41 protein-coding genes and 10 pseudogenes (1 of these 51 running past the window's edge) are annotated in these 43,263 nt (G+C 71.2%); 24 read left to right on the forward strand and 27 right to left on the reverse strand.

Annotated features, from left to right (window positions below; translation table 11 throughout):
• Positions 1-188 carry the 5' end (the start) of a hypothetical protein gene (locus tag ACFYT4_RS26860; protein WP_389274153.1) on the reverse strand. The gene continues 340 nt to the left of window position 1, outside the view, so the window shows 188 of its 528 coding nt (coding positions 1-188); the start codon lies at positions 186-188; the stop codon falls past the left edge of the window.
• Positions 189-312: 124 nt separating this feature from the next.
• Here ACFYT4_RS26860 and ACFYT4_RS26865 point away from each other — a divergent pair, with 124 nt between their 5' ends.
• From ACFYT4_RS26865 to ACFYT4_RS26880, 4 genes are all read left to right on the forward strand, one after another.
• Positions 313-993 (forward strand): response regulator transcription factor, encoded by a 681-nt coding sequence (locus tag ACFYT4_RS26865; RefSeq protein ID WP_389274155.1) that lies wholly within the window; start codon positions 313-315, stop codon positions 991-993.
• Positions 990-2,279, forward strand: coding sequence for a sensor histidine kinase (locus ACFYT4_RS26870; protein ID WP_389274157.1), 1,290 nt, complete (start codon positions 990-992; stop codon positions 2,277-2,279). Before ACFYT4_RS26865 ends, ACFYT4_RS26870 begins: the two co-directional genes overlap by 4 nt.
• Before the next feature lie 69 nt (positions 2,280-2,348).
• The gene (locus ACFYT4_RS26875) at positions 2,349-2,627 is read left to right on the forward strand and encodes a hypothetical protein (protein WP_389274159.1); all 279 of its coding nucleotides are present in this window, start codon (positions 2,349-2,351) and stop codon (positions 2,625-2,627) included.
• Positions 2,628-2,887: 260 nt separating this feature from the next.
• A complete protein-coding gene (locus ACFYT4_RS26880; RefSeq protein WP_389274161.1) occupies positions 2,888-3,232 on the forward strand; it encodes a helix-turn-helix domain-containing protein in 345 nt (114 codons plus the stop codon).
• 446 nt (positions 3,233-3,678) lie between these two features.
• Here ACFYT4_RS26880 and ACFYT4_RS26885 read toward each other — a convergent pair whose 3' ends face one another.
• A complete protein-coding gene (locus ACFYT4_RS26885) occupies positions 3,679-4,278 on the reverse strand; it encodes a short chain dehydrogenase (RefSeq protein ID WP_389274163.1) in 600 nt (199 codons plus the stop codon).
• A 120-nt stretch (positions 4,279-4,398) separates the two neighbouring features.
• Here ACFYT4_RS26885 and ACFYT4_RS26890 point away from each other — a divergent pair, with 120 nt between their 5' ends.
• The 4 genes from ACFYT4_RS26890 to ACFYT4_RS26905 all read left to right on the forward strand — a co-directional run bounded on the left by ACFYT4_RS26890 (position 4,399) and on the right by ACFYT4_RS26905 (position 6,855).
• Entirely contained in the window at positions 4,399-5,265 is an 867-nt protein-coding gene (locus ACFYT4_RS26890) for a LysR family transcriptional regulator (protein ID WP_389274166.1), read from the forward strand.
• Between the two features lie 428 nt (positions 5,266-5,693).
• On the forward strand, positions 5,694-6,074 hold the full coding sequence (locus tag ACFYT4_RS26895; protein ID WP_389274169.1) for a hypothetical protein: 381 nt from the start codon (positions 5,694-5,696) through the stop codon (positions 6,072-6,074).
• A gap of 140 nt (positions 6,075-6,214) precedes the next feature.
• Positions 6,215-6,481 (forward strand): hypothetical protein, encoded by a 267-nt coding sequence (locus ACFYT4_RS26900; RefSeq protein ID WP_389274172.1) that lies wholly within the window; start codon positions 6,215-6,217, stop codon positions 6,479-6,481.
• A 2-nt stretch (positions 6,482-6,483) separates the two neighbouring features.
• The gene (locus ACFYT4_RS26905; protein WP_389274271.1) at positions 6,484-6,855 is read left to right on the forward strand and encodes a fic family toxin-antitoxin system, toxin component; all 372 of its coding nucleotides are present in this window, start codon (positions 6,484-6,486) and stop codon (positions 6,853-6,855) included.
• Here the strand turns inward: ACFYT4_RS26905 and ACFYT4_RS26910 are convergent.
• Positions 6,772-7,473 (reverse strand): hypothetical protein, encoded by a 702-nt coding sequence (locus tag ACFYT4_RS26910; RefSeq protein WP_389274175.1) that lies wholly within the window; start codon positions 7,471-7,473, stop codon positions 6,772-6,774. The genes ACFYT4_RS26905 and ACFYT4_RS26910 overlap by 84 nt on opposite strands.
• A 217-nt stretch (positions 7,474-7,690) precedes the next feature.
• Between ACFYT4_RS26910 and ACFYT4_RS26915 the strand changes: the two genes are divergently transcribed.
• Positions 7,691-7,954: a hypothetical protein gene (locus ACFYT4_RS26915; RefSeq protein ID WP_389274178.1), complete on the forward strand. Its 264-nt coding sequence runs from the start codon at positions 7,691-7,693 to the stop codon at positions 7,952-7,954.
• The gene (locus tag ACFYT4_RS26920) at positions 7,951-8,337 is read left to right on the forward strand and encodes a hypothetical protein (RefSeq protein ID WP_389274181.1); all 387 of its coding nucleotides are present in this window, start codon (positions 7,951-7,953) and stop codon (positions 8,335-8,337) included. The genes ACFYT4_RS26915 and ACFYT4_RS26920 overlap by 4 nt, the downstream gene beginning before the upstream one ends.
• A 1,131-nt stretch (positions 8,338-9,468) precedes the next feature.
• Here the strand turns inward: ACFYT4_RS26920 and ACFYT4_RS26925 are convergent.
• On the reverse strand, positions 9,469-10,101 hold the full coding sequence (locus ACFYT4_RS26925) for a GPP34 family phosphoprotein (protein WP_389274184.1): 633 nt from the start codon (positions 10,099-10,101) through the stop codon (positions 9,469-9,471).
• A gap of 502 nt (positions 10,102-10,603) precedes the next feature.
• Here ACFYT4_RS26925 and ACFYT4_RS26930 point away from each other — a divergent pair.
• The 4 genes and pseudogenes from ACFYT4_RS26930 (at position 10,604) to ACFYT4_RS26945 (ending at position 15,993) form a co-directional block, all read left to right on the forward strand.
• On the forward strand, positions 10,604-10,822 hold the full coding sequence (locus ACFYT4_RS26930) for a helix-turn-helix domain-containing protein (RefSeq protein ID WP_389274187.1): 219 nt from the start codon (positions 10,604-10,606) through the stop codon (positions 10,820-10,822).
• 78 nt (positions 10,823-10,900) lie between these two features.
• Entirely contained in the window at positions 10,901-11,119 is a 219-nt protein-coding gene (locus ACFYT4_RS26935) for a winged helix-turn-helix domain-containing protein (protein ID WP_389274190.1), read from the forward strand.
• Positions 11,116-11,643: pseudogene (locus ACFYT4_RS26940) on the forward strand (transposase). The gene ACFYT4_RS26935 and the pseudogene ACFYT4_RS26940 overlap by 4 nt, the downstream one beginning before the upstream one ends.
• A gap of 717 nt (positions 11,644-12,360) precedes the next feature.
• Complete coding sequence (locus ACFYT4_RS26945; protein ID WP_389274193.1) at positions 12,361-15,993, forward strand: S8 family serine peptidase; 3,633 nt, start codon at positions 12,361-12,363, stop codon at positions 15,991-15,993.
• Positions 15,994-16,117: 124 nt separating this feature from the next.
• Here the strand turns inward: ACFYT4_RS26945 and ACFYT4_RS26950 are convergent.
• The 3 pseudogenes from ACFYT4_RS26950 to ACFYT4_RS26960 all read right to left on the reverse strand — a co-directional run.
• Positions 16,118-16,225, reverse strand: a pseudogene (locus ACFYT4_RS26950) (DUF2267 domain-containing protein); the annotation flags it as partial.
• 17 nt (positions 16,226-16,242) lie between these two features.
• Positions 16,243-16,428 (reverse strand): annotated as a pseudogene (locus ACFYT4_RS26955) (transposase); the annotation flags it as partial.
• 93 nt (positions 16,429-16,521) lie between these two features.
• Positions 16,522-16,860: pseudogene (locus tag ACFYT4_RS26960) on the reverse strand (IS5/IS1182 family transposase); the annotation flags it as partial.
• 224 nt (positions 16,861-17,084) lie between these two features.
• Between ACFYT4_RS26960 and ACFYT4_RS26965 the strand changes: the two are divergent.
• Positions 17,085-17,360, forward strand: a pseudogene (locus tag ACFYT4_RS26965) (SMI1/KNR4 family protein); the annotation flags it as partial.
• 822 nt (positions 17,361-18,182) lie between these two features.
• Positions 18,183-18,689, forward strand: coding sequence for a hypothetical protein (locus ACFYT4_RS26970; RefSeq protein ID WP_389274196.1), 507 nt, complete (start codon positions 18,183-18,185; stop codon positions 18,687-18,689).
• Between the two features lie 190 nt (positions 18,690-18,879).
• Here the strand turns inward: ACFYT4_RS26970 and ACFYT4_RS26975 are convergent.
• The 3 genes and pseudogenes from ACFYT4_RS26975 to ACFYT4_RS26985 all read right to left on the reverse strand — a co-directional run.
• Positions 18,880-18,954 (reverse strand): annotated as a pseudogene (locus tag ACFYT4_RS26975) (hypothetical protein); the annotation flags it as partial.
• 438 nt (positions 18,955-19,392) lie between these two features.
• On the reverse strand, positions 19,393-19,935 hold the full coding sequence (locus ACFYT4_RS26980) for a class I SAM-dependent DNA methyltransferase (RefSeq protein WP_389274199.1): 543 nt from the start codon (positions 19,933-19,935) through the stop codon (positions 19,393-19,395).
• Positions 19,936-20,477: 542 nt separating this feature from the next.
• Entirely contained in the window at positions 20,478-21,812 is a 1,335-nt protein-coding gene (locus tag ACFYT4_RS26985) for a phosphoribosyltransferase family protein (RefSeq protein WP_389274202.1), read from the reverse strand.
• A 561-nt stretch (positions 21,813-22,373) separates the two neighbouring features.
• Between ACFYT4_RS26985 and ACFYT4_RS26990 the strand changes: the two genes are divergently transcribed.
• Together ACFYT4_RS26990 and ACFYT4_RS26995 are read left to right on the forward strand one after the other, a co-directional pair.
• Positions 22,374-23,516, forward strand: coding sequence for a CapA family protein (locus ACFYT4_RS26990; protein ID WP_389274205.1), 1,143 nt, complete (start codon positions 22,374-22,376; stop codon positions 23,514-23,516).
• Between the two features lie 84 nt (positions 23,517-23,600).
• Positions 23,601-23,768, forward strand: coding sequence for a hypothetical protein (locus tag ACFYT4_RS26995; protein ID WP_389274208.1), 168 nt, complete (start codon positions 23,601-23,603; stop codon positions 23,766-23,768).
• Positions 23,769-24,098: 330 nt separating this feature from the next.
• Here the strand turns inward: ACFYT4_RS26995 and ACFYT4_RS27000 are convergent, their stop codons facing one another.
• Together ACFYT4_RS27000 and ACFYT4_RS27005 are read right to left on the reverse strand one after the other, a co-directional pair.
• Entirely contained in the window at positions 24,099-25,067 is a 969-nt protein-coding gene (locus tag ACFYT4_RS27000; protein ID WP_389274211.1) for a TIGR01777 family oxidoreductase, read from the reverse strand.
• A 119-nt stretch (positions 25,068-25,186) separates the two neighbouring features.
• Positions 25,187-25,669: a hypothetical protein gene (locus ACFYT4_RS27005; protein ID WP_389274214.1), complete on the reverse strand. Its 483-nt coding sequence runs from the start codon at positions 25,667-25,669 to the stop codon at positions 25,187-25,189.
• Here ACFYT4_RS27005 and ACFYT4_RS27010 point away from each other — a divergent pair.
• The gene (locus ACFYT4_RS27010) at positions 25,668-25,976 is read left to right on the forward strand and encodes a transposase (RefSeq protein WP_389274217.1); all 309 of its coding nucleotides are present in this window, start codon (positions 25,668-25,670) and stop codon (positions 25,974-25,976) included. The genes ACFYT4_RS27005 and ACFYT4_RS27010 overlap by 2 nt on opposite strands.
• Positions 25,973-26,677, forward strand: a complete 705-nt coding sequence (locus ACFYT4_RS27015; protein ID WP_389274220.1) for an IS3 family transposase — start codon at positions 25,973-25,975, stop codon at positions 26,675-26,677. The genes ACFYT4_RS27010 and ACFYT4_RS27015 overlap by 4 nt, the downstream gene beginning before the upstream one ends.
• Positions 26,678-27,313: 636 nt before the next feature.
• Here the strand turns inward: ACFYT4_RS27015 and ACFYT4_RS27020 are convergent.
• The 8 genes and pseudogenes from ACFYT4_RS27020 to ACFYT4_RS27055 all read right to left on the reverse strand — a co-directional run.
• Positions 27,314-27,484 (reverse strand): hypothetical protein, encoded by a 171-nt coding sequence (locus ACFYT4_RS27020; RefSeq protein ID WP_389274223.1) that lies wholly within the window; start codon positions 27,482-27,484, stop codon positions 27,314-27,316.
• An 18-nt stretch (positions 27,485-27,502) separates the two neighbouring features.
• Positions 27,503-27,913, reverse strand: a complete 411-nt coding sequence (locus ACFYT4_RS27025; protein WP_389274226.1) for a type II toxin-antitoxin system VapC family toxin — start codon at positions 27,911-27,913, stop codon at positions 27,503-27,505.
• Positions 27,910-28,191: a type II toxin-antitoxin system Phd/YefM family antitoxin gene (locus ACFYT4_RS27030; protein ID WP_389274229.1), complete on the reverse strand. Its 282-nt coding sequence runs from the start codon at positions 28,189-28,191 to the stop codon at positions 27,910-27,912. The genes ACFYT4_RS27025 and ACFYT4_RS27030 overlap by 4 nt, the downstream gene beginning before the upstream one ends.
• A gap of 147 nt (positions 28,192-28,338) precedes the next feature.
• Positions 28,339-29,357: pseudogene (locus ACFYT4_RS27035) on the reverse strand (IS630 family transposase).
• A 236-nt stretch (positions 29,358-29,593) separates the two neighbouring features.
• Positions 29,594-30,232 (reverse strand): bifunctional 4-hydroxy-2-oxoglutarate aldolase/2-dehydro-3-deoxy-phosphogluconate aldolase, encoded by a 639-nt coding sequence (locus ACFYT4_RS27040; RefSeq protein ID WP_389274232.1) that lies wholly within the window; start codon positions 30,230-30,232, stop codon positions 29,594-29,596.
• Positions 30,229-31,185, reverse strand: coding sequence for a sugar kinase (locus ACFYT4_RS27045; RefSeq protein ID WP_389274235.1), 957 nt, complete (start codon positions 31,183-31,185; stop codon positions 30,229-30,231). Before ACFYT4_RS27045 ends, ACFYT4_RS27040 begins: the two co-directional genes overlap by 4 nt.
• Positions 31,182-32,111, reverse strand: a complete 930-nt coding sequence (locus tag ACFYT4_RS27050) for a dihydrodipicolinate synthase family protein (protein ID WP_389274238.1) — start codon at positions 32,109-32,111, stop codon at positions 31,182-31,184. The genes ACFYT4_RS27045 and ACFYT4_RS27050 overlap by 4 nt, the downstream gene beginning before the upstream one ends.
• Before the next feature lie 73 nt (positions 32,112-32,184).
• A pseudogene (locus ACFYT4_RS27055) lies at positions 32,185-33,276 on the reverse strand (dihydroxy-acid dehydratase); the annotation flags it as partial.
• Between ACFYT4_RS27055 and ACFYT4_RS27060 the strand changes: the two are divergent.
• Both ACFYT4_RS27060 and ACFYT4_RS27065 read left to right on the forward strand, forming a co-directional pair.
• Positions 33,166-33,711, forward strand: a complete 546-nt coding sequence (locus tag ACFYT4_RS27060; RefSeq protein ID WP_389274274.1) for an SMP-30/gluconolactonase/LRE family protein — start codon at positions 33,166-33,168, stop codon at positions 33,709-33,711. The pseudogene ACFYT4_RS27055 and the gene ACFYT4_RS27060 overlap by 111 nt on opposite strands.
• 671 nt (positions 33,712-34,382) lie before the next feature.
• The gene (locus ACFYT4_RS27065; RefSeq protein ID WP_389274241.1) at positions 34,383-34,643 is read left to right on the forward strand and encodes a hypothetical protein; all 261 of its coding nucleotides are present in this window, start codon (positions 34,383-34,385) and stop codon (positions 34,641-34,643) included.
• 25 nt (positions 34,644-34,668) lie between these two features.
• Here ACFYT4_RS27065 and ACFYT4_RS27070 read toward each other — a convergent pair whose 3' ends face one another.
• The 6 genes from ACFYT4_RS27070 to ACFYT4_RS27095 all read right to left on the reverse strand — a co-directional run bounded on the left by ACFYT4_RS27070 (position 34,669) and on the right by ACFYT4_RS27095 (position 40,122).
• Complete coding sequence (locus ACFYT4_RS27070) at positions 34,669-35,079, reverse strand: VOC family protein (RefSeq protein ID WP_389274244.1); 411 nt, start codon at positions 35,077-35,079, stop codon at positions 34,669-34,671.
• A gap of 626 nt (positions 35,080-35,705) precedes the next feature.
• A complete protein-coding gene (locus tag ACFYT4_RS27075) occupies positions 35,706-36,059 on the reverse strand; it encodes a UBP-type zinc finger domain-containing protein (RefSeq protein WP_389274247.1) in 354 nt (117 codons plus the stop codon).
• On the reverse strand, positions 36,056-37,531 hold the full coding sequence (locus ACFYT4_RS27080; RefSeq protein WP_389274250.1) for an ATP-binding protein: 1,476 nt from the start codon (positions 37,529-37,531) through the stop codon (positions 36,056-36,058). Before ACFYT4_RS27080 ends, ACFYT4_RS27075 begins: the two co-directional genes overlap by 4 nt.
• Positions 37,528-39,204 (reverse strand): FAD-dependent oxidoreductase, encoded by a 1,677-nt coding sequence (locus ACFYT4_RS27085; RefSeq protein WP_389274253.1) that lies wholly within the window; start codon positions 39,202-39,204, stop codon positions 37,528-37,530. The genes ACFYT4_RS27080 and ACFYT4_RS27085 overlap by 4 nt, the downstream gene beginning before the upstream one ends.
• 289 nt (positions 39,205-39,493) lie before the next feature.
• Positions 39,494-39,811 (reverse strand): hypothetical protein, encoded by a 318-nt coding sequence (locus ACFYT4_RS27090; protein WP_389274256.1) that lies wholly within the window; start codon positions 39,809-39,811, stop codon positions 39,494-39,496.
• Positions 39,751-40,122: a hypothetical protein gene (locus ACFYT4_RS27095; RefSeq protein WP_389274259.1), complete on the reverse strand. Its 372-nt coding sequence runs from the start codon at positions 40,120-40,122 to the stop codon at positions 39,751-39,753. The genes ACFYT4_RS27090 and ACFYT4_RS27095 overlap by 61 nt, the downstream gene beginning before the upstream one ends.
• A gap of 292 nt (positions 40,123-40,414) precedes the next feature.
• On the opposite strand from ACFYT4_RS27095, the gene ACFYT4_RS27100 reads away from it, so the two are divergent.
• On the forward strand, positions 40,415-41,035 hold the full coding sequence (locus ACFYT4_RS27100) for a hypothetical protein (RefSeq protein ID WP_389274262.1): 621 nt from the start codon (positions 40,415-40,417) through the stop codon (positions 41,033-41,035).
• Positions 41,036-41,330: 295 nt separating this feature from the next.
• Positions 41,331-42,205 (forward strand): annotated as a pseudogene (locus tag ACFYT4_RS27105) (IS5 family transposase).
• 57 nt (positions 42,206-42,262) lie between these two features.
• On the opposite strand, the pseudogene ACFYT4_RS27110 reads toward ACFYT4_RS27105, so the two are convergent.
• Positions 42,263-42,541 (reverse strand): annotated as a pseudogene (locus ACFYT4_RS27110) (peptidase inhibitor family I36 protein); the annotation flags it as partial.
• Positions 42,542-43,263: the final 722 nt, after the last annotated feature.

The raw sequence follows: 43,263 nt of genomic DNA on the forward strand, positions 1-43,263 counted from the left end.
AGCTTCTGGTCCTTGTCGACGACGTCCGCCGCGCTGCTGTCCCCACCCGAGCCGCCGCCCGGGGCGACGGAGTCCCCGGAGGGCGACGAGTCCTCTCCTGCGTCGGAGGAGCCGGAGCACCCGGAGACGAACAGGGCCAGACCGGCGATGCCTGAGGCGACGGCCACGGTGAGCTTGCGATTCCTCATGGTTCCACTTTCCTTACGGACGCACTGTGTACGGACGGGAGGAACAGTGGCCGAAGAGGCCGTGTCGCTTCTCTTACCGACCATGTCACAGCGCCGAAATGTCACCATCGGGTAAACAGGGAACATGCGTGTACTACTGGTGGAAGACGAGGCGATCCTGGCCGAACTGATCGCCGAGGGGCTGCGCCGCGACGCGATCACGGTGGACATCGCCCACGACGGCGCCATCGGGCTGCGAAAACTCCAGACCAACGACTACGACGTGCTCGTACTCGACCGCGACCTGCCCGGCATGCACGGTGACGAGGTCTGCCGGCGCGTCGTGGCGCAGCGGCTCCTCACCCGCGTACTGATGCTCACGGCGTCCGGGACCGTGCGGGACCGCGTCGAGGGCCTCGGTCTGGGCGCCGACGACTACCTCACCAAGCCGTTCGCGTACGACGAGCTGCTCGCCCGGGTCCTGGCACTGGGCCGCCGGGCGCAGCCCGCGCTGCCGCCGGTGCTCGAACGGGGTGGCATAGTGCTGGACATCTCGCGGCGGCAGGCCAGCCGGAACGGGCATCACCTGAATCTGACCCGCAAGGAGTTCGCCGTACTCGAAACGCTCATGCGGGCCGACGGCTCCGTCGTCAGCAGCGAGGACCTCATCGAAAAGGTGTGGGACGAGCACGCGGGGTACGACACGAACCCGGTGCGGGTCGCGCTGAGCCGACTGCGGGGGAAGCTCGGGGAACCGCCGGTGGTGGAGACGGTGCCCGGGGCGGGGTACCGCATCGCGTACAGCGCGGCGTGGGGCGAGCGTTGACCGCGCGTCCCTTCGCACGCCGGGTTCCGCAGCGGATTCCGCGTGTCCGGCTCGCGAGTGAGCGAGCCCGTCTCACCACCCTCTACGGGGGCCTGCTGATGATGGCCGGATGCGTGCTGGTCACGGTCATCTACCTGCTCGTCCAGGACGGGCTCGACAACCGCATCAGCAGTGCGGTGGATCCGAAGCTGAAGGGTGACCGGACCGACCCGCAGACCGTCGGGCCCGGCGAACTGATCCCGTCGGCAGAGGCGGGCAGCCATGCGGTGACCCAGACCGTGCAACTGGTCACCGCCGCCACGCTCCACCGACTGCTCACCGTGTCCGCGATCGCCCTCGCCGTCTTCGCCGCTCTCTCGGTGTTCCTGGCCTGGTGGATGGCGGGCCGGGTGCTGCGACCTGTCGGCCTCATCACGACCACCGCACGCAAGCTCTCCGGGGAGAACCTCCACCAGCGGATCGACCTGAAGGCGCCGCCGGGCGAGCTCAAGCAACTCGCCGACACCTTCGATCAGATGCTGGGCCGGATCGAGCAACTGGTCACCGCCCAGCAACGGTTCGCCGCCAATGCGGCGCATGAGCTACGCACACCACTGGCGGTCCAGCGGGCGCTCGCCGAGATCGGTCTGGCCGATCCCGACCCCAAGCCGGAACGGATCAAGTGGATCCGGCGCCAGCTCATCGACGCGGCCGACAACAGCGAACAGCTCATCGAGTCGCTCCTGCTGCTGGCCGCCAGCCACGGAGGCGACCTGGAGACTTCCGAACCGGTGGCGCTCGGCGAAACCGTCGCGATCGTCGCAGCCGGTTTCAGCGACGAGGCACGAGGACGGGGCATCACCATCCGGACGTCGACGGAACCGATGACCGTCGAAGGCGACCCCGTACTGCTCACCCATCTGGTGAACAATCTGATGGGCAACGCGGTCCGCTACAACCACCGCGGCGGCACGATCGGCATCACGGCCACGGCCGAGGACCGCAGTCTTGAGGTCACCAACACGGGACCGGTCGTTCCGGACGAGGACGTGCCACTGCTCTTCGAGCCCTTCCGCCGCCTGAAGGAACGCAGACACGCGGCGGGCGAAGGCGTGGGCCTCGGCCTCTCGATCGTCACGTCCATCGCCCGTGCCCACGGCGCCGAGGCGACGGCGGAGGCGAACCCGGGCGGGGGCCTGACCGTCCGGGTGGTGTTCCCGGAGCATTCGAGCGGATCACCCAGGAGCTGTTCCGACGGCCGGGCGTCGCGCGTCGCGCGGGACGGCGCCGACCCCGCCGCGCCCTGACCGATCGAAGACTCCGACGGCGGCGACCTCACCGAGGCGACCGGCCGTGCCCGACGTCTGCGCGCCGAGGTGAAAGCCGCCGAGACGCTGCGCCGACAGCGCTTCGCCCCGGCCACCACGGCCGGACCGGCCCAACGGCTGGGAGCCCTCACCTCCGCTCAAGCCGGTCGTGAAGTGGCCGCCGTCGAGCACACCGACGCCTCGAAGTTGGTGCTGCCGGACCTCATCCCGCCCGCCGCGCCCCCGGCCGACTGGCGCACCCCTGCTTCCCTGGCCGCGCTCACCACACCAGGCCGGCCCATCCCGCTCCCGTCCGGCCATGATTCCGCTCCTGCCCCGGACGGGTGACCGCGAGGGCGGGGGCTACGTGGCGCTCAGACCCCGAGAGCCGGGGTAATACGTGACTGTCGACACCGTGCGGTCGCGGCCACCACCCGCACTCCCGCCGCGCCCGCGCCCGGGCCCGGTGCGGCCCCCCCGGCGTCCCGTCCCGACCCGCACGAGGGTCCCGGGCCCGGCCCCCGATCACGCTGACTGCCCCCGTCCGTATCTCCGTTCATGCTGAACCACCCACTCCCGACCACGTCACAAGGGAGCGCTGTTCCGCCTTGACATCCCCCGCGCCGCTCGGTGAGCCGTTCGCCGAAGCGTCCACCGAGGCAGCCCAGTCGGCGGCGATGGCAGTCCGCCTGATCCTCACCGTCACCGACGTGGTCCGCCGCGCCGCCCGGAGGCACCGTCTCGGCAAAGACACGGAGGACGGACCCGGCCTCGGCGAGGACGCGACGAAGCCGGCGCCGGGCTGGGCCGCCGCCACCCTGCACCGCCGTTTCAGGGCCGCCACCGGCATGAGCCCGCTCCGCTTCCAGGAGCACCTGCGGCTCCAGGAGGCCAGACGGCTGCTGACGGCGGGCGACACCACGGGGGCGCGGGTCGCGGAGGCGGTCGGGTAGGTGAGCGCGACCCGGTTCAGCCGGGAGTACCGAAGCGTCTATCGGCTGCCGCCGATGCGGGACGCGGCGCGGCTGCGGGGGCGGTTGGCGCGGGGGCTGGCCAGAGCCGGTCGTCGGAGGCGCGGCAGTGCGAACGACCCGGTCGGGATCACGATCCTCGTCAGCGTCCGGGGCGCGGTGCGTGGTCATGTCGGCCTCGAAGACATCGGCCCGCAGGGCTGCGCCGTGCGCAGTCGGCCCGGCGCTGCTCCGGCACCGGCGCCGACGTGTCGTACGCGTACCGTCAGCTCCGGTTCCAGCAGGGGATCGGGATCCGGCCGGTGCGCACGGCAGGCTTCAGGACCGGGCCGGACACCTCCGCAGCCGGTCCGCGTAGAACTCAACGTCCCCGAACGAGGTCCCCCCGGCTCCGCTGTTGGGTGCTGCCGCGCCAGAAGTGCTGGGGTTCACCAGACCCGGTAGACCTGGCCCGTCTGCGAGCCCTCGATCGAGCGGACGTACGACGTTGCCACGCGGGTCGCCGGGACGGCGTCCATCCCGGGGAAGAAAGGACCGTACGCGGGCAGGGACTCCTGGGCCACTGTGGGGCTCACCGCGTTGATCCGCTGGGGCGGGAGTTCGATCGCGGCGGCCCGCACGAAAGCCTCGACCGCGCCGTTCGCCGCCGAAACAGCCGCCCCGCCCACGATCGGCTCTTCGGTGATGATTCCACTGACCAGGGTGAACGAGCCGGTCGGAGCGACGTGCCGGGCACCCTGGCGAACCAGCTCCAGTTGGCTCAGAGCCTTGCCGCGGAAGGTCGCCACGACGTCGTCGGCGGTCAGATCGCGCAGCGGCCGGAATACGGCGTCGCCGGCCGCGACCGCCACCGCGTCCAGCGGCCCGGCCTCCGTGTAGAGCCGGGCGACTGCCGCCGGGTCGGTGACATCGGCGATCAGGTCGCCGCCCGAACGGCCCACGCCGATCACTTTGTGTCCGCGCGCCAGGAGTGCCCGGCCCACCGCGCTGCCGAGCGTGCCACCCGCGCCGACCAGAAGAATCCTCACAACCAACCATTCCTCACACACTGGAACGAAGCCCGGGGGATCACCCGGGCACCTTGGACGCTAAGGAGCGCGCCCCCGGCCGGGGAAATGCCGTTTGGTCAGGCGCTATGCTTCACAGGCATGGATGATGTGGAGTTGCGGCATCTCAGGGCCCTGGACGCGGTGGCCAAGGCGGGCACCGTCACCGCTGCGGCGGCCCGACTGCACATGACACAGCCGGCCCTCTCCCGCACGCTCGCTCAGCTGGAGGCACGTGTCGGCGTCCGGCTCGTCGACCGTTCCCCCCGGCACCTCGCCCTCACCCCGGCCGGGACGATCCTGCTCGGGCACGGACGGGCGATTCTCGCGCACCTGGACGCGGCGCTTGCCGACGTCCGGACGGTCTCCCGTCCTCTGCGGGTCGGCTACACCTGCGCGGTGCTGGGGCGGCAGACCGTCCCGCTGCTCCGCTCGTGGCGCCGCGCGCACCCCCGCATCCCGCTCGACGTGGTCCGGCAGGACAACGCCACCGCGGGCCTCGCCACCGGAGACACCGATGTGGCGGTGCTCCGGACCGCCCCCGCCGATCCGCGCATCCGTGCCGAGGCCCTCTACACGGAGGACCGGGTCGCCGCCCTGCCCGACGACCACCCTCTCGCGAACCGGGACGGGGTGCTGCTGGCCGAGCTCACCGCCCGCCCGGGCCTCCCGCTGGCTCTGTGGCCGGACACCGGCACCGCCTCGCCGGACCTGTGGCCTCCGGAGCGGCGTCCGGCTCGGACCATCGAAGTGGGAAACGTGGACGAGTGGCTGAACCTCATCGCCGCCGGCGGTGCGTTCGGCCTGGGCGCGGCGGGCACGGCGGAGAGCCACGGCCACCCGGGCGTCCGCTTCGTCCCGGTCTCCGACGCTCCCGTCACCACCGTCTACCTCGCCCACCCCGCCCACCCCACGCATCCGAGGACGGAGGACTTCCTCGCGCGGGTCCGGGAAGTGGTGAGCGGCTGAAGCCGGCCGACCGGCCCTGTCCGCCCCTGCCGCGGCGCCCTCGCCGAAGCCCTCCTCCGCGAAGCCGACGGACGCCTGTCCGCACCGCTCGTGGGAACGGCCCGCTGCGCGCGCCCGGCTCGTGCGGGCGCGGCATACGCGGCTGGACCGCCTCACAGAAGCCCTTCCCGTCGCCCCGTAGCCCGCGATGGCCAGCCGCGCCCTCCCTGCCGGGCGTCGGGCGAGTGGGAAGAGATGGAACGGGGAGTGACGCGGCCCCGGCTAGGACGTCGGCATTGTGCCGCGATACCGCGCGACCGGCCCGACTGCCGTACCGCCGCATGTGTGAAGGTTCTTCAGGAAGGCTGTGCGGTGGATTTCCGGCCACGGAGGTGCCGGTGACGTGCGTCCCGGGGATGAGTACGTGGCGAGGCCCCGGATGAGTAGTCGTGCTCATGTCGCCGCCCGGTCGCCGACGGCAGGCCGGATCCGTGAATGTGACCCGGAATGTCGTGCCCCGCGACCTGGCCGACGGGCCTGCGTGTCGTGTCCTCGCCCTGCTCTTCTGGAGCGGGACGGCGCTGATCACGTTCGGCCCCGTCCTTCTCACGACTGCTATCTCCATCGCCTGGATGCAACCGATCACGGTGCTGACCCCGCTGACAAAAGTGGCCGGGCTTCAAGTCGGCCTCATCGCAGCCGTCGTGACACCTCTCTATTTCGCACCCGGCATTTGTCGTCTCGCCCGCTCCGCCCGGTTCGCGCTGCTGGGCCCCGTGGCCGGTACCATTGCACTAGCCGTGCTGCTCTGTCTCAAACCTGAGCTGTGACCTTCGAAGTCCTGAGCGTGGCTTCCAGTAACCCGGTCTGGCACGACATGGCTGCTGAGGGCTGGCATGACATGTGACACCTCTCGCTGCGCTTCGGCCCGATCTGACCTGCCTGCTACCACCCTGCTACCTTTGCTGGTATGGGCAGCAGTGACAGGAAGCAGACCCAGCTCCGGCTGGCACCCGGCGTCCTTGCCGCCGGCAAGGACGCGGCCGCGGCCCGCGGGCTGGACTTCAACAAGTACGTCGAGCGCCTCATCGTCGAGGACACCACCGGCGCCCGCGCGGCAGGCATGACCGCCGCCCAGCGCCTCATCGACACCCACGGCGACTTCCTCGCCGGCCTGGAAGCCGACCTCGAATCCCAGCACGCCCCGGCCCCGAGGGACCGGGGCGCCGCTGCGTGAGCATGCCCCTGCACGTCGACCTGTCCTGGATCCTGGAAGTCGCCGAACGCGCCGGCCAGCGCGACCCCGCACCCGATGACCTCGGAGTGCCGCTCGCGGCCGACTCCCGCCACCGCGCCGAACTCCTCGAACAGCCCGTATACGGCGACCCTCATGCCCGCGCCGCCGCACTCGTGCACACCCTCGGGCGCTGCCGCTGGCTCGAGCGGTCCAACCTCACCGTCGCATGTGCCGTCGCCGTCATGTACCTCAACGCCAGCGGCATCCCCGCTGACCCCACCCGCGACCAACTAACGGCCCTGGCCCACGAGCTGCACGACCCGCGCTGCACCGCCGCCCGCATCGCCGAACAACTGCGCGACTGGAGGCCCTGAACTCACCGACCTGCATCCGGAAGTGCGCCTCACCAGCGTCCGATGTCCGGTGGGGGCCGTCGGTGTGGGTGATCTGCCACAGGCCGCGGATGAAATCGCGGCCTCGAATCGCTGGTCGACGAGGCTGTCCGCTGCTTGCCGACAGGCGTTCTTGGCAACGGGTGTCCCCAGCCGGTCGGAATCGGCCTCCAGTGCCGTGATCTCTGTACTGAGCGGAGCCGCGGGTTCGTCCAGCGGCAGCAGACGGACGCCGGTGAGATCACCGTCGCTTGGGTCGTGGTCGGCGTGCAGATCGAAGCCGTCGGCCCGGAGTGCTTCATACAGCTGCCAGAACGGCGTCCCCGGACGGATCTCACCGGGCTCTGCCGGTGCCACGCGGGCGGCGACCAGTCTGACGAACTCCTGCAACCCCTTTCGTTCGGCCGAGCCGGGGGAGGCAGCCTTCCGCTTGGCCTCGTACGCGGTGTCCGCCATCAAGTTCTGCCTGCTGTGAGGCGACTTGGGCGTGCACTCGTCGAGGCCGGACTTCATCACCGTGAGGCGCAGATCGGCCATGGCGAAGACGTGCTCGGCAATCCCGGCGGCACAGCCGATGACAGGAGACGAGGGCAGGTGCATGGCACCAGCCTGCCCGTCGGGACTGGCCGCTGTCCTGCTGTTTCCCCTACGGTCGTGCTTCCGCCCAGCAGCTCGGCATCTGCGAGAGCCGTGCCCCCCGCTCACGCCCGGCATGGGCATGACGCAGGGCCTTGGCCCGGTCGATGCCTCGGCCGGGTGGGCCCACCATCGCCCGTATCCCGCACCCGGGCGTATACGCGCATGTATACTGCGGGGTATGTCTGATGCCATGATCCGGGTTCCGTCGGAGGTGCGTGACCGTCTGGCGGTCATCGCGGAGTCGCGGGGGACGTCGATCCGTTCCCTGGTGCAGGAGTTCGCCGAGGCGACGCTCACCGAGGAGGAGCGCCGGGAGCGCGCGGAGGCCACGCGCGCCTATCTGGCCGAGCACTTCGGGGTCGACGTGACCGACGAGGAGAGCGCGGCGATGGGCCGCCGCCTCCGCGACGCCTTCGGCGACAGGCCGGGCGTAGGCGCGTGATCCAGCACCACCTCGTTCTGGACACCCCCTCCCTCCTGGCTCTGTCCGGAAACCGGCAGGTGTCCGCCCTGATCCACCGGGCCCACTTCGAGAGCGGCACCCGCCTGTGGGCACCGGTCCTCTCCATCCTGGAAGCCGACGCCGAGAACCCGGGAATCGCCGAACACATCGGACAGCTCGACGTCATCCACACCGCCGACCTCGACTACCCCGCCACACTCGCCGTCGCCCGCCTGCGCCGGGACGGCGTCCCCGCGGGAATCGCCGCGGCGGTCCACGCAGTGCGCCACCTGCCCGCATGGGACGCCGACGCCCTGATCGCCACCGTCACCCCGCAGGCCTACGACGGACACAACGTCCCCCTGCTTGACCTCAACCGCTGACAAGCTCCGGCTCTGTTCTCGAGTGCCGGACCTGGCTCAAGTCCTGTGAAGGAATGACCGCCGTGAATGCCGGTGGTGAGTGGGGACGGCGCACCGGTTCCCGTGGAGGCGGGTCAGCGTTCGAGAGGCGAGCCTCCGCGTACGCCCGCCGTGTCGGTGTCGGCGCGGTGCTGACCGTCAACGAGTACCTGACCGAACTCTCCGCGCGTATGTGCGCCGACCTGGGGGTGCCCGGCAGTGACCCGGCCCGCGCACGCGGCCCGGGACAGGGCCGCCATGGCCGATGCGTTCACGGCGGCCGGGATGCGCACCCCCGTACACGGTCCTCGTCCGGGACGACGCCGGGCTGAGGGCCGCGCTGGCGGACCCGCGGGTCGGCTTTCCGTGCGTCGTCAAACCTGTTGCCGGGGCGGGCTCCGCCGGCGTCACGGTGGTCACCGGCCCGGCCGAAGCCGCCGCGGCCACTGGCGCAGCCCGCGCGGAGAGCGATGGTCTCCGGCCTGATCACCGCCGAGGCACTCTTCCACGCCCTGCTGTCCGTGACCAGCCGCCGGGGCGGTTCCTACGTCCCCCTCGCGGACCTCCTGACCACGCTGGCCGCACCGGCCGCACCGGCCGCACCGGCCGCACCGGCCGCGCGGGGCCCGCTGCCCCGGCTGCGGCCGGCATCGCGGGGTGTGGAGCATTTCCCCGCTCTGCCTGAACCGGGTGTGACCGTCACCGGCGTTCTCACGGCCGACGGCCTCTGGACCGCGGGAGAAGTGGACGGCATGGCGGTCGCCGCCGACGGGGGCCTGCCCTCCGGCGGCCGCCGACGCGTGCCTGGCCTGCGTAGGAGTGAGGCCGCCGTCCCGGCTCATGTGAGTGTGGAGTGCTACGCCGGGCTGGTACGCGGCCGCCTTGTCGGCGGCTTCGCCCGACGAGCCGTACGGCCTGCTTTCCCCTCGGTGCGGCGACCGGAGAGTCCTGTCGTACGGCTGGATCGTCGGAGACCCGCGACCACCGCTCACACGCCCCACATCGTCCGGCCCTTCGCTCGGCTACCCGCTGGTATCGGTGGGCAGGAGTCGGGACCCAGGGGAAGGCGATCGACGCGGCCCGGACCTCCGGACGGGCGGGGCACGGGGACTGTCAGCCGGCTCGCCAGATGTTGTCGAAGGCCGCCTGTTCCACGTCCCGGCGCTGCCGTACGGCGGCCAGCTCCAATTCCGCGTCGCCGAGCGCGGCCAGCACCGCCTCCACGCCGTCCGGCAGGCCCACGGACTCGGCGGAACCGGCGGAGCCGTCGGAGCTGTCGGTGGTTTCGTCGTGGATTCGCACGGTCGCCGCGAGGGCGGTGAGTACGGACTCCTCCGCCGCCAGACGGTCGGCCGCGCGACGGCGCTCGGGCGAATCGACGGGCGTGGGCTCACCGCCCGCCCCGAACGGCAGCCTGAGGCTCCGCGGTCGGGTGAGCAGCCCCTCGGCCTCCAGAGCGGCCCGGTACACCGAGGAGAGGTCACGGCCGCGGCGCCACAGCCAGTCGTCCACCGACTCGTAGGGTTCCTCCCGTACGAGTGCCGACGCAGCGGCCCGCAACAGCGCGTCGTCGGGCGCGGGCCCGCCGGCCGGCACGATGCGGTCGCCGTCCAGCTCGACGGCCCCGGTGGCGATCAGGTCGATCAGCTCGGCTCCCGCGAGCGCGAGCGACAGTTCACCCCGGGCCGGTCGGCGACCGGATGCCGCGTCCAGGGCTACGAACATCAGGTCACGCGGTGTGGTCATGTTCAGCTCCTGCTGTCTGCGGGCGAGGGCCGGGACGGCCGACAGGGCCCATGGTGGTCGCGGGACGGTACGTCGCGGGTCGCCCCACAGCCACACCGTACGGCCCGGGGCTCCTGCTGTACTCCGTCCGCCGTGCCGACGGCGGGCCCGCCGGATCACGAAGGCGCCTCCCGGGCGGCGCGAGATCCTGGAGGGCCTGCCGGGGGATTCGCCCGCCGCGCCGTCCGTCCGGTGGTACCGCAGGGCATCGCCGGGGCATCGCCGGACGATCCGCTCGCTTTCGGCGGCGGTGGCCGCCGTCCCCGGGCCAAGGCCCGCGCCATCCGGCCCGGCCCGAGGGCGGCCCACAGAGCCTTTCCCTCGCCCCGGGCAGGGGCGAGGGAAGGGCCCGTGGCGGGTGTCCTGGAGGGTTACTGAGGTTGAACTCGTGGTGTCGTGGGGGGTGACTGCCGGCCGTCGGCTGCGCTATCACCGGAGGCATGCGGTATCCACAAGGGGGCGGGTGACCGCCGAACGTCAGCAGTTCCGCGAGGGGTTACGGCTCGAACCGGCGGAGCGGTTCGCCCAGGGGGACGCGAGCTCGGCGATCGCCGGGGATCTGCGGGGCAGTGTCCGATCGGTGCAGCGGTGGCGGCAGGCGTGGGAGGAGGGTCGCCCGCGTGCTCTGCGGTCGCAGGGGCCGGCGTCGCTGCCGAGGCTGAGCGAGGGGCAGTTCACGTAGCTGGAGGCGGAGCCGGCCAGGGGGCCGGCCGCGCACGGCTGGGAGGACCAGCGGTGGACACTCGCCCGGGTCAAGACGGTGATCGGCCGGCGCTTCCACCTGACCTATACGATCCAGGGCGTGCGGAAGCTGCTGGTACGCAACGGCTGGTCGTGCCAGGTCCCGGTCCGACGTGGAGTGGAGCGGGACGACGACGCGGTGGCGGCGTGGGCCCGGGAGGTGTGGCCCTGCGCGGAAGGCTCGCGGCGGCCCGTGGAACCTGTCTCGTCTTCGAGGACGAAGCCGGATTCTCCATGACGCCGCAGGCGAAGACCTGGTCCCAGCGGGGCCGGACCCCGGTGGTGCGGGTCCGCGGTCGTTCCCGCAGACGGGTGTCCATCGCCGCGCTGACCTGTTACAAACCCGCCGCCGGTCCCGGCTGATCTACCGGCCGCGCCGGGACGACGGCCGACGTGACGGGCGCGCAAGAGCTTCTCCTGGCGCGACTACCGGGACCTGCTGACCGCAGCCCACCAGCAGCTCGGCGGCCCGATCGTGCTCATCTGGGACAACCGCAACGTCCACAAAGCCACTGGGTTACGGGAGTTCGCCGAAGCCCGGGACTGGCTGACCATCTCCTACCTGCCGCCCGACACGCCCGACCTCAACCCCGTCGAAGGGATCTGGTCCCTCCTTGACGGGGTCGGCTCTCCAACGTCGCCTTCAGCACTCCCGAACACCTCGTCCAGCGCATCCGACGCGGCCTACGGCACATCCAGTACCGCAGCGACCTCATAGACGGCTGCCGCACCGAGACCGGCCTGACCATCAGGCCCACCTGAGTAACCAAGCGACCTCACGAATTCAACCTCAGTAGGTGTGGCTCGCACCATGGACGACCGCACCACGACGTCCGTTCAGTGGGTGAACCAGCTCAAGAACTCCAGTGGTAACTGGGTGAATCATAGGTCGGGGACCTGCTACAACATGCTCGGACCCCGCTCCTTGGCGACCTGTGGCAAGAACTTCTGGGAGACAGCAACCTCAACGAGCTCGGGGGCTACGGCAGCCGCCTGCACGACAAGGCGTGCTCATCCACTGCCTACAACGCCTACAGTGCGTGGGGCTACAACGACAGCTGACTTGCACCTTCCTCCTGCGCGGCGGGGCGTGGGGTAGTCGGCTTCTTCGTCCGTCGTTTCGCTGTGGGTGTATTCCGGGGCGTCGATCGCAGCGACGGGCAAGGCCGGCGGCTCCGCGCCCCAGCGGGCGCCGACGCGTTCCTCGGCCGGCTGCGCTACTCCCGCCGGTCGGCCAGCCTCGGCGGCGGGGAATCGCCGGCCGTGCACCCGGCGTCCAGGTGGCGCGGGATGCTCAGCGGTCGGACGGATAGGACCCGGAGTTCCGCCCGGTGCGGTCTGTGCGCGAGTCGGGCCTGGTGTGGCTGCTGCGCCGGAATCGGCCTGAACTGGCTCCTGCGGCGTACTTCACATGTACCGGTCAATTCCTTCACGATGCGTAGGTCAGTGCGAAACCACCCACCCGTAGAAGGATTGTCCGTGGCTAGACGCACACCGGGACGGCGGGGCACCCCCGCCGCACTCATCACCGCGGCCCTGACGTTCGTACTCGTCCTCGGCACGGCCCCCGCACAGGCATTACCAGCCTGGGCCCCGCCTGACGGCGCGTTACCGGCGACCACGCCGGTACGCGACGAGGCGTCCCCGTACCGTGCCAAGACGGAAAGCGCGGTCCGCGCACAGCTTGAAGCGAAGAACACCAAGAAGACCAAGAGCGACCGGACCGCGACGAGCAGGGCGACCTTCTGGGTCGCCCTGTCGCATGAGGCGGACAGCTCCGCCGCCCGCGAGAAGAGCGTCAAGACCGACCGCACGCGTACGCTCTACGAGTCGAAGACCGCGCATGCCGAGCGCACCCAGGCCCCGCTGAAGGCGCTGCTGGAGCGTGAGGGGGCGGCGTACGAGTCCTTCTGGATCGTCAACACGATCAAGGTCACCGCGGGCAAGGCCCTCGCCGAGAAGATCGCGGCCCGGCCCGAGGTCGCCGCCCTGGAGGCGGACGACCCGCTGCCCCTCCCCGAGCCGCTGCCGGGCCGGGCGGAGCCGGGCGTCAACGCCGTCGAGTGGAACGTGGACCGGATCAACGCGCCGAAGGTGTGGTCCGGACTCGGTGTACGGGGCGAGGGCATCGTTGTCGCCAACATCGACACCGGGGTCGACTTCACGCATCCCGCTCTCAAGACGCGCTACCGCGGGCTCAAGACGGACGGCACCCACGATCACGACTACCACTGGTTCGACCCGACCCGGATCTGTTCCGGCTCGGCGCCCTGCGACAACAACGGCCACGGCACCCACACCATGGGCACGATGGCCGGTGACGGCGGTGCAGGAAACCAGGTCGGGGCAGCCCCGGGCGCGAGGTGGATCGCCGCCAAGGGCTGCGAGGACGCCGGCTGCTCCCGTACCGCGCTGATGCGCTCGGGGCAGTGGATCGTCGCCCCCACCGACCGGGCCGGAGCCCATCCCCGCCCGGAGCTGGCTCCGGACGTGGTGAACAACTCCTGGGGCGCCCGTGACCCGGACCCCTGGTACGCGGGAGTGGTCCAGGCATGGCGGGACGCGGGGATCTTCCCGGCGTTCGCCAACGGCAACCACGGACCCCGCTGCGCGTCCAGCGGGGTGCCCGGCGCCTACGCCACCTCGTACTCCACCGGAGCGTTCGACAGCAACAACACCATCGCCCCGTTCTCCTCACGGGGCCCGGGGGACGGCCAGGGCGTCAAACCCGATATCGCCGCACCCGGAGTCAATGTCCGCTCCGCATGGACGGGCGGCGGCTACCACTCCATCTCCGGTACGTCGATGGCCTCCCCGCACACCGCCGCGGCGGTCGCGCTGATCTGGTCGGCCGCTCCCGCGCTGCGCGGCAAGGTCGCCGAGACGGAGAGGATCCTCGACGGCTCTGCCGTGGACACGGAGGACCTCAGCTGCGGCGGCACGGCCGCTGACAACAACGTCTGGGGCGAGGGACGCCTCGACGCGTACGCCGCCGTCCTGGCGGCCCCGCGTGGCCCGCTCGGCGCGGTGACCGGTACGGTCACCACGGCCGTCGGCCCGCTCGCCGATGCCGTCGTGCGCTTCGAGGGGCCGATGACGACCGCAGTCACCACGGCAGCCGACGGCGGCTACCGGGTGCCTCGGATGACGGCGGGCGACTACCGGATCACTGTCACCGGGTTCGGCTACCTCACCGAGACCGGAGCAGTGACCGTCGTCGAGAACGGCACCGCCGTCAAGGACTTCACGCTGACTGAGGCCCCTCACGCCCAGGTCACCGGGAAGGTCACCAGTCACGCGGGGGCCGAGGCAGGCGCGACGGTGAAAATCCAGGGCACCCCGGCGACCACCACCTCCGGCCCGGACGGTACCTATCGCCTGCGCCTTCCGCTCGGTGCCTGGGACCTCGTGGTGACCCCGGGCTACCGGTGCGCGGCGGCGGCCACCGTCCGGGTCGAGGTGAGCGCCGACGCGGTGAAGGACTTCGCCCTCGCCGACCGGACCGATGCCTTCGGCACGGCCTGCACGGTCAGCGCGGGCGTGCCCTTCCCCCGGGGGGAGACCCAGCTGCCGTACCCGCACGAGTTCACGTTCGACCTGCCTTTCCCGGTCCCGTTCTACGGGCGTACCTACCGGTCGGCGACCTACAGCGCCTCGGGAGTGCTCGCCTTTGGCGAGATGTCCCATGAATCCGACAACCAGCCGCTGCCGATGCCTCGCGCTCCCAACGCCGCGCTCTATCCCTTCTGGGACGACATCCGGATCGACGCCGAGGCGGGTGTGTACTGGTCCGTCACCGGCACCGCCCCGCACCGGAAGATCGTCGTCGAATGGCGCAACCTATTGATCCCTTCGTACGATCCCGGGCCGCGGGACCGGGTCTCGGTGGCGGCGGTGGTCGGCGAGGACGGCACCGCGTCCTTCCACTACAAGGACATCGGCACCGGACCCTCCGAGCGCGGCGAGCACGCGACGATCGGAGTCGAGAACGGTGACGGCACCGACGCGCTGATGTTCTCGTACAACGAGAAGACGGTCCGGGACGGGATGAGTATCCATTTCCGGACGACGAAGACGGCGGTGGTGTCGGGGACGGTCACCGACGCCAACGACGGGAAACCGGTGGCGGACGCGGCCGCCACCGCGGGCGGCGTCCGTGACACCACGGCTGCGGACGGGCAGTACGCGCTCCAGGTACCCGCGCCCGCCGACCACGACCTGGCGGTCACCGCGCCCGCCTACGTCCCCGGCGCGGCACGCGTCGCCCCCCGTCCGGGCGGGGTCACCGTCACCGACCTCACCCTGGACACCGGCCGGGTCACCCCCCACACCCCCTCACTGACCGTGGTCGTCCCCGCCGGGCAGCAGCGCACCCGCACCCTCACCCTCCACAACACCGGCTCACCCACCCCCTTCACCCTCGCCGAGAAGGACGGCAAGGGCTGGATCGTGCCCACACCCACCAGTGGCGACCTGGCCCGGGACGAACGCCGGACCATCACCCTGGCGATCGACACCACGGGCGCCTTGCCCGGCTCGGTCCTGCGCGGCACCCTGCGCCTGACCTCGCAGAGCGGCCGCACCCCCGTCCTCGACATCCCCGTCACGGTCGCGGTCCCCGCCTACCAGACCGCCCTCGACACCGGGGCCACCGCAGCCTCGGTGGACCCGCTGGGCGACACCTGGACCCCCGACACGCCGTATGCGGCCGGCGGTCACGGACACCTCGGGAAGACGAGCCGCCAGTCCACCAACCGCCCCATCGTCGGCGTCCCCCCGGCCAGTGACCCGAAGCTGTACCGCACCGCCCGCCAGGGCACGTACGAGTACCGCTTCGACGGCCTGTCCCCCGGCACCTACCGCGTCGAACTCGGCTTCGCCGAACTCGACAGCAAACGCCCCGCCCAACGCGTCTTCGACGTCATGGCCGAAGGCACCCAGTACGTCCCCAACCTCGACCTCGCCCTCGAAGCCGGTGTACGGACCGTCCACGACCGTGCCTTCACCGTCCAGGTCACCGACGGCCAGCTCAACCTCCGCTTCGTCGCCAACACCGGAAAAACCCTGGTCAACACCATCCGAGTCACCGAACGCCCCGACCTCACCGGCTGACACCCGGGGAAAACACTTGGCCAGGGCCTGCCCGGCACCTACCGGACAGGCCCTGCCCCCGGCACCATGCGCCCGGAGGCCTGGTTTCCTGGGTTCCGGCCGTGCACCGGCTCGTCCCGGGTTGCTGGCCGGCGGAGTCGGCGATGGTGGGCAGCACGGCGCTGACGTCCCAGGCCGGGGTCTGCTCGGTGGCGCCCCCGATCCAGGCGGCGGTCGCCCGGACGAACCGCTGCTGCCCCTGCTGGACGAGTGGGCCAGGGCCTGCCGGTTCCCGTCCTCCCCGAGCCGGGCCGCCATCGGCTCGACCGACTAGCGCTGCCCGTCGGTCAGCAGCCCACGCAGGTAGACCTGCCCCCACCGACGCTGATCGTTCCGCGCGAACGGCTCGAAGACATCCGCCGCGAAATCCTCCAGATCACACCGGACCGCGGCCAAGTCCTCAGGCTTCACACCCAGTCAACGACACAACCACACATCCGGACACGCCACCAACAACCAAACCTGACCAAGCCCTACTAACTGATCGTTTCAGAATGAGGTCCGGGGGCGGCGGAGGCATATGAGGCTGCAGGCCGGTTCGAGCAGGCCCTGATGGAGATCGGCGCGTTGTTCGTAGCGGATGCGGAGTCGTGTGAACTGGTGCAGCCGGGCGAAGGCGCGCTCGACCACCCGGCGCACCTTGCCCGGACCGGAGCCGTGGGCGACACCGCGTCGGGCGGTCATGGGCCTGATGCCGGGTTTCCACAGCAGGCGGCGGTACTTGTCGAAGTCGTAGCCCCGGTCGGCATACAGCCGCCGGGGTTTGCGTCGAGGGCGTCCCCGCTGGCCGTGGATCGGCGGGACCGCGTCCAGCAGGGGCAGGAGTTCCCCGGCCTCCACACCCTTGCCGCAGGCATCGAACGTGACCGCGACGCCGTCATCGCCGGCCTCACCCTGTCCTGGAACTCCGGCGTCGTCGAAGGACCCGTCAATCGGATCATGCTCAAGCGCCAGATTCGGCCGGGCCGGCTTCGCTCTCCTGCGGAAGGGGGTGCTTCTGGCCGGCTGACTGCAGCCACCCATAGGGTGACGGGGACGAGAGAAGATGCACCATGGATCCCCGCATACCCCGCCTGCGTCGCAAGCTCGCCGCGATCCCGTTCCAGCCACTGCGCAGCCACTCCTTCGGGGAAGAACAACACAAGTTCTTCCCCGGTCCGAAGCCGGCGGAAGCACGCGTTGCTGCCTTTGAGGCCGAGCACGACATCGTTCTTCCCGATGCCTATCGGCGGTTCCTCACGCACATCAGCGGCTCAGGCGCGGCACCGTTCTACGGCCTCATGCCGCTGGAGCGGTGTTCCCTGCTGGTCATGAAACCGCCCGAAGAACATGTGGCCGCCCGGCGGCGGTACCCGTCGACCGCTTGCCCCGCGCGTCGCCGCGCCCCGCGAGCCGGTCGACCCCGCCCGCATCGGCCGCCGCGTCGTACGGCGCCGGGCGAAGGGCATGGACGCCAGTGCCGTGCGGCGGCCCTCGAGGACGCCCGATTCGACGCGCGGCAGGCTTTCCAGCACGAGGACCTGGCCGACGATGTTCGCGGCCGCGCGGAGCTCGCAGAGTGGGAGCGCCTCGACCAGCTGCTCGCCGACGCAGGGCCCGGCGCGGTCTACGACCCGGACGCCGACGATGTCGTCCAGGCGGAGCGCGCCGCCGACGCCGCGGCCGCCGCCGCGCGGGAAGCCGAGCTACACGAAGCGGCCCGGATCGCCGCCAGCGCCGATGAGCTCCAGGCGCTGCGCGAGCTGGGCACGCTGGAACAGACCGAGCCCCGCGCAGGCGACGAAGCCGTCCGCGACGAACTCACCCGCCGCGCGGGCGGGTACGTCCAGAGCGATATCGACACCTGGCTCGCCCACGCTCTGGCCGCGCACCTCGGGCACTACGCGGATCCGGCTGCCCGCGAGGCCGCCGCCGGCCTTCTGCCGTCGCCGGTCCTCGCGCACGCCGCGCTGCTCGCCGAACTCGCCCGCCTGGTCCCCGGCGCCGACATCGACCAGCTGGCGTTCGCGGCCCGGCTCGCCACCACCGAGCCCGAAGCCGCCGGTGCTCTCGCCGTGTTCCTCGCCCGCGCCCGGTCGTAGGGCAGCATTCGCACGACCCGCCCCAACGCAGGCCGACCTCACCCTGGAGGCCCTGGGGGAGACCGGTCGGTGTCCTTTGACAGCGAACCCAGTGGCTGCGTCATCCAACCCAGTCGATGCCGCTGGCGTCGCCCCGACGTCGCCTACGCCGTGTACCGGTTCGCGCCGCTGCAGGGGCCGGACAACCCGGAGAGCTTCGGCACGCCGCAGGAGCAGGGGCGCCGGATCGCCGCCTTCTGCCGGGCGTACGGGCCGGGCGTGGGCGCCGAGGTCGTCGATGTCGTCCCCGACCGGCTGCAGGCCCTCATCGACTTCATGCGCGACCAGGCCGCGCGGGGCAACGAGGCGTTCCAGCAACACATCGCGGAAGGTCACATCGGCCTGTACGAGGCGGACATCCGCTATGTGCGCGCCCATCGCGACACCCTGCGCGCCGCCTTCGAGATGGGACACCCGTGCCGCACGCCCTGCTGCCGGCCCCGCGGTCCCGCCATCTCGCGGGGCGCGGAGAGATGGGCCCACTGCCCTGTTCACGCATGCGCCACAGAGCCGATGGAACGTCTTCGTGGCCACTGACGGTCACACCCGGTCGCTGCGCAAAGCCGTGCCGTGCCGAGCACGAGACGGGAGTGCTTCGCCCGACCCGCTACACCCAGCAGCTGGCGGGCGGCCGTGACCTCGCCCGGCGTTCCGTGCGGTTCGCGGTGCTCGACGAACTGCAGAAAGTGCCGGACGGGAAGGTCCACCTGCACGTCATCGAGACCGGCGGGGCGTACATGATGACCACCATCCCCGCCAGGCAGACCAGGGCGCCGATCACGTCGAAGCGGTCGGGGCTGTAGCGGTAGACCTTCGACCCGGGGCGGAGGCCAAGCCCGAGCCCGCACGCGTCCTCGGGGCAGGGGCGCCGGATCGCCGCCTTCCTCACGACGCCCCGGAATCCGCGAACCCGCGCGCTTCGCGGAGGGCCGCGCGAAGCGGCCGGTGCGGAGGCCGGGGATGAAGACCTGGGTCACGATCAGGCGGAATCGGCCGTGTTGTTCGGGTGTGAGGGGGCGAGGCCGGTGGTGAAGCGGGGCAGGGCTTTGCAGTGGGCACGGCGTTGCCCGCCGGGAAGCACGGAGCCCCCGGCGTTGCCGGGGGCGGTGGTCGTCTGTGGTGAAGGCGGCTGGTGACGGTGCGGTCGTTCGGGCGAGCCGGCCCGCACCGTGTCCGGCCACCGTTCAGCCGGAGGCAGGCGGCGTTGACCAGGGGCCGGCTGCTCCGGCCGAGGTGGCGGTCAGTGCCGGCAGTGCACCGAGACGGCGTACTCTCCACCGGTGTAGGGGGCGCGCGACCAGGTCGCGTACCTGGCCTCGAGGACGAGCCCGGCCGCACGGCAGTGGGCGTCGTAGTCGTCCAGGGTGTATCCGCGGTCGAGGGAGAACCCGGCGATGAGGTGGCCGTCCGGCCGGACGTGGCCCGCCACCCCGGCCACCAGGTCCGGTTCCGTCCCCGGCGGGGTGAACAGGGGGACGTTGCCTGCCATCACCACGACGTCGAACGACAGCCCCAGGTCGAGGTCGGCCAGGTCGTGCCGGCACCAGGGGATCTCCGGTGCCAGTCGCCGGGCGGTGGCGAGCATTGACTCGTCGATGTCCACGCCCGTCACGGCGACTCCGTGGCGAGCCAGCTCGATGGCTACCCGCCCCGTGCCGCAGCCCGCGTCGAGCACGGTCCTGGGCGCGAAGGAGCGTACCAGCGCGGCCTCGCCGTGGACGTCCCCTCCTTTGCAGGCTATGCGGTCGAACCGGGCCTGGTACTCGTCACCGTTCCACGTCATAGGGCCACCCTCGCACAGGCACCGTCCGCCCTTCGACGCCCGCGACCCCGAGGACATCCGCTCCGCCGCTGTCGGACAGCGCGCCACGGTCTACTGGATCAACCGCCGCGTTCGGCGCCTGCCGCGTTACGGGCCCGAATGCGGCTGCCGGGCTATCTGCCGGTGTGCCACCTTGCGCTGGACGCACGTGGACAGGCGGAGGAGTTCGGGGTGGCCCAGGTGGTGCGGCAGGCCGGCGAGAGCGCGTATCGCGGTACCCGTGAGCAGGGTTCTGCGGGGCGGCTGTTCGATCAGTGCGGCGAGAGTGCGGGCAGAGGCGGGAAACCCAACGTCCCGGAGCAGTCCTCGCCGGCCCGGCTGGTCCCAGGCCGGTCATGCTCTCTGCCTGATCGGCGACTCCAGCACCGACAGGTCCCACCTGCTGATCGGGAAGCCTGGACCCCGCCGTGGGGCGGCGGGGCCGGGCTTCGGAGGTGTGGTCCGGATACGTACGGCGGTGACGGGCCGGTCGAACCGCCAGCGACTCCGTGCCGAGGTGTGGTTCAGAATCGGGCCGCCGTGTGATCAGCCGGGGTCATGTGGTCGGTGAACCAGTCCCGGGCCAGATCGGTCACTTTCTCCAGGGCGCCGGGCTCCTCGAAGAGGTGGGTGGCTCCGGGGACGACCGCGAGGCGGTTCTCGCAGCGCAGCCGGGCCTGCGCCTCGCGATTGAGTTCCCGTACCAGTTCGTCGTGGCCCCCGGCGATCAGCAGCGCGGGTGCCGTCACCGCCGGCAGCCGTGGCATCGCGAGGTCGGGCCTGCCACCGCGGGAGACCAGCGCGGCGATCCGCGCGTTCGGCTCGGCGGCGGCCCAGAGCGCGGCGGCCGCGCCGGTGCTGGCGCCGAAGTACCCGACGGGCAGCCCCTCGCACCCGGGCTGTCCGCGCAGCCAGCCGGTGGCGTCCGTAAGACGCCGGGCCAGCAGGGCCGTGTCGAAGACGTTGGCCCGGTCGAGCTCCTCCTCCCCGGTGAGAAGGTCGAACAGCAGGGTGCCGAGACCGGCCCGGCTCAGCCCGGCCGCGACGAACCGGTTACGTGGGCTGTGCCGGCTGCTGCCACTGCCGTGTGCGAACACCACGACCCCGATCGCGCCCTTCGGCACCGTCAACCGCCCGGGCAGCACCACCGCACCGGCCCGCACGTCCGCCTCCCGGTCCGTGGGCACCGCGGGACGCGCCGGAGCGCGGCCGGCGCTCACGGCGCGCATCCCCGCCGCTTCCAGACAGGCGACGACCTCCTCGTCGTCGGTCTGGGAGAAGTCGGCGTAGAACTGGCCGACCGCGTGGAAATCCCGCGGAGTATGCGGGCATACCAGTTCATCGGCGTCCGAGCCCAGCCGTACGGCCCAGTCCCGCGGCGCCACGGGGACCGCCAGCACGATCCGTGCCGCCCCGCGGGCGCGGGCGATCCGGCAGGCCGCGCGCGCCGTCGACCCCGTGGCCACCCCGTCGTCGACGATCAGCACCGTGCGGTCCGCGAGCCCGGCCGGTGCCCGCCCGCCCCGGTACTGCCGGGCGCGGCTCTCCAGGATCTCCCGCTCACGAGCCTCGACCCCGGCCAGCTCCTCCTGGGTGACGCGAGCGGTGCGTACCATCTCGTCGTTGATCACACGGACGCCGCCCTCACCGATCGCGCCCATCCCCAGCTCCGGCTGGTACGGCACGCCCAGTTTCCGCACCAGGCAGACGTCCAGCGGGGCGCCCAGTGTCTCGGCTACCTCCGCCGCGACCGGCACGCCTCCACGCGGCAGCCCCAGGACGACGACCCCGGTGCCCTTGAGATGCTCGAGCCGGGCCGCCAGCTGCCAGCCCGCATCACGACGATCCTCGAAGAACACGATCCCGCCTCCTCGTCCGGGAACACAGCGAGTACTGCGCGCAACGGGACGCGCTCGTACCTCCATCCTCACCCCGGCGGGAAGAGAACGCGTACCGCTGCGGCGCGGGCTGCTCCGTGTCCGCGCGGGAGACGAGGAGCCCGGGACCTTGTAGTACGTCGCGTGCGACGGCACCGGCGGCCGCGCCGAGCCGGTCCGGCGACGGGCCGTACGCACGCCCACCACGGCGCGGGGCACGGCTCGGCGGGCGGCGGCCGGTGCGGACGTGCCGCGGCGGAGCTCCTCCACGCGTACGTCCAGTGCCGCCAGGGCGGCAGGGTTTCGGCCCGTGGCGGTCCGTAGCGGCGGCGCGGATGTGCACGGGCCGGACGCCGCCGGCCCGCACCGGGCGCGCGGCGACACCCCGGGCATCGCCGTTTCCCGGGGAGGCCGCCGGGCTGGAGGCGGTGACCGGCCCGGCCCGTGCCCGGCTCTCCCGCCGCACGGCTCCCGTACAGGACCGCCCGCCGACGACGCGGGCGGGCCCGCCCGCGTCGTCGGCGACGGCTCTAGCCTGGAAGCGTGCGCGAAGGCGTGGTCACCCTGTTCCTCGGCGGGGACGTGATGCTCGGCCGGGGCGTCGACCAGATCCTGCCGCATCCCGGTGCGCCGGCGCTGCGGGAGACGTACATCCGCGACGCCCGCGCCTATGTCGGCCTGGCCGAGGCGGCGAACGGACCGATTCCCCGGCCCGTCGGTTTCCGCTGGCCATGGGGCGAGGCGCTGCCGGTCCTGGACGCCGCCGCCCCCGATGCGCGGGTGGTCAATCTGGAGACCGCCGTCACCGCTGACGGGGACTTCGCGCCCGGCAAGGGCGTCCACTACCGGATGAGCCCGGCCAACCTGCCGTGCCTGGCCGCGGCCAGGCCGGACGTCTGCGCGCTGGCCAACAACCACGTGCTCGACTTCGGCCCGCGCGGCCTCCACGAGACGCTCGGAGCCCTGGCGCAGGCGGGGCTGCGGACGGCGGGGGCGGGCCCGGACGAGGCGCGGGCGAAGCAGCCGGCGATCGTGCCCCTGGGCGCCGGCGGACGGGTGCTGGTCTTCTCCTTCGGGATGCCGTCGAGTGGGATCCCGAAGGGCTGGGCGGCCACCGGGCAGTGGGCTGGGGTCGACGTCGTCGAGGAGCCTTCGGTGGCCGCCGCGTCCGCATTCGCCGACCGCCTGCGGCAGGTCAGGAGACCGGGGGACATCGCGGTCGCCTCGATCCACTGGGGCCCCAACTGGGGCTACGACGTCTCCCGCTCGGAGGTCCGCTTCGCCCACGCGCTCCTCGACGCGGGCGTTGACGTCGTCCACGGACACTCCTCGCACCACCCGCGCCCGCTGGAGGTGTACCGGGACAGGCTCGTCCTGTACGGCTGCGGCGACCTCGTCGACGACTACGAGGGCATCGGCGGCTACGAGAGATACCGGGACGACCTGCGGGTCCTGTACCTGGTGTCGGTGGAGGCGGACACCGGGCGGCTGGTCGCCGCGCGGATGCTGCCCCTGCGGGCGCGCAGGATGCGACTGGAGCACGTCCCACCCGAGGACGCCGAGTGGCTGCGCGCAGTCCTCGACAGGCACAGCCGGGAGTTCGGCACCCGCATCGACGGCGGGCCCGACGGCACACTCACGCTGCGCCCTCTGCGCCGGGCAGCGCGTCCGCGGTGTCCGACCTGAACAGCGGGAACCAGGCAAACCGCCGGGCGCGGAAAGCCGTCGGCCGGCATCCTCGTCGCCGACCCCGAACACGCGAGGCTCTGGGTGGTCGAGGCGAGGAACCCGCACCGGACCATCGGAGTCGACCACACTGCCCAGCACCTCAGCGACTTCACCGAGTACCGCAGGAAACTCCTGACCAAGACCGGCATCATCCGTGAACACGCCCCCGCCGCGGCACGAATCCGCGGAGCCGCGCCGGACCGTACGTGAACGGTGATCCCCCTGCTGGTCACCCCGGCCGCCTCATCACCGACCCCGGCGTCCCCTTCACCTCCGTCGACCGCCTTCCCGCCCTGCTGACCAGCACCACCGAACCCGCCCCCGGCTGGAACCAGCCACCCACCGGGCCCATAACCCGCGCCCAGCGTTCTCGTGGTTCTGTCCGGTTTGATCAGGTGATGCCGAGGGTGGCCGGGGGAGGGTGGCGTTGCGCGCGTGGTGGCTGGTGCATTCGGCCAGGCGGAGGGCTCCGGTGGCGGGGTTGCGCAGGCTGGCCAGGGTCCGACGGGGCGGCCGGTTCGGCCGGCGTCCCGGTTCCTTTCACCGGTGTGCCGGTGAACCGCTCCCGGCCCGTTTGCGGACCCGGCGCGCCAGCTCGTCGGCGGCCTGCGGCCACTTGGGGTACTGGAAGTCGAAGCCTGCCTGGGTCAGTCGGCCCGGGACGACGCGGCGGCTCTTCAACAGCAGTTCGGTGTCGGAACGCAGAGCGAACGCGCCGGCCTCGGCCATCCACTTGGTCGCGGGGAGACCCACCGGTACACCCCACGCGGAGCGCAGAGCGCGCATGAACGCGCGCTGCGGCAGGGGATGGGGAGCGGCCAGGTTCACGGGCCCCGCGATGTCCTCCCGGTCCGTCAGGAACTCCACCGCGCGCACGAAGTCGTGTTCGTGGATCCACGACACGTACTGCGCTCCGCCGGCGACCGGCCCGCCGAGACCCAGGCGGGCCAGTCCCAGCAGGACGGCGAAGACCCCGCCGGCGTCCGGGCTCATCACCATGGCCGAGCGCAGGGCGACCTTGCGCGTGGCCGGCGTTTCGGCCTGCTGCTGAGCCTGCTCCCAGGCCTTGGCGATCTCGACGCTGTACGCCCAGTAGTCCGGCACGCCCGGTTCGGTGCCGCCGATCACACCGGTGGCCTCGTCGTTGGGGGCGTCGAAGCGGTGCGCGTACACCGTGGCGGTGCTCATCTGCAGCCAGACCCTGGGCGGTCGGGTAGCGCCCGCGATCGCGGCGCCCACGACCAGGGTGGAGTCGACCCGGGAGTCCATCATCTCCTGCAGATTGGCCGCCGTGTACCGGCAGCTCACCGTGCGTCCGGCCAGATTGATCACGACATCGCTGCCGTCCACCGCCGCCGTCCACGGCCCCGGGGTCCTACCGTCCCAGTGGACCTCGCCCTCGCGCCTGGGACGTCTGGTGAGAATCACGACCTCGTGGCCGGCGGCGTCGAGTGCGCGCTTGAGGACCGCGCCGACCTGTCCGGTCCCACCGGGAATCACGATCTTCACCGGCTGCCCCTCCCTCGTCTCGGGGTGAGCCTAGACCAAAATGGTTGAACGCGTTCAAAATTTGGGGGTGCGATCCACGATCTGAGCCGGCCTCGCCGTGCGGCACACGCCGCTCGACGTCAGCTGAGCTGTCTGATCAGGGCGTTCGCCGTCCGCGAATCGGCGTGCAGGGCCTTTGGGCGGCGGCGTTCAGTCTGGCACTCAGGCAGTGGGTAGGTGGTCCGGGAAGGGGACGGCGTACTGCGGTTCGCGGTGATGTGGGCGTGGCGCAGGAGCTCCCTGGTGATGCCCGCGTTTCCCATGGCCCAGCTGGTGGCGGGGGCTAGGTCACTGGGTGTCTGGCGGTGTTCGGCATTGGACCAGCGGAGGCCGTTGGCGTCGGTCGTCGCGCGGGCCGCGAGGTCGGCGACGAGGATGTCGGCGAAGTCGCGGCCGTCGCCGCGTTCGACCTGGCGGTCGCAGGCGAGGGCGAGGGCGCCGGCGGTGCCACAGCAGCGGCCGTTGTTGTCCCGGAAACCGGGGCGGATCCGTCGTGGGCTTGCTTCGCTTCGACGGACATCGGAGATCAGGGGCTTCGGTCTCGGAAGGATGATGTCCATCATGGAGAGCATGGGGAAGAAGAAGCCTCGCCCTCGCCGCTCGTTCACTCCGGAGTTCAAGGCCGAGATAGTCGATCTGTGCCGGCGGGGCGACCGCTCGGTCGGTCAGGTCGCCAAGGACTTCGACCTGACCGAGACCGCGGTGAGGGACTGGGTCAGGCAGGCCGAGGTCGACGCTGGTGAACGGGACGGCCTGACCAGCGGCGAGCGCGAGGAACTGGCCGCGCTGCGGCGGGAGAACCGCAGGCTGCGGGAGGACGTGGAGATCCTCAGGCGTGCGACGGCTTTCTTCGCGAAGGAGACCCGGTGAGCGTGCACCCGTTCATCGAGGCGGAGAAAACCGCAGGTCACAGCGTCAAGCGTGTGTGTGAACTGCTCAAGGTCTCCCGAGCCGCCTTCTACGCCCGCCGCACCGGCATCCCTGGACCCCGCGCGGTGCGGGACGCCGAGCTGACGGAGCAGATCACCGCCGTGCACGAGCAGTCCCGCGGAACTTACGGGGCTCCGCGCGTTCACGCCGTGCTCAAGCGCGAGGGCGCCGGCTGCGGTCGCCGCAGGGTGGCCCGGCTTATGCGACTGGCCGGACTGGCGGGTCGGCACCGCAGACGCCGGCACCCCACCACGATCCCGGACCCGCACGCGGCCACCCGCCCCGACCTGGTGCTTCGCGACTTCCGCCCCGACCTGGCTGCGGTCGACACCCGCTGGTGCGGTGACATTACCCACGTCGCCACCGACGAGGGCTGGCTCTATCCGGCCACCGTCATCGACATCGCCTCCCGCCGTGTCGTCGGCTGGGCCACCGCCGACCACCTGCGAACCGAGCTGGTTGCCGATGCCCTGCGCTCCGCCTGCCGCACCCGGCGCCCGGCCGGTCCGGTGATCTTCCACTCCGATCGCGGCTGCCCAGTACAGACTACGAGGCCACCCTCGCAGCCTGACCACCACACCGATGGTGTCCGTCAAAGCGGAACAAGCTCAGCCATGAACTGGTTCACTTCCGCGTTCTGATTTGCCATCTTGTCCATCTCCGCTAGACCGGAACACACTGCCGACGCACGGCGACGCCCATGCGGACCAGTTTGCCCCAGCCACTTCGGGGTCTCCAGCGGCCGGACATGCGGGGCCGCTGCTGTCGTCCGGAGCGTCGTGGAGGGACCGCGGCTTCGGGGGTACGGTCCCCGAAGGGCTGGTGAGGAGATTGTCGAGCCACGGCCCGAGGGCGCACTGCCTGCCGCAGGACTCAAGGCCACCACGGTCCTGCCCCGGCACTCGGGCGCGGACTCCCCGAGCACACGCTTCGTCCGTAACCGGGTTGACCCGCCTGGTTCCTGGCGCGGCAGCCCGCATGACGTGCCGACCCCCGGATGGTGGGACCTGTGGCCCCACCACTTCTCCCGGCATCATCGGGAACGCTGCCCTCCCGACTGGTGCCCCTCGGGCGTCGACCGACACGGGGCCGGAGGCCGCAGCGCTGCTCGGCGAAGCCGAACACCGGGTCCTCCGGGCAGCGGAGCCGGAACGGGCCCGGGTGATGACCCCACCGTCGCCGGGCGCGCAGCACCCTAACGGGTACGGGGAGGGCGGTGCCGGCCCGGCGGTTCGGTCCCCCGCCCGCGCCCGGCCGGTGCCTGCGGGCCGGGGCGGTCAGCCCTTCGCGACCAGTGAGTCCTTCGCCCGCTCGAAGACCTCCCGTGCGGCCGGTGCGCTTCGGCTTCCGGCAGTGAGGACGAGCGCACCCTCGGGGAGGACCAGCGCGAGGCGGTACTCGCGCGTGATCTGCTCCGGCCAGGTGGGCGGGCTGTGCCGGTAGTCCATCTCCAGCTGTGTCAGGGGTCAGGCGGGTGCCAGATGCTGGAGGCCGACGGCTGTGGCAGCGCTGCTCAGTTCCTTGTCGTAGGTGACGAACCCGTCCAGTTCTCTGTGTAGGGGGGCGGCTGTCGCCAGGTGAATGGCGTCCAGGGTGCCCAGCTTCCGGATTTCGAAGCCGGCGGCGCGGGTGAGGACGTCGTCGTCGAGAATGATCTGGTCTATGCCGGTGAGCGCGTTGCCCACCAGGAACGGCACCCGCTGCCGGTCGACGCCTGCCCGTCGGAACGTACGTGCGATCTCGATCCCGGCCAGCCGGGACGTCACCAGACGCGAGTCGACACCCAGCCCGCTGCGCCAGCTGCGGAGCGCCGCCGTCTCCGGTTCCTGCTGCACCAGCTTGAGCAGAGCGCAGGCGTCCATGTAGTAGAGGCTCAACGCAGGCGCTCCTGGTCACGCTCGGCGATCAGCGCATCCGACAGAGAGGGCAGCTCGGCCAGATCGCCGAGCAGCTCGGGCATCGCGCCGGGATTCACCGCACGGCGTACCTGGCCGGACGCAGCCAGCTGGTCCAGGACCGATGCGGGTTCCTCGGCCGGTGACATGAGGATGACGGGCTTGCCGTGATCAGTGACGACGAGCGTCTCGCCTGCACGGACCCTGGCCGTCACTTTTGACGGGTGGTGGTTGAGCTCTCCAAGGGGAATGGTCTCCATACAGCAAAGGTACACAAAAAAAGTACACAATGTAGGTCTAGAGGTTCCGGAAGTGCTGGTCCCGCCCTGCGCTCGGGGCCAGCTGCCGCCGACCGGCGTTGCCCGCCGCAGGTCCGACGGGGTGGCCCGCTCTGTCCCAGTGCCGTATCAGGCGATGTTCGCCCTGTCGACCACGGCTCGTAGCCTTTGATCGTCGGCGTGACGGTTTCGCCACATGATGTAGCGGCGGATCATGCTGCCCTGCTCCTTGTGGCTGCCGTGGTCGGTGCCGTCGAGAGTGAAGTAGCGCAGGGCGGTGAACTGGGCCTCGATGCGGTTCAGCCACGAGCTGTTCGTCGGCGTGTAGGTGAACTCGATGTCGTTGGCCACGGCCCAGTCGCCGACCCGGCTGTCCTTCTTCGTGGTCAGGTGTGGGGAGAAGCTATCGAGCACGATCGCGATGCGGGTCTCCAGCGGGTAGAGGCTGCGCAGGTAGCGGCAGAACTCCAGGAACCTTGTCCGGTTCTTCTTCGGCTCGATGTGGCCGTAGAGCTTGTCCTTGCCGAGGTCGTAGGCAGCGAACAGGTGCCTGACCCCGTGCGGGCAGGTGTAGGTCGCCCGCCGTCGGGGCCGCGGCTCCCGGTCGGGATTCTTGTGCCGTCCTCCGCGCTCGGTCCACTGCCGTCCGGGTGGGGCCGGAGGTTGAGCGGGCCGAACTCGTCCAGGCAGAAGACCACCTTCGGCTCGCCGCCCTCGGGTAAGACTTCGCCGTCGGCGATCGCGTAGAGGTGCTCAACGCGGGCTTTCTTGGCGGCGTAGTCGGGATCGCGGGAGGTCTTCCAGGTCTTTATGCGTTGAAACGAGACGCCCTCCTCGCGGAGCAGGATTCGAAGGCCCTCGTGGCTGATGTCGTCGACCAACCCCGCGGCGACCAGGAAGTCGGCCGGCTTGGCCAGGCTCCAGGCCGAGAACGGCAGACCGCGCTCGGCCGGCCCGGCCCTGGCGATCTTCTTGATCTCGCGCCGCTCGGGCAGGATGAAGGTCCAAGGGCGGCCGCCTTTGTACTTCGGGTAGAGGGAGTCGAAGCCGTCGGCGTTGTGGATCACATCCCGGACCCGGTCCACGCTGGTGAACGTCACCTCGGCAGTCTTCGCCACGGGCGTGCCCTGGGCGGACAGCAGCACCATCTGCGCCCGCCGCCACGTCACCACCGACCCGCTGCCCCGGCGGGTTGGGCGAGTTGTGAGGCTTGCCTGGGCCCGTGCGGCCTGTTCTCATCCTGCGCTGTCCGGCATCACTTGCGCACGCTTCGGCGAGTTGCTCGAAGAACTCGCCCCGCGCTGGGAGGCCACCCGGAGTCGGCCCTGCGCGAGCGGCGCGGCCGGGACGCGGGCCGGCGGCAGGGCCCCGGACCGGGCCCGCCTCAGCGGTTGAGTGCCGCGCCGAGGCCGGCGACACGCGCGGCGGCCTCCTCGGGGGTGCCCGCGGTCAGGGACGCGCCCATGCCCACGGCGACCGCCCCTGCGGCGATCCAGTCGGGCGCCGTCTGCGGGTTGATCCCGCCGGTGGGGATGAACGGGATCTGGGGGAGTGCCGCGCGCATACCGCGGAAGGAAGCGGGACTCCAGCGGCTGGCGGGGAACAGCTTCACCCCGTCCGCGCCCGCGGAGATGGCGGCGACCGCCTCGGTCGGGGTGTCGACGCCCGGCAGCACGATCGCGCCGTAGCGGTGCCCGCAGTTGATGACCTCCGTGTGGAGCGAGGGCGAGAGGAGCAGGCGGGCGCCGGCGAGGACGGCGGCCCGGGCGGACGTCTCGTCCAGGACGGTACCCGCCCCGATCAGCACGTCCTGGCGCTCCCCGGTGATCTGCCGGATGGCGTCCAGGGCACCGGGGGTGGTGAGGGAGATCTCGACGACCCGCAGTCCCGCGTCCAGGCAGGACCTGGCCATCTCCACGGCCTTGACGGCGGAGTCGGTGCGCACGATGCCGATGACTTTCTGGCGTGCGATCAGATCCATTTGTTCCCAGCGGTACATGGTCTCTCCTGAGGTGTTGCTCATCGGATGACGGTGTCGGGCGTGCCCGTGAGCGCCGCGTCGCGCTGCCGGGCGGTGGGCAGGCCTTCGAGGTCGCCGGGGACCTGTACGGCGTGCGCGGCGACGACGGCCGCCTCGGCCAGCGCCTTCGGCACCGGCAGCGAACGCAGCCGGGCCGAGAGGAAGCCGGCGTTGAACGCGTCGCCCGCGCCCACCGGGTCGGGGGCGGCGGTCGGCCGGGCGGGGACCGTCCAGTGGCCGTCCCCGTCGGTGGCCGAGGCTCCGCGCGCGCCGTCCTTGAGAACGACCAGACCGGGGCCGCGGCCGAGCAGCGCCGTCGCCGCGGCGCGGTGCTCGCGCTCACCGGTCAGCAGCCCTGCTTCGTCCGCGCCGGTCAGCAGCACATCCGCCCGCTCGATCAGGGGAGCCAGCAGACCCGGCCACTCGGACGCGGGGCGCAGTCGGAGCCGGACGTTCGGATCGAGGCAGACCGTCACTTCGGCGGCCCTGGCGGCATCGGCGGCGGCGACGCAGGCCTCCAGCGCTGACGGTGACAGGGCGGCGGTCACCCCGGTGAGGTGCAGTACCCGGGCGGAGGTGAGGTACGGGAGGTCCAGGTCCCCGGGGCCCAGCCGACTGCCCGCCGAACCGGCCCGGTGGTAGAGCACCTCGATCGCGCGTGAGGCGTGGCAGTCGCGCACGATGATCCCGGTGGGGGCCTCTGGATCCGTCCGGGCCCGGGAGGTGTCGACGCCCTCGCCGCGCAGGGTGCGCAGGACGGCCCGTCCGAAGGCGTCGTCGCCGACCCGTCCGAACCAGGCGGTCCGGTGGCCGAGCCGGGCGAGCGCGACGGCGGTGTTGGCCTCGGCTCCGGCCACCGAACGGCGGAAGTTCTCGGCGTGTTCCAGCGGCCGCCCGGGTTCGGCGAGCAGCAGGGCCATGGCCTCGCCGAACGTGACGACGTCCGGGCCGCTCACTTGACCGCTCCCGGGAGGAGATCGGCGAACTCGTCGAGGAAGCGGTCCACGAGCGCGCGTTCGGTGTGGTCGAGGACCCAGCCCGGCGCGCGGCAGTGGTCGGAGGACTGCCAGCCCCGTCGGAAGGAGATCAGCTTCTCCGCCGCGACGATCAGTTCCACATGCTGCATCCAGGTGGAGATGTACGGCAGCAGCCTGGCGTGGAGCGCCCGCGCCTCCTGGGGGCGGCCACCGTGGTGCAGGTCCCAGATTTCCTGGTAGATCTCGGTGAAGGTGCAGCCGGGCTGGACGCCGACGGCCCCGGCCTCCAGCGCCGCCGGGAGCTGGACCCCCGCGTACCCGATCACGGCGGGCAGCGACGGGTTGCCCCGGGCCAGCGCCTCCACCAGGCGGTGCGGCGGCTGGGACTCGACCTTCACCATCCTGAGGTTGGGGTGCGCCGAAGCGAGCGCGGCGATGGTGGCGGCGTCCAGGGCCGTACCGGTCTGGGCGGGCGCGTACTGGAGGACGACGGGCAGCGGGGCCACGGCGTCGAGCACGGCGGCCAGATGCGCGGTGACCGCCTCGCGCGAGGGGCTGAGGAAGTGCGGAGGCAGCAGGTTCAGCGCGTCCGCGCCGGCCTCCACGGCCTCTCGCGCTCGGCGCACGGCCGCGACGGTCCCGTGGTCGTGGACGGCGACGATGGCGCAGACGTCGTCGCGTCCGCGCGTGTGGGCGAGCAGGATCTCCAGAAGCCTGCGGCGCTCGTCGTCGTACAGCTTGTGGTACTCGGAGGCGAAGCCGGGGAACATCACCGACCGCACGCCGGTGCCGAGCACTTGGGCGACGACGGTGTCGAAGCCTGCCTCGTCGAGGCCGCCGTCACTCAGGAACGGCACTTGGAGGACTGGGGAGACGCCCGGTGTGCCGGGCAGTTCGGTGGGCATGGGACTCCCGGTGGTTCGGTGGGTGTACGGCGCCGGGGCGCAGCGGCCGGGGCCGACGTTGAGGGAGGGGGTATCAGAAGGCGTTGCGGGGCGGGGTGTCGCCGCTGGAGCCGACCAGGAAGTCGAGGTCGACGCCCCGGTCGGCCTGGAGCACGTGATCGGTGTACAGGCGGGTCCACCCGCGTTCGGTGTGTTCGGCGGGCGGCTGCCACGCGGCACGGCGGCGGGCCAGTTCCTCCTCGCCGACGTGGAGGACGAGCCGGCGGCCGGGGGTGTCGAGTTCGATCCGGTCCCCGGTCCTCACCAGGGCCAGCGGACCGCCCACGGCCGCCTCCGGTGCCACGTGCAGCACACAGGTCCCGTAGGCGGTGCCGCTCATCCGGGCGTCGGAGATCCGGACCATGTCGGTGACGCCCCGCTCCAGCAGCCGCCGGGGCATGGGCAGATTGCCGACCTCCGGCATGCCCGGGTAACCGCGCGGTCCGGTGCCGCGGACCACCAGCACGGTGTCCTCGGTGACCGGCAGGTCCGGGTCGTCGGCGACGGCGGTGTACTCCTCCAGGGAGTCGAAGACGAGCGCCGGCCCCTGGTGCCTGAGCAGATGCGGTGAGGCGGCCGACTGCTTGATCACCGCTCCGTCGGGAGCGAGCGATCCGCGCAGTACGGCGGTGCCGCTGCCGGCGGGCTGTACCGGGTCGTCGGCGGGGCGCAGCACCCGCCTGTCGTACACGGTGGCGCCCTCGCAGTTCTCGGCGAGGGTACGCCCGGTGACGGTGACGGCGTCCCCGTGCAGCCGCCCGGCGATGTCGTTGAGCAGTGCGGGCAGTCCGCCCGCCTCGGAGAACTCCTCCATCAGGAACCGGCCGGACGGCATCAGGTCGACCAGCAGCGGCACATCGGCGGCGAGCCGGTCGAAGTCGTCGAGACCGAGCGGTACCCCGGCCCGCCCGGCTATGGCCAGCAGGTGGAGTACGGCGTTGGTGGAACCGCCGATGGCGGCGTTGACGACGATCGCGTTCTCGAATGCCTGGGTGAACTCTGGGCGGAGCCCGGGGTGCGGTTCAACGACGGGGGGTGCGATCCGGACGGGCGCTTCTACTGCGGCACGATGGCGTACGACGTCGCCCCCGGTCGCGGCTCCCTCCTGCGGCTGGACACCGACGGCTCCGTCACCCGGGTCCTGACCGGGGTGACCATCTCCAACGGCCTCGCCTGGAGCCCCGACACCGCCACCGGACGCGTCGACGCCTTCGACTACGACACCGAGCGCGGCCTTACCGCCCGGCGCACCGCGGTCCGGATCCCCGACGCAGCGGGTTTGCCCGACGGACTCGCCGTCGACGCGGAAGGACACCTGTGGGTGGCCCTGTGGGGCGGCTCCGCTGTACACCGCTACACCCCGCAAGGGCGGCTCGACGCCGTCGTCGAACTCCCCGCCACCCAGGTCACGGCATGCGCCTTCGGCGGCCCGGACCTCGACCGGCTCTACATCACCACCTCCCGCATGGGCCTCGACCCCGCCGCCGAACCCCTCGCCGGGGCTCTCTTCCGAGCCGACGTCGGCGTACCGGGGCTCCCGGCCGGCGCCTACCGGGCCTGAACCTCGCGCCGGGCGCGGTGGCCGGCTCGGCACCACGGTGGTCCGGGCGCGGTGCCCGCCAGCCGGCCACCGTGCTGGACGGCAGCACCTTCGCCGGCGCGTCCGTCGGCCCCGTCCGGCGGCCGCCGACGCGTGCCTGGCCTGCGTAGGAGTGAGGCCGCCGTCCCGGCTCATGTGAGCGTGGAGTGCTACGCCGGGCTGGTACGCGGCCACCTTGTCGGCGTCTTCGCCCGACGAGCCGTACGGCCCGCCCCTCCCTCGGTGCGGCGACCGGAGAGTCCTGTCGTACGGCTGGACCGCCGGAGACCCGCGACCACCGCTCACACGCCCCACATCGTCCGGCCCTTCGCTCGGCTACCCACTGGTATCGGTGGGCAGGAGTCGGGACCCAGGGAAAGGCGGTCGACGCGGCCCGGACCTCCGGACGGGCGGGGCACGGGGACTGTCAGCCGTGGTGGGGTCGCACGTCCTGAGCCAGGCGTTGCCCGGGTCGAGCAGATAGGCGTCCTTGTCGATCAGCCGGAACTTCGAGGAGAAGCCGCTGCCGAACCGGCGCATCGAGCCCTGATTGACCTCCCCTGGGCATGGACGACCTGCAGCACTTCTCGTTCCAGGTCGGCGGGTCGTAGCGGGTGTCGTCCAGAAGACGCTCTACATCGCCCCGGACGGCCGTGTCGCCGGGGGGCGGCACTGAGAAGGCGACGGACGTCCAGATCTTCGAGCAGGGCCAGTCCTGGCCGTACGCCACCTACGACCTGCGCGGAGCGGGTGGCCAGGGCACCACCAGGCTCCGGCCGGCCGGGGTCGCCTGGGATCCCGACGGCAGCAGGGTGTTCGCGATCGGGGGCACGGGCACGGGGAACCTCTCGTTGGAGGCGTTCCCCGTGCCCGCGCCGGCGGTACCCGTCACCGCTGGGGACACCCGGCGGTGACGGTCGGCACCGTGCGGGGCGTTGTTCAGGGGCGGACGTAGGGCCGGGTCATGATCTCCATGTTGTGGCCGTCGGGGTCGTCGAAGTACGCGCCCCGGCCGCCGAAGAGGCCGTTGACACGGCCGGGTTCGGTATGTCGGGGGTCCGCGTAGTAGACGACCCCGGCCACTTCCAGCCGGGAGATCATGGTGTCGAACTGCTCCTCGGGCACCAGGAACGCGTAGTGCTGCGCCTGGATGGGCTCGTCGGTCTTCTCGTAGTAGTCCAGGGTCACGCCGTTGCCGAGGTCGACGGGTATGAACGGCCCGAAGGGGGCGCCGACCTCCAGGCCGAGGACCGTGGCGAGGAAACCGGCCGATGCCTGGCGATCGCTGGCATAGACGACTGTGTGGTTCAACTGGGCCGCTGCGACAATCGGTTCGTCTGCGTGCTGCACGGGTGATGTGTCTCCGGGTCTTGGGATTCCGCTGGGAGGCGGTGCCGCGCGGGCACCGGAAGGGAGGAAGACGCGGAGAGGGGAGGCGGGGCCCTGGCCCACCTCGCGGTCACGCCGAGGCCGGTCAAGTCCTCCGGTTCCCACTCCCGACGCACGCTCAGCTCCTCGCCTCGATCACCACAACGCGACCAAGGTGAGGCAAACACAACAGAAGCGGGATAAGAACACCGGAAATCCGGACACGGGTCGTCAGATCGGCTACAGAGAGCTACTTGTCACTTCGCGGCAGCTTCGGGAGTACAGGGCCGTCAAGACCATCACACCCGTCAAGCCTGCCGGGTGATCCACGGGAGAAGGCAGCGCGCGGTGTCCGGGCGCACGAGACATCCCCGGACACCGCCCTTGCGCCCGCGGTGCGGCCCCACGGCCTCCCGTGCGGGACCGGTGCCCCGGGGAGTCTGCGCCTACGGCCCGCAGAAGCCCGCGCCCTGCCTTCTCGGACGGTACGCGGGAACGTCGATGTCGCCGGTGATCACCGTCCGAACAAACCCCACCTCGCAGACGCCGGCTTCTGCCGCCGTACGCATGGGTGGTGGTGCCCGCGCACGCATCGGATCCGGTCGAACTCAGCGGTGGAGGAGGTTCTGCCAGTCCTTCGGGACGCGGTCAGCCGGTCCGGGAGCCGGCTGGTCCGCTGGATGGTCGCCGGGAGCGGCGAGGGCGGGGCCGGACTCGTACAGGTCGTTCGTGTCGTAGTTCCAGAACCAAGCCTCGCCCGGCTCGAAGCTCTGCACGAGCGGGTGCCCGGTGGACTTCCAGTGGTCGGTGGCGTGCTGGCCGGGCGACGAGTCGCAGCAGCCGATGTGGCCGCACTGGGCGCAGCGCCGCAGATGGAACCACCAGCCGCCCCGCGCGTCGCACTCGACGCAGCCGGTGCCGCTCGGCGGGACGCTCGGGTCGATTCCTTCGATGTCGTTCATATGGGCTCCTCAGCCGTCGTGGTGCCGGTCTCCGGCTCGGGCTCGGGGGTGGTGAGCGGCAGCAGTACCTGGAACCGGGTGTCGCCCGGGACGGACTCGACCTGGAGGCTTCCGTGGTGCTTGTTGACGACGATCCGCCAGGAGATGTCGAGCCCGAGCCCGGTGCCTTCGCCGACCGGTTTGGTGGTGAAGAAGGGGTCGAAGATACGGCCCCGGATCTCCGCGGGGACGCCGGGGCCGGTGTCGCGGAACTCTACGAGCAGCCGGTCGCCTTCCCGGGCCGTCCGGACCGTCAGGATCCCGTCCCCGCCGCCGGTGCCGATCGCCGCCACCGCGTTGTCGATGAGGTTGGTCCACACCTGGTTCAGCTCCGCCGGATAGGCGGGTACCTCCGGCAGGGAGCCGTCGTAGTCCTTGACCACGCGCACGCCGGGACCGATCTTCCCCGCCAGCATCAGCAGGGTGCTGTCGAGGAGTTCATGGACGTCCACGTCGCGGTGCGGAGCGCGGTCGAGCTGTGCGTACTGCTTCGCCGCGTCCACCAGATGGGAGATGCGGCCGGTGGAGTCGTGGATCTCGTTCATCAGCAGCTCTGTCTCGACGGTGTGGTTGAGCCAGCCGACAGCTCCCGGGAGGAGGTCCTCCGCCACCGCCGCCGCGACCTGCTCCAGCCAGTCCGTGTCCAGTCCGGCCTGGACGAATGTGGGCGCGATCCGCCAGCCCTCCGGGACGCCGTGGTCGTCGAGCCAGTCGGCCAGTTCGTCCTCGCGGTCGGATGCCTCCAGCGCGGTCAGCACCGGCGCCCTGGCGACGCGTTCGGCTGTCCGTTCATGGATCTCGATAAGACCGGTAAGGGCTTCGCACGAGTAGGCGTCGTGGGCGATGACCGCAAGCTCGTGCCGCATCTTGCCGACCCGCTCGCGCAGGGTCGCCGTGGCGCGCACGGCGGCGGCCGCCGGGTTGTTCAGCTCATGGGTGAGTCCGGCGGACAACGAACCCAGCGCGAGCAGGCGTTCACGCTGGCCGACGGTCCGCTGGGCGTTCTTGGAGCCGAAGAACAGCCCCTCCAAGAGGTGCACCGCCATCGGGAACCACTCCTCCATGACGGCCGCGAACGACTCCGCGGGCAGGATGAAGAACCGGGTCGGCTCGGTCACCCGCAACGAGTTGTTGTACCTCTGCGGCACCTGGTCGCCCAGATACGCCTGCATCGCCCCCGCGTACACTCCCCGCTGCGAGGTGCGGCTGAGTTCCACGTCGTCGCCGCCGACCCGCCGGGACAGCACGACGGTCCCCTCGATCATCACGTAGAAGCAGGTGGCCGGATCGCCCTCGGCGTACACCGGGCCGGGCTCGAACCGCTCCATCCGCCCCTCGGCGCACAACCGGCCGAGCTGGTCGGGGGAGAGCTTCTCGAACAGGAACAGCGAGCCGATCTCGTACGGGTCGCAGGGCAGGCCCCGGGTGCTCATGACTGCTCCAGATAGCGGTGGACGAGCATCACGGCCATGGCTCCCTCTCCGACGGCGGACGCCACGCGCTTCGCGGACTGCGAGCGCGCGTCACCCGCCACGAACACACCCGGTACATTCGTCTCCAAGTGGTAGGGCGGCCGGTCGAGTTCCCACTCACCCGGCGGCCGCCCGTCCGGCGTCATATCGGGTCCTGTCAGGATGAACCCGTGCTCGTCGCGGAGCACTGTCCCCTCAAGCCACTCGGTCAGCGGGGCCGCGCCGATGAAGACGAACATCCACTGGGCATCGACCGTCTCGCTCCTGCCGGACGCAGTGTCCCGCAGGGTCAGCCGCTCCAGGTGCTCCTCGCCGTGTACGGCCTCCACGACGGTCCGGGGCAGCACGGTGATGTTCGGCGCCTCCTCGATCTGCTGGATCAGGTAGTACGACATCGACGCCGCCAGCGACTCCCCGCGCACCAGCAGTGTCACCGACTTCGCTCCCCGCGCCAGGAACATCGCCGCCTGCCCGGCCGAGTTCGCCCCGCCGACGACGTACACGTCCTGCCCCTCGCAGGAGGCCGCTTCGGTGAGGGGGGAGCCGTAGTACACGCCCCGCCCGGTCAGCTCCTCGCACCCCGGCGCGGGGAGCTGGCGGTAGGACACACCGGTGGCCAGGATGACGCTGTGCGCGGCGACCTCGGAACCGTCGGAGAACCGCACGACGCGCGCCGCACCGCTCGCGTCGAGACCGGTGACTTCGCGCGCGGTGAGGATCTCCGCACCGAAGCGGCTTGCCTGGCGGCGGGCGCGATCCGTGAGTTGCGCGCCCGAGACGCCGTCGGGGAAACCGAGGTAGTTCTCGATCCGAGAGCTCTGCCCGGCCTGTCCACCGGTCGCCGACCGTTCGACGAGCACGGTCCGAAGCCCCTCGGACGCCCCGTAAACGGCGGCGCCGAGCCCGGCCGGGCCGCCGCCTATGACGACGAGGTCGTAGAACTCGGCGGCCGGCGTCGTCGCGAGCCCCACATAGGCGGCCAGCTCGGGCGCCTCCGGCTCGACCAGTGCCGTGCCGTCCGGGGCGAGCACCAGGGGCAGTCGACGCCCGTCGGCCCCGGCCGCCTCCAGAAGCCGCCGCCCCTCGGGCTCGTCGGAGGCGTACCAGCGGTACGGCACCTGGTTGCGGGCCAGGAACTCCCGTACCCGGGAGGAGTGCGCCGACCAGCGGTGCCCGACCATCTTGATGGCCGGGACCGGCCGGTAGTCACTGGAGCGCCAGGCGCTGAGCAGGTCGTCGAGGACCGGGTAGAGCTTCTCCTCCGGCGGATCCCACGGTTTGAGCAGGTAGTGGTCGAGGTCGACGACGTTGATCGCGTCGATGGCCGCGTTGGTGTCGGCGTATGCCGTCAGCAGCACACGGCGCGCCCCCGGATAGACGCCTATCGCCTGCTCCAGGAACTCGATGCCGTTCATCTGCGGCATGCGGTAGTCGGCGAGGATCACCGCCACCAGATCGCCCCGCAGCTTCAGCTCCCGCAGCGCTTCGAGGCCGGACTCGCCGGATTCCGCGCGCACGATCCGGTATCCGCCGCCGTAGCGACGCCGCAGGTCACGGGCGATGGCACGGGAGACCCCCGGGTCGTCGTCCACCGTCAGGATGACGGTACGAGCTGCGTCGGTGGCCTGCGCCATGCTTCTCCGCCCTGAGTGCTCCGGACAGCCGACACGGCGAGCTGCCCGCCGGCTCAGCTCCATCCTAGGTTCGATCGCCAGGAACTGCCCCGACGCAGAGGCGCGGGCACGCTGAGTCACCGGCCCGGCACCGGACCGCCGTCGGAATGCACGGCATCGGCATGGGGGAGTGCACGGCATCCGATGCCTGACCTCGCGGCGGCGTCCCGTGCCCGCAGCGACGATGCACCGTACCCGTCCCGCTCGCCAGCGCATCGGCTGGCTCCGGTGTGTCTTCACGCGTTGTGGCTCAGCCGGCCCGGACGCGCTCCGCTGCGGAGGCGTCGAGCTCGAGGGCGAGGTTCATGTCCGGGGCGATCTCCAGCGGAGCTCCGAGGACGCGGCAGAGCATCTCCGCAGCGCCGTTCACTGCCTCGGCCAGGGTATCGCCGAAGGCGGCCTCGTTCAGCTGATACGCCGCAGCGGAGAACCAGCCGTCCGACCAGCTGACCCTGAGGGTGACCGGAAGCGACTTGAGGGTCTGCCAGTCGTTGGCGCGGGCGATCTTCAGCAGGACCGCACTGGGCCGACGGGCTTCCTCCTCCCGCTCTTCGAGCCACGCCTGCACAGTCGAGATCTCCTCGACGACCGTGTCGGCATCGCCAGCGTTCCTACGGCGGTGGTCGTAGCAGTGGTACCGGCCCTCCTTGTTGATGCGGATGACGAGGACGCTTCGCCGAACACGCCCAGGTTCCAGGTGGGATCGGCGCGGTTGAGATCGAAGACGAAGCGCCATCCTGTCCGGCCCGCGAGGAGCTGTCCGAGCGCCCGCCACGCGGGCAGGTTCTCGAAGCCGCCACTGTAGGTCTCGCAGATGACCTCGTAGTTGTCGTTGACGAAGTTCGTTCGGATCGAGCGGTGCGCGGGGGTCTCGTTCATAGCCGGAGCGTAGGACAGGAACGGCGAGTCGTTGGCCCCGGTCGGGCACCCATGGGCATCCGGCACGGTGGTGCGTTTTTCCTTCACGGAGTATGTGGAAGACCGCAAACCCCAGACCCTGCCTCCGCCGCATCGCCAGGGGTACCCGCAGCCCGACAGGTGCCGCGCCGGGTACGCGCCACGACGTGCCCGGGAGCGAGGCTGCTGTCACCGGGTCGACTGCTGATGGGCCGCTCATCGGCGGTGTGGCATCGGTCACGGGCAAACCCGCGGATGACGGGGGGCGAGCCTGATGGCGGGTAAGCGCAAGGAGAACGAGGCGGGATCGAGCAACGACCTGCGCGCGGATGTGCTGCGCGTGCTCGGAGCGCTGAAGGTCGCCACAACGGATCAGATCCAGCGGCTGGCCTCGCCGCACCTGACCTACCGGCACACGACCAAGGCGACCCCAGCGAAGCGGAAGGAAGTCCGCACCGCCTCCCACCGGGCCGCGGCGAACGACCTGCGGCGCCACGGCCTGGCCGTCGACGGCGGCCGTACGCGGGGCGGGGAGGAGACCAGGCTGCTCACGAAGGACGGGATGGCTGCCGCCGGACTCGACCTGGACCGCGAGCCGGAGGAGATGGGCGGCATGCCCAAGAGCGCGGGCCGCTCCGGCGCCTCTCATGCGATGACGGTGAACGAGACGGTCATCGCGCTGATCCGCCCGAAACCTGACCTGGACCTGGTGGCGGGGGAGCCGGCCGAAGCGCTCGCGGCCGCGCGGGCCGCCGGCGACGCACCCGACGGGATCGGCACCCTGGCCTCCTACGCCACCGAGGTCGCGCTCCCGGTGAAGGGCACCTGGAAGAATCCTGCGATCGGCAGCGCCCGCGCCGATCGAGGGCGGCGGCTGGCAGTGGATCACCCCTGACGGGCAGGCCCTCGACGAAGGCGACAACGGGGCCAGCAGCATCACGCCGAACGGGTTCACGGGTGGCGGCACCATTACGGCCGGCACGTGGGCATGGCGCACCCTGGCCTTCGACATTGCCGAGGCACAGAGGGGTGGCGTCCTCATCTACACGGACGGCGCCGGGCAGACGTTCCGCTGGCAAATGCCTGCCAGCGAGGCGGGCCCAGAGCTCACCGCGCTGAAGAAGGGCATGGAGGGCAACTACTAGGGCATGTATCGGAGGTGGATCTTGAGCGTGAGGTGATCTTGTTCTGTGGCACGTGGAGATCTGACGGATGCGCAGTGGGCCAGGTTGGAGCCGCTGTTGCCCAGGGGTAGGAAGCCTGGACGCCCTGCGACGTGGCAGAGGTGACAGCTTGTTGACGGCATACGGTGGCGAACCCGGGCCGGGACTCCCTGGCGGGATGTCCCGGAACGGTACGGACCGTGGGGCCGGGCGTACGACCTCTTCCGCTGCTGGCAGCGGGACGGCACCTGGCAGCGGATCTTCACCGAACTGCAGGCTCAGGCGAACGCGAGGGACCTGATCACCTGGGACCTCAACGCCGACTCCACCGTCTGCAGGGCACACCGGCACGCCGCCGGGGCGAGGAAAAGGGGGACCTCCAGAAGGAGCCGCCCGGTGGCATCGCCACCGAGTCCGACGACGACGGACTCGGACGCTCGCGCGGCGGCCTGACCGCCAGGCTGCACCTGGTCGTCGAGCAGGGCCGGAAGCCGATGTCCATCGTGATCACCGCCGGGCAGCGCGGGGACTCCCCGCAGTTCGAGCCCGTCCTGAAGAAGGTCCGTGTGCCCCGCACCGGGCCGGGCAGGCCCTGTACCCGCCCCGACCGGGTCCGCGCCGACAAGGCGTAGGCCTCCCGCAAGAGCCGTGCCTACCTGCGTAAACGCGGGATCCGCTGCACCATCGCGGACAAGGCCGACCGGGCCCGCAACCGCAAGAAACTCGGCTCTCACGGCGGCCGGCCGCCGAAGTTCGACAAGGACGACTACAAGGAGCGCCACGCGGTCGAGTGCGGCATCAACCGCCTCAAAAGACACCGGGCCGTCGCCACAAGGTATGACAAGCTCGCGGTCCGCTACGAGGCAACCGTCCTCATTGCTGCCATAAACGAGTGGCTGTGACCAGCACATTCGATACAGGCCCTGGGAGGGCAGGTCCCTCACGCTCCCGTCGGACGCTCGCCTCTTCCAGGGCTGGCCCTGGAAGTTGATGTCCGGGTAGATGCACACGTAGCCGTCCGGGCAGTCGATGGCCTGCGCGGGGGCCGTGGCGTGGGCGGGTGTCTCGGTCGGCGCGCCGGTCCCGTGCGCTGATGCCGGCAGGGCGAGCGGGGCGAGCGCGAACACAACAGCAGCGGGGTACCTCATCGTGGTCATCACACCCGAGGGATAGCAGTACGCGTCCCGTCCGTGCCTTCTTTGCCACGGCACACTGCCACCCGTCCGTGTGGCAGGCATCCGCCGCAGGATCGATCAGGCTGTGCAGGCCGGACAAACATGACCTGGTCGCGGACGCCGGCAGGTGATCCACCACGCGGTGTCCCCTCCTGGCCATCGGGACGATCAGCCAACCAACTGGCGGCCCGCGCCCGCAAGACGGCCTTCGGCCAGGGGCCGGTCCAGGATGCTGTGGGTCCCGATCCGGTGCCACACGATGTGAGGGACCCCTTCTCTGAACTACGCGTACAACGGCTAGCGCGAAGGGAGGGTGAGGGCAGCTCTCAACGCCGCTGTACCGTCTTCGGGAGACGATCACTGGCAGGGGGCGGGATGAGTCAGCTTGAGTTCAGCTGGGAACTCAGTGGTAGTGGTTGGGCAACCTGTCGCATCGCGGACGGTGTATCGGAGCGGAAAGACTTCGTGAGCTACTGCACGACGCCCTTGCAGACGTGCTCCACGGTGTCGCAGGGCTCTACGGTCGCACCTCCGTCCAGCGTTTCTCTTTCGATCTTGAGCCAGCCGAAGCGAGGTGGGTTCTCCGCCGCAGAAGCTCAGACGTTCACGTCGCGATCTACCGGTTTCCGGACATGTCCACGAGCTTCGACGTGCCGGACCAGGCAGGCACACTCTCGTGGACCTCCACTTAGCCCCTTAGCCTCCTCGGGCACGTCGTCTTGGAGGCGGCTCAATCGGTGGTCCGGCTCCACGGGGAGGACGGCTACAGGGCGAAGTGGGTTCAG

The sequence above is a fragment of the Streptomyces sp. NPDC004609 genome (genome assembly GCF_042873655.1).
Taxonomy (GTDB): domain Bacteria; phylum Actinomycetota; class Actinomycetes; order Streptomycetales; family Streptomycetaceae; genus Streptomyces.

Bases quoted from the DNA above. Each gene is read 5' to 3' on its own strand.
- ACFYT4_RS27095 (WP_389274259.1), bottom strand. From the start codon at position 40,122: ATGAACGAGACCCCCGCGCACCGCTCGATCCGAACGAACTTCGTCAAC.
- ACFYT4_RS26980 (WP_389274199.1), bottom strand. From the start codon at position 19,935: ATGACGTGGAACGGTGACGAGTACCAGGCCCGGTTCGACCGCATAGCC.
- ACFYT4_RS27040 (WP_389274232.1), bottom strand. From the start codon at position 30,232: ATGAGCAACACCTCAGGAGAGACCATGTACCGCTGGGAACAAATGGAT.
- ACFYT4_RS26925 (WP_389274184.1), bottom strand. From the start codon at position 10,101: ATGACCACACCGCGTGACCTGATGTTCGTAGCCCTGGACGCGGCATCC.
- ACFYT4_RS26890 (WP_389274166.1), top strand. From the start codon at position 4,399: ATGGATGATGTGGAGTTGCGGCATCTCAGGGCCCTGGACGCGGTGGCC.
- ACFYT4_RS27100 (WP_389274262.1), top strand. From the start codon at position 40,415: ATGGCGGGTAAGCGCAAGGAGAACGAGGCGGGATCGAGCAACGACCTG.
- ACFYT4_RS27030 (WP_389274229.1), bottom strand. From the start codon at position 28,191: ATGGAGACCATTCCCCTTGGAGAGCTCAACCACCACCCGTCAAAAGTG.
- ACFYT4_RS26910 (WP_389274175.1), bottom strand. From the start codon at position 7,473: ATGCACCTGCCCTCGTCTCCTGTCATCGGCTGTGCCGCCGGGATTGCC.
- ACFYT4_RS27050 (WP_389274238.1), bottom strand. From the start codon at position 32,111: ATGCCCACCGAACTGCCCGGCACACCGGGCGTCTCCCCAGTCCTCCAA.
- ACFYT4_RS27075 (WP_389274247.1), bottom strand. From the start codon at position 36,059: ATGAACGACATCGAAGGAATCGACCCGAGCGTCCCGCCGAGCGGCACC.
- ACFYT4_RS27080 (WP_389274250.1), bottom strand. From the start codon at position 37,531: ATGAGCACCCGGGGCCTGCCCTGCGACCCGTACGAGATCGGCTCGCTG.
- ACFYT4_RS26915 (WP_389274178.1), top strand. From the start codon at position 7,691: ATGTCTGATGCCATGATCCGGGTTCCGTCGGAGGTGCGTGACCGTCTG.
- ACFYT4_RS26905 (WP_389274271.1), top strand. From the start codon at position 6,484: ATGCCCCTGCACGTCGACCTGTCCTGGATCCTGGAAGTCGCCGAACGC.
- ACFYT4_RS27020 (WP_389274223.1), bottom strand. From the start codon at position 27,484: ATGGACTACCGGCACAGCCCGCCCACCTGGCCGGAGCAGATCACGCGC.
- ACFYT4_RS26865 (WP_389274155.1), top strand. From the start codon at position 313: ATGCGTGTACTACTGGTGGAAGACGAGGCGATCCTGGCCGAACTGATC.
- ACFYT4_RS27085 (WP_389274253.1), bottom strand. From the start codon at position 39,204: ATGGCGCAGGCCACCGACGCAGCTCGTACCGTCATCCTGACGGTGGAC.
- ACFYT4_RS27005 (WP_389274214.1), bottom strand. From the start codon at position 25,669: ATGATGGACATCATCCTTCCGAGACCGAAGCCCCTGATCTCCGATGTC.
- ACFYT4_RS26900 (WP_389274172.1), top strand. From the start codon at position 6,215: ATGGGCAGCAGTGACAGGAAGCAGACCCAGCTCCGGCTGGCACCCGGC.
- ACFYT4_RS27010 (WP_389274217.1), top strand. From the start codon at position 25,668: ATGGAGAGCATGGGGAAGAAGAAGCCTCGCCCTCGCCGCTCGTTCACT.